Consider the following 54596-nt stretch of genomic DNA (forward strand, 5'->3'; position numbering starts at 1 on the left):
GGTGCCCCCAACGGGCTGAAAAGAAAGAGCGGCGCACCCGGCGGAAAAGGAAAAGAACGGCGTGCCCGGCGGAAAGGAGCAGAAGAGAACGGCGCACCCACCGGCCTTCAACTTGCCCACCGGCGGAGGGGGTGGGGCCGGAGGGTGGGGTTCTGGAACGCGGTGCGTTGTCAGGGCACTCAATGCGCCTGACGGCGCCACGCACCGCGTTCCAGGTCCTCAGCCCGGAGGCCACACCCCCGGCACCCACCACCCCAGCCCGGCCGGCGATTGAGGCCACGCCCGAAGGGCGTCCAGGCCCCAGCCACACACAAACCCGCACCCCCCTACCCGTACACCTCCCGCAACCGCTCCAACCTCCCCCGCGACTCCTCATCCGCCGGCGTATAAGTGAGAAGCTTCGAGCCCGCGTTCGGCCCCAGCCACAGCGCCGTGTAGTCGAGACGCAGCAGCCCCACCCGCGACTGGCGGAACGCCTTCGTGCGGGTCGCGAAGCGGACCACCTCGTGCCGTTCCCAGATCTCGCGGAACTCCGCGGATCCCTCCTGGAGCCGCCGCAGGAGGCACTTCCAGGCGGGATCCGCGAGGTGCTCGGCCATCGACGCGCGGAACTTGGCGGCCATGATCCGGACCGACTCCTCGCGGTCGACGAGGCTGGCGCACCAGTCGGGGTTCATGAAGGCGAGCCACATGCAGTTGCGCTCCTCCCGGGGGAGGGCGTCGAGGTCGCACATCAGGTGCCCGTAGGGGCGGTTGTAGGCGAGGATGTCGTACCGCGCGTTCTGGACGCAGGCGGGGAACGGCTCCAGCTGATCGAGCATCAGGCGCAGCGCGGACGGCACCCCGGCGCACTCCGCGTCCGGCAGCGGATCGACGGCGCCCGCGAGGGCGAAGAGGTGGCCGCGCTCGCCGCGGTCCAGCATGAGCGCACCGGCGATGGCGTCGAGCACCTGCGCGGAGACCTTGATGTCGCGCGCCTGCTCCAGCCACGTGTACCAGGTGACGCCGACGGCGGCGAGGTGGGCGACCTCCTCGCGGCGCAGGCCGGGGGTGCGGCGGCGGGGGCCGCGCGGGAGGCCCGCCTGTTCGGGGGTGATGCGTTCCCGGCGGCTGCGCAGGAAGGCGGCGAGCTCACCGCGCCGTACGTCGTCCGCCGAGGCCGCCGGGACTGCCGAAGCGGCCGGGACCGCCGGGGCGGCCGGCGCTGTCGGGGCCGTCGGCGCTGTCGGGGCCGTCGCCCCTCGTTCGTGCACCATCGTGGTCATGGCTCCAGGATGCCGGATCCATAAGCCGGTTGGCAGGTATTTCTTGTACCAGGATAAGGAGACTCTGGTACCCGTCTGAGCGAGCGGGCATCGTCTCCTGCGTGAGCCAAACCCGAATATCCCCGATCGCCCCGGCGGCCGCCGCCGTCACCCCTGAACCGACCCCCGCCCTCAGCCCCTTGGGGCTCTTCACCGTGCTCGTCGGCGCGGCCCTGCCGATGGTCGACTTCTTCATCGTCAACGTCGCCCTCCCCACCATCGACCGCGATCTGCACGCGGGCCCGGCGCTGCTGGAGATGGTCGTGGGCGGCTACGGCGTCGCGTACGCCGTCCTGCTCGTGCTCGGCGGCCGGCTGGGCGACATGATCGGCCGGCGGCGGCTGTTCCTGTGGGGTACGGCCGCATTCGGGGTGACGTCCGTGGCCTGCGGGCTGGCACCGGACGCCTGGACGCTGGTCGCCGCCCGGGTGGCGCAGGGCGCCGCGTCCGCGCTGATGCTGCCTCAGGTGCTCGCCACGATCCAGGCCACGACGCGCGGGAAGCACCGCGCCAGGGCGCTGAGCCTGTACGGCGGTACGGCCGGGGTCGCCAGCGCGGTCGGCCAGGTGCTCGGCGGCGTGCTGGTGTCCGTCGACGTCGCGGGCACCGGCTGGCGCTCGATCTTCCTGGTGAACGCGCCGATCGCGGTGGTCGCGCTGCTGCTGGCGGTGCGTACGGTGCCGGAGACGCGTTCGGAGCACCCGACGCGGGTGGACGGGCGCGGCACGGTGCTGCTGTCGCTGACGCTGGTGACGCTGCTGCTGCCGCTGACGGAGGGCCGGGCGGCGGGCTGGCCGGTGTGGTCGTGGGTGCTGCTGGCCGTCTTCCCGGTGGCGGCGGTGGCGTTCGTGCTGGTGGAGCGGCGTGAGGAGGCGGCCGGGCGGACGCCGCTGGTGCCGCCGTCGCTGCTGCGGATCCGCTCGGTGCGCGGCGGGCTGGCGCTGCTGGTGCCCTTCTCGCTCGGCTGGGGCGGCTACATGTTCGTCATCGCGGTGGCCCTGCAGGAGGGCCTGCGGCTGGGGCCGCTGGCCGCGGGGCTGGCGCTGCTGCCGCTGTGCGTGACGTTCTTCGCCGGTTCGCTGCTCGGGCCGCGGCTGGCGGCGCGGTACGGCGGCCGGGTGATCGCCGCCGGGACGCTGATCCAGGGCGTCGGCGTGCTGTCGGTGGCCGCGACCTTCTACTGGGGCTGGGACGGTCTGGGCGCGTGGGGCCTGGCGCCCGGGCTGGCCGTGCAGGGGCTGGGGCAGGGGCTGCTCCTCCCGCTGACGCTGCGCGTCGTGCTGAGCGAGGTGCCGGTGGCGCAGGCGGGGGTCGGCGGCGGGGTGATGGTGACCACGCAGCAGTCGTTCATGGCTCTGGGGGTGGCGACGCTGGGGTCGCTCTTCCTCTCGCTGGCGCCGTCGGCGGGGATGCGGGACGCGCTGGCGGTGACCTTGGCGGTGCAACTGGTGGCAGTGGCCGTGTCGGTCCTGCTGAGCCTGCGACTGCCGCGCACGATGGCCTGAAATCGCCCCTGGGGCGCCTTCGGGCCCGGAGGTGAGGGGCGAGAGTGCACATGGACTGACAGATATTGAAATCTGTCAGTCCATGTGCCACTCTTCTGGTGTGCCCTTCTCCGGGCTGCCCCTTCCGGGAGCCGCCCGCGAGGCGGCCCTTCCCCAGGCCTCCCCCAGACCTCCCCCAGCCCTCACGAAGGAGTCCCCCGTGCAGCACCGCACCCTCGGCACCACCGGCCCCCAGGTATCCGCTCTCGGCCTCGGCGCGATGGGCATGTCCGCCCTCTACGGCGAGGCCGACCGCGCCGAGTCGATCGCCACGATCCACGCCGCCCTCGACGCGGGCGTCACGCTGATCGACACCGGCGACTTCTACGGCATGGGCCACAACGAACTGCTCATCGACGAAGCGCTGCGCACCGCCCCCGCGGGCACCCGCGAACGGGCCCTCACCAGCGTCAAGTTCGGCGCCCTGCGCACCGTCGAGGGCGGCTTCACCGGAGTCGACGGCAGCCCCAATGCCGTCAAGAACTTCGCCGCCTACTCGCTCCAGCGCCTCGGCACCGACCACATCGACATCTACCGCCTCGCCCGCCTCGACCCGGACGTCCCGATCGAGGAGACCATCGGCGCCATCGCGGAGCTCGTCGAGGCCGGGCACGTCCGGCACATCGGCCTCTCCGAGGTGAACTCCGAGACCATCCGCCGGGCCGCCGCCGTCGCCCCGATCTCCGACCTCCAGATCGAGTACTCCCTGATCTCGCGCGGCATCGAGGACGACATCCTGCCCACCCTCCGCGAGCTGGGCATCGGCGTCACCGCGTACGGCGTGCTCTCCCGCGGCCTGATCAGCGGCCACTTCGCCCGCGACCGGCAGCTCGCCGCGAACGACTTCCGCGGCATGAGCCCGCGCTTCCAGGGCGAGAACCTCCGGCACAACCTGGACCTCGTCGACGCGCTCCGCGAGATCGCCGGGTCCAAGGGCGCCACCGTCGCCCAGACCGCCATCGCCTGGGTCCTCTCGCGCGGCGAGGACATCGTCCCCCTCGTCGGCGCCCGTCGCCGCGACCGCCTCACCGAGGCGCTCGGCGCGCTCGACGTCCAGCTGGACGAGGCCGACCTCGCCGCCATCGAGCGGGCCGTCCCGGCCGGCGCGGCCGCGGGCGACCGCTACCCCGCGGACCAGATGGCCCATCTCGACAGCGAGAAGTGAGCGGGTACGGTCACTACGGGGGCTCCCCCGCGCCCCCGTACCCCAGCGAAAGGCCGTACGCCCGATGCCGCCCGAGACCCTGACCCCCGCCCGCATCCTCGAGACCACCGAGGACGTGCTGCGCCGCTACGGCCCGGCCAAGGCCACCGTGGTCGACGTGGCGCGGGCCCTGGGTGTCAGTCACGGCAGCGTCTACCGCCACTTCGGCAGCAAGGCCGCCCTCCGCGAGGCGGTGACCCAGCGCTGGCTCGACCAGTCGCACACCACGCTGTCCGCCTTCGCCGACGCGGCGGGCCCCGCCGAGCCGCGCCTGCGGCAGTGGCTCGCCGGCCTCTTCACCGCCAAGCGGCACAAGGCGGGCGACGACCCCGAGCTCTTCGCCACCTACATGGTCCTCGTCGGCGAGAACAGCGCCGTCGTCGACCGCCACGTCGAAACGATGATCGAGCAGCTCGCCCGCATCGTCTCCGACGGGATGGCGACCGGCGAGTTCGCCACGGTGGATCCCACCACGACGGCGCGGGCCGTCTGGGACGCGACGAACCGCTTCCACGATCCGGCGTATGCGGCGGAGTGGTCCCGGCCGGAGATCGATGGGGCGTTCTCGGCGGTGTGCGACTTGGTGGTGCGGGGGTTGGGGCCTGCGTAGCCCTTGTCGGGTGCGGGTTGTTCTTTGCCTGGGGTGGGGTGGCCTGCGGGCGGGGCTCGCGTTGTCGGGTGCGGGTCCGTTCGCGCCTGCGGCGAGCGGCCTCAATCGCCGGCCGGGCTGGGTTTGTGGCTGGACCGGGGGTGTGACCTCCGGGCTGAGGACCTGGAACGCGGTGCGGGCGCCCTGATCCGTCTTGAGTGCCCTGACGACGCACCGCGTTCCAGAACCCCACCCTCCGGCCCCACCCCCTCCGCCGGAGGGCAAGTGCGGGGCCGTGTTTCAGCCCGTGGGGGCGCCTCCCAGCAGTAGCTGGGGGAGTTCGCGGATGCCGTGCGAAGTGCGCTCACCGGCATTGGCCGACAAGCGCCCGGCAGACGTGGGCAAGGTTGTCCACGTGCTCGGCGGCGGAGCGCAGCCCCGCGCCGGGCCCGTCGAGGAGCACGGCCCGGGCGCGGACGAGCGTGAATCGGCGCAGGGCCCAGTCCTTGCTCCCGGGGCGCATGTGGGCGCTCTGCGCGTCGATGACGGGCAGCAGGGCGTGAATGTGGCGGCGGAGGGCCACCTCCAGCTCTTTGAGCTCTGTGTGCGTCGGCAGTACGGGAGTTGTGAGGGCCCGCTCGATGGTGCGGTTGATCTGGCCGGCGTCGATGAGGTCGGGCATGGGGTTCCTCGCCATTCGATGGTGATTCCGCCTTGGTGGAGCCATCGTGCCGAGGACAAGGGGGGTGGTTACCCACAAAAAGTGGGGATGATTCTCCGCTGTTCCGCTTGACCGGCGGTCATACGCCCGCCCACGGGTGAGCAATAGTCCCCGAGTTCCGTGTTCGTCCACAGCTCCCTGGCACGACTGAGAGTGCCTGGACCTGGGCCTGTTACCTCGTTCGGGTGACTGCTGGCCGTTCTGACCCAACCTCGCCCGTAGTGCGCAAGCCTCATCCTTGTCGGGATTCCTTCAGCCTGGGTGAAGTCGTGGAGGCGTGGGTTGGCTCTGGCCGTAGTGCGCGATCTGCACGAGTACCGGGCGCCGGTGAGCGCGGAGGAGCTCGCCGAGTTCGAGACCGACGTGCTGGCGGGGTTCGTTCTCGCCAGGGCTTCCGCCGGTCTGGTCGACAGCACGATCCGCAACGACACCAACCATCTGGAGCTGATCCGGGACTGGTTCGGCCGTCCGCTATGGGAGATGGAGCCGTCCGACGCCGACGTCTATTTCGGCAAGGTGCTTCGCGACGCCAAGCCGTCGACGCGGACCGGGCGGGCCGGTGCGCTGGCGGTGTTCTTCCAGTTCCTTGAGCTGCGGCACAAGGTCGAGCTGCACAACCTCACCGGCCGTGTGGTCGAGTGCCCGCTGGATGAGATGAACCGGCCGCGGGCCTCGGTGGAACCGCAGCTGCGGATCCCGCCCAGCGAAGCGGAGATCGAGGCGCTGTTCGCAGGATGGCGCGAGGAGTTGGTGACCTGCCGCAAGTTCGGTCCGGCCGCCCGCAATTATGCGGTGGCCCGGCTGGCGGCGGACGTGGGACTGCGGATCAACGAGGCACGGATGCTCGACCTGGACGACGTCCGGTGGGAGCTGGGGCGGTTCGGCAAGCTCAACGTCCGGCACGGCAAGGGATCCCGGAGGCGTGGGCCGAAGCCACGGCTGGTGCCGCTGATCAACGGCGCCGACCGCAACCTGCGGTGGTTCATCGAGGACGTGTGGGGCCACTTCGACGCCGACCACACCCGGCCGGGCGCCCCGCTGTTCCCCTCCGAGCGCAGGAACCGGGACGGCTCCTGCTCGCGGGCGACCGCCGACGTCTTCCGCCGCTCGCTGGCCGATGCCGCCGCCCAGCACCTGCCCACCTGGGCCGGGAAGCTCACCCCGCACGTGCTGCGGCACTTCTGCGCCTCCCAGCTCTATCTCGCCGGCATGACCTTGTTCGCCATCCAGGAACTATTAGGGCATACCTGGACAGGAACCACGGCCCGGTATATCCACGTCCACGGCACCCATGTCGAAGACGCCTGGGTCACCGGACAGCAGCGCGCCACCGACCGATGGAAAGGACTGGCCCAGTGAAGTGGAACCTCCGCCTGGCGGCCGCCAACCGCGGCATCTGGAAGGCCAGCGAACTCCAGCGGATGCTCGCCGAACGCGGCGTGGTGATCAGCGCGGGAAAGATGTCGGGCCTGTGGTCCGGCCGGCCGAACACCGTCAAGCTCGACGAGCTGGACGTCATCTGCGCCGTGCTCGGCTGCGGTGTCGAGGAACTGCTCCTGCCCGAGCCGGAGCGAGTGCCGGCCCCGGAGCCAGCGGCGGACTCGCAGGCCACCGCAGTGGGCCAGCCCCGCGCCATCGCCCCACGTCCTCGCACCGGCAGGTCTCTGCCACCGCGATGACCTGCGTGCACTGTGGTAAGCCGCTGCCCGAAGGGTCTCGGCGCGACCGGGCGTACTGTGACAACAAGTGCCGGGGCCTGGGCTCCTACTACCGGCGCAAGGCGGGCGTCCCACCCCCGCCGCGCTGGCAGCACCCCGCCCTCACCTCGGACAACCCTGTGCTGCGGTCGGCCGCAGCCCACGCCAAGCAGCTTGGCGAGGCCAATGGATGGTCGCCGTCACTCGTGCGGTGCGCGATGGACGGCCTGACGGTGGTGCTGGGCGAGTGCCCGCCCGGCAAGCCCGTGAAGCTCACCGAAGTCCGTGCGCGAATACCGCGACACGCTTCCAGCCTTCGGGTGGCCGAGGTCCTCACCGACCTGGAGCTGTTAACAGACGACAGCGTGTTGGCGGTCCGTTCCTGGATCGAGAACCGCACTGCCGAGCTGCCCGCCGGCTTCGCCAGCGACGTCCGCGCCTGGCTGTTGGTCCTGCTCGACGGCGACAGCCGTGCCAAGCCCCGGTCCCACGCTTGCGTCTACGTCTACTTCGGCGGCGTCCGCCCGCTGCTGGAGAACTGGGCGACGGCCCGCGGGCACCTGCGCGAGATCACTCGCGCCGACGTCACGGCCGCTCTGTCGCCCTTGCGCGGATGGCAGCGGCGCAACGCCATCGCCGCTCTGCGCTCACTGTTCCGCTTCGCCAAGAAGCGCGGCCTGATCTTCGCCAACCCCGCCACCCGCCTCAGGGTGGAAGACATCCCACGCAGCCTGCTGCCGATGACCGACGCCGAAGTGCTTGCCGTCCAACGGATCGCTGTCACCCCGGCGCAACGGCTGATCGTCTCCCTGGCCGCCGTCCACGCCGCCCGCGCCACCGCCATCCGCCGTCTCACACTGGACGACCTCGACCTGCCCAACCGTAGGATCACCATCGCCGGACACGGCCAACGGCTCGGCGAACTGCCCCACCAGACCCTGCTGGCCTGGCTCGACCAGCGCCGGGCCACCTGGCCGAAGACCCCCAACCGGCACGTCCTGATCAACGCGAAGACCGCCCTGGGAACCGGGCCCGTCAGCCCCGAATACCTCAAGCGGCACCTACTGCACCAGGGCGTCTACCTCGAACGCATCCGCGGCGACCGGGTCCTGCACGAAGCACTGACCGTCGGCGCCGACCCGCTGCACCTCGCCCTGGTCTTCAACCTGTCCCATACCACCGCGAGCAGCTACGCGGCCATCGCCCAGAACCTGCTCGACGACACGGCTGCTGTCGAGGAGCTGCCGTTAAACCAGTGGCGTCCCCGTCGACGAACCTCATAGCTTGTGCACTCGTGACTGACGCTCCGAAGATGCGCCCGAATCCACACGACCTCGGCCTGGTGTTCAACGAGGTGCCGGAGCTGTACGACCGGGTCCGGCCGGGATACCCCGACGAGCTGTTCGCGGACCTTGTCGCCGTTACCGGCGTGGCCGACAGGTCGTCGGTGCTGGAGGTGGGCTGCGGAACCGGTCAGGCGACGCGCTCGCTGGCAGCACTCGAATGCTCAGTGACCGCCATCGAGCCGGGCGCAGACATGGCCGCACTCGCTCGCCAACGGATGGCCTCCTTCCGTAACGTCGCAGTTGAGACGTCGAGGTTCGAGGAGTGGGACGACCGCGGTCGACGCTTCGATGCTCTCGTGGCTGCGTCGTCGTGGCACTGGGTCGACCCGTCGATCGGCTGGCAGCGGGCGCACGACGTGCTCCATCCCGGAGGCTGGATGGCGCTGCTCGGCCATGTCGTTGTCCGTCGGCAGGGAGAGCCGGAGGTGTACGCCGAGACCGCCGATCTCCACGAGCGGTTCTGCCCCGGGAACCCCGGCTGGGGTCATCCTCCCCTGGAGGACGACGTGCGCACCACCGACGAGGGCTGGGGCCTGGTCGACGATCCCGGCGGATTGTTCGGCCCAACGATCGTGCGCTGGTACCCGACCGTTCAGTGGTTCAACGGAGACGGCTTTGCCGATCACCTTCGCTCCTTGTCGCTGTACCGGAGGCTCGACCGCGACGTCCGTGAGCCCCTGCTCGACGCCGTAGCCGAGCGCATCCGCACGCGGATGGGCGACCGAGCGTCACGCCGATATCTGAGCGTCCTCCGTGTCGGACAGCGCGCCCAGTGAGCCCAGTGGTGAAGGGCCTGCCGATTCAGCGGCAACGGACCCACCGCACTTTCACGCCTGCCTGCCGGAAACGCCGTGGGTTCCCGGTGAAAGCACCTCAGTCACGCTGAACTCACGGCCGACGTGCCGTTAACGAGCGGCGAACCAGGCGACAAGTAACCCGCCAGTAGCTTTCGGATCGAAGGTGCCGCGCTGATCCCCCGGATGCCGGAGTACCCGCACCGGCTCTCGTGCCGTTGTGGTGAGAGATGCCGACGCGGAGGACGACGATGGGGCGGATCAAGAAGCAGCGTGCCGAGCGGGACGCACGCCGTCAGTCTGGGGCACGGCCAGCGGTGGCCCCGCCGTTCCCGCAGGCCGAGATGGAGCGTGTCCTGCGCGCCTGGGACCGGGCGGTGGACACCGGGCTTATGGAGAGTGGCACGGAGACGAAGTACCACTTCACCCCGGACGGCAAGGTGCTGTCGGTCGCGGTGGGCAAGAGCGGGCAGGTACTGGCCAACGGAGAGCGGCTCGCCCCGTCGGTGGCCGAGCGGCTGCGGAGGGAGATGCCGCTGCTGGCCAGGATGGTCACGTTCTACGAGAACAACCAGCTCGCCGGCCGCGGCCTGGACGGTGCGCCTGAGGACGGAGTGATGCCTCTGCCCACCGCACCCGCCCCGGGGCTGATGCCCCCATTGGACGAGAAGGCGCTGGCCGACGCCCAGGCCGCCACCGCAGTGCTCGTTCGCCAGGGCAAGGTATCCGAGCCGGTAGGCGCGATGGTCATCCCAGCCCAGCGTGGCGTGCTGTTCGCGGTCGGCGGCCGGGACGGCGAGCTGTACGTCAACGGCCGCGCGCTCACCCGGCAGTGGGCCAACGACCTGCGAGCTGAGGTGCCGGACCTGGCCTCGGATGTCGATCGCCTTCAGGCCATGCGTGCGGAGTGGCTGGACTCCCCGCCCGAGGACCGCAAGCTGGCGCTGGCTGGCGGCTGCACCGACCCGAACTGCCGGACCTCACACTGACCGTCACGCGGCGGCCGGCTCCGGCTCGGGGTCCGGCTCCTGGGGTACGGGATGGGCGAGCTGAAGGCGGCTGCCCATGTTCAGCCGTACCTCGCCGTAGGGCTGAATGTGCATCCAGAACAGCGGGGTCAGAGCCCGCTTGTCCTCGTCGGTGAGGACGTCGGCCCATTCGGGGTCGGCGAGCATGTCCTGGATCATCAGGGTGTTCACGAATTCTCTGAACTTCGGGTTGAGGCCTGCGGGCAGCGTCTGATCGGCCAGCAGCGTGTCAAGGCAGGAGTCGGCGGGTTTCGGTCCAGAGGAGAAGTTGATCTCGTGTTGGGCCGGGCCGCAGGTGGTCGGCGAGCCTGTTCAGATGGGACGTCAGGTTCTTGTGTCGCCGGAGCTCGCGGACCTGCTCGATGGGAAGGTCACGCCAGTGGCTGGCGAGAGCGCTGGCTTGTGGTGGTGTGAGAGCCAATGCGTCGAGTGTGTCGGACGCCAACTTCTCGGGGCTCCAGTTGGGATCCTGGTCGTCGGGACCGAGACGGTCGATGACCCACATTCGGAGCATGAAGTCCTGTTGGACCTCGCGCGCTGGATCTCCCGGACCGTCACCGTGTATGCGCCGGTTCGCCAGCAGTGACAGCTTGGCCCACTGTCGACGGGCTTCCTGCGGTTGGTCGGAGCAGTAGGCGTGTTGCTGTGCGACGATACGTACTGCTTCAAGCTGCGAGCTGTGGGCGTCCATTGTGAACGCTTGAAGGCGCTCGATCGGCCAGGTGCTGAGATCGTTCCCCGGTTCTTCCTGATCTGCGCCAGTGCTCAACGATCCTCGCTCCTGGTCGTAGGAATGCCGAGACCGACGACGGTTCGCTGGCGGGAACGCCGGTCGACCTGGGCGAGCTTATCCTCGGCTCCGGCGAGGCTGACCTTGAGCCCTTCGACCTCACCGAGCCAGCCTTCCTTCTCGGCTTCAGCGATCCGGTCGAGCAGGTTGTCGCGGATGGCCACGATGCGGTGCCGCTGGCTGGGGTCGGGCCGCAGTAGGCTGCATCGTAGGCAGCTGTGCTCGTGGACGCAGCTTGTTCCATAGGCGCGGCCGCAGTCGCCCAGGGCGACCCGGCGGCGTTCGAAGTGGCCAAGGAACTCCTCCCATTCCTTGTCGGTCGGGGTCCGATATTCCTCGCTGGGGCGGGTGGCGCGGCGGCGGGCGATGAACGCTCGGTGGCCGTTGATGACCTCCTCGGGATAGACCGCCTTGTAGCCCATGGTGGTGTTGATGTCGCGGTGGCCGACCACGATCTGCGCGATGTGGGGCGGCATGCCGTTCATGATCGCATCGGTGATGAACAGCCTGCGGAAGTCGTGGGGGCTGAAGGTCAGCGGCCGACCGGCAGTGTCGGTAAGTCCGGTGCGGGAGAGCGCTTCGTTGAGCAACTGCCTTATCCCGGAAGGCGGGATGGGCCGGTTCTCCACTCCGACGTGCCGTTGGAACAGCAGCGGCATCGGCGGGTTCCAGACGCGCTCGTGGCCGTCGTAGGAGAGCACGAGCGGGACGGCGCCGTTCTCGTCGCGGATCCGGCTGATGATCGTGCTGAGCACGTCGGCGAGCTCGGGGCTGATGACGAGCAGACGCTCGGCGTCGGTCTTGGACGGGGCGATGTGCAGCAGCGGGACGAGCTCCCCGGTGCCGGGCAGCCGGTACTGGACCAGGCTGTGATGGGAGAGTTCGGTCAGCTCCTCGATGCGGATTCCGGTGTGCCGCAAGGAGTCACCTGCCGAAGGTAGACGCACTCGTGACGTGGGACCACCTGATACACGAACATGCCGTCGTCGATGACTTCTTCGCGCATCGCCGGGGACCGTCCTTGGAAAGCGGAGCCTTCGAGATAGAACGTGGCAGCGGCCCGTACAAGTTCGTCCGCACGTTGCTCGACTCGGGCGATGAAGGCCAGGTTGTCGATACCGCCGATGACGTGCTCGGCGTCGGGGTCGTATTCCCAGCTCCAATCAGCCACCGATGACCGCCGCGCGGGCCTCGTTGTGGACAGCCAGAGCCTCGTCCATCGCGGCACGCCACGCGGGGTCATCCCGGTCGAGGGTGTGGATGTGCCGCTGTGCCTGGCGCATGCGGTGCGCGAGAGCCGGACGGCGTTCGATCTCGATGATCGTCGCCCACTTGAGCTGAAAGCCCTTGATGGGGCCGAACGCACCAGTTTCCGTGGCTCTGGTGAACACCATGTCACGATCGGCATGGAATTCAGGAAGGCGGTCGGGGGCGACATGGGCGAGGGCCGTCCGCAAGGCAGGGAACGTGAGGACGGGTCTCGGGATCAGGTCACCAGCGGGCGGTTCCGTGGGCTGGGCGCTCATGCGGTGGCCGCTTCCCACATGCCCGTTCCGGGGGCGACGGGGGTGTGCTTGCGGTCGGACAGGTAAGGCACGAAGGTTGTCCTTTCGCGGTCAGGGACCGGGTCTTCCACCCTACGGGACCGGGCCACGGGAAGCCTGGTAGTCCGGTGGCGCCCACCCTGGTCGCCTCATCGCCGCCCCCTACCCCACCCCCAGGAACCGCAGAACCGCCAGCACCCGCCGATGATCCGCGTCCGCGCGCGGAAGGTCCAGCTTCGACAGGATCGAGTTGATGTGCTTCGCGACAGCGGACTCGCTCACCACCAGTGCCTCCGCGATGCCCGCGTTGGACCGGCCGGAGGCCATCAGTTCCAGGACCTCGCGCTCGCGCGGGGTGAGGCGGTCCAGCGGGTCGCTGTGGCGGCGGAGCAGGAGTTGGGAGACCACTTGGGGGTCGAGCGCCGTGCCGCCGGAAGCTACGCGGCGCAGGGCGTCGATGAACTCCTCGACGTCGGCGACGCGTTCCTTCAGGAGGTAGCCGACGCCTCGTGTGTCGCCGGACAGCAGGTCGGCGGCGTACCGCTCCTCCACGTACTGGGAGAGCAGCAGGACCGCCGTGTCCGGCCACTGCCGGCGGATGACGAGGGCGGCGCGCACGCCCTCGTCCGTGAAGCCGGGCGGCATGCGGACGTCGAGGACGACGAGGTCGGGGCGGTGTTCCTCCACCGCCGTCAACACCGCTTCCGCGTCGCCCACTTCCGCGACCACGTCGAACCCGGCCGTCTCCAGGACCCGCACCAGGCCGATCCTGAGCAGGACGGAATCCTCGGCGATCACGGCGCGCACGGCAGCTCCACAGTAACGACGGTCGGGCCCCCCGTGGGGCTGCTGATCGAGAACGTGCCGTCGACCGACGCGACGCGCTTGGCCAGGCCGGCCAGCCCCGTACCACCGGAGGAGTCCGCCCCGCCCACGCCGTCGTCGGAGACGACCACGAGCAGTATCCCCCCGAACCGCTCGACGGTGACATCGGCCCGGGACGCCTGCGCGTGCTTGACGACGTTGGCGAGCGCCTCGGAGACCACGAAGTAGGCGACGGCCTCGATGGTCGGGGCGGGCCGCGAGGCGAGGTCGACGCGCAGGCGTACGGGCAGCGGCGCGCGCTCGGCGATGCCGGAGAGCGCGGCGTCGAGGCCGCGGTCCTCCAGGACGGCGGGGTGCAGGCCGCGTACGAGGTCGGACAGTTCGGTGATCGCCTCCTTGGCCTCGCGGTGCGCCTCCTCGATGACCTTGCGGGCGTCCTCGGGGAGGTCCTTCATCGTGGCCTTCGCGAGGCCGAGGTTGACGGCGAGGGAGACGAGGCGCTGCTGGGCGCCGTCGTGCAGGTCGCGCTCGATGCGGCGGCGTTCGGCGTCCGCCGCGTCGACGACGCCCGCGCGGCTCTCGGTGACCTCGGCGACGCGGATCCGGAGGAGTTCCTCGCGGCTGGGGCCGAGGCGGGTCAGCGCGGCGCGAGTGTCGAGCCGGGCGAGGGCGCGGGAGAGCCAGGCCGCGCCGTACAGCCCGGCGATCCCGGCGGCCGTGAGGTACGCCGCCCGCGTGGTGATGCCGAAGTGCTCGACGCGCACCTCCACCGGCAGGGCCCAGATCCAGACGTAGACGGTGGCGGCGGCCGCGGCGGCCGCCCACGCCAGGAGGGTGAGCGTGCCGGCGAGCGCGATCAGCGGGCCGACGAGCAGGTGGTACTGCACCTGCCGCCAGGCGGCCGGCGAGCGCAGCCACCGCTTGGCGCGCTCCGCCCGGGTGGCGCCCTCCACCCCAACCGGCCGGGGGATGTCCACGCCGAGCCGCCCGCGGAAGCGCGCGCCCTGGATCACGGTCAGCACGGGCGAGGCCAGGGCGAGCACGGCGAGCGGGACGAACACGGCGGCCAGCACGCTCAGCACCTCGGTCGGCCCGCCGGGCAGCCACGGCAGCGCGACGACGAGCAGGGCCGCGACCTGGACGAGAGCTCCGGTGGCCAGGAAGGCGGCGGCCCGGCCCGCGCCGTCGAACGGCTTGAGGAGGATCCGGGGAACGAGGGTGGTTCGCATGCTCCAAACGGTAAGGCCGCAGGTCAGGGCCGAACCATGGCACTGCTGTCCGACCTGGGGGTGTAGCTGGTGCCACCCCGGGACGGACAGCAGCACGACTGACAGCGCGGGGGCGCGCGACGGATTCTTGACGTACCGAAAACCGGCGGTACCGAAAACCGGCGTACCGAAAACCACGGACGCACCGAAGACCACAGCCGACAAGGAGCCCCGCCCCGATGAGCGTCCTCGAACTCCCCCGCCGCGCCGCCCGGCCCGCCGCCGAGGGCGACCGCACGGGCGCGCTCGCCGAGGTGGTCGAGCTGCACGGCGGCGTTCCTCCCGTCGCCCCGCGCCACCGGGGCAAGCACCTGCTGGGCCATGCCCTGGTGGTGTCCGGACTCGCCCTGCTCCCCTGGCTGTTCGTGCTCGCCACCGGCCTCCCGGCCACGACGACGGCCTCGCGATGGTCGGCCGCGTGGGTGGGGCTGGACGCGCTGGAGGCGCTCGCCCTCATCACCACGGGCCTGCTCACGGTCCGTCGCGACCACCGCCACGGGGTGGCGGCGGCCGCGACGGCGGCACTGCTCGTCATGGACGCGTGGTTCGACACGATGACGGCCGCGCCGGGCGCGGACCTCGCGTCGGCGCTGGCCATGGCGGTGGCCCTGGAGCTGCCGCTGGCCGTGGTGTGCGGGGTGCTGGCGGTACGGGCGACGTCGCGCGGCTGACCTTCCGGAGCGCGTCAGTCCGCGGACCGGTACGGCGCCGCCGCGTGCTGCGCCGCGTACCTCAGGGCGGGCTCGATCTTCGGCCAGAAATAGCTGTCCTGGCAGGAGTACGCCGGGGTGAAACCGTCGCAGCCGCGGCCGTCGCTGTCACCGATCTCGATGGTGAAGCTGGCCAGCCCGAGCTTGTCGTACGTCCAGTCGTCGGTGCCGCCGGAGGCGTCGTAGAGGATCTCGCCGGCCTGTCCGGACCGATAGCCGGTGATCGAGCCCATGCGGCCGGCCAGGGCGCGCAGCGCGGCGTCGTTGCCGCTGTGCACGCGGTGGTCGGACTCCCAGGGGAAGAGGACCATGCTGGCGTCGCTGTGGAGGCTGATCATCATGCCGCGGGCGTCGGCGGGCGCGGGGTCGCTGTCGCCGGTGCCGGTGCGGACGGCGGGGTAGAGCTGCCGGAAGAGGCCCTCCAGCGCGGCGTTCTCCGGCTCGGAGTCGGCGGCGGGGCCGAGGTAGACCTCGTTGCAGGGCTCGGTCGAGGTGCCGAGGCCGCCCCAGTGGGTGCCGGCGTTGCGGTTGAGGTCGACGCCGATCTGGCCGCTCCAGCCGCAGGACGTGCCGTTGGAGTCGTCGGCGTTCTTGCGCTGCCATACGGGGTTGTCGCCGCCGCTCGCGACGATGTCGACACCGTCGGGGTTGGCCATCGGCACGACCCACATCTCGGTGGTGTCCATGAGCTTGGTGATGTCCGGGTCCTTGCCGTACTGCCCGGTGAGCTCGTCGGTCCAGCGCCAGGACGTCTCACCGGTGGTGAGCTCGCGCGCGTGGATCTGGCTCATCAGGAAGAAGCGGGGCTTCGCCGAGTTGGGGCTGAGCGAGCAGTCACCCGGCTTCATCTTGGTGACGCAGACGGCCTTGAGGTCGTGGCCGCCCGAACCGGTCTGCTTCAGCCAGGACTTGCCGTACGTGACGACCGTGGCCAGATCCGGGTGCTGGGCGGCGAGCTGGTCCAGGTGCGCGTACTGCGCGCCGACGGTGTGATAGCCGCCGTCGTACGTGTCACCCGCCGTCGCCGTCTTCCCGGCAGCCGGTCTTTTCACGGTCTGGACGACGGTCGGGGCGAAGCCGAGGCGGCGCAGCCCGTCGCCGGTCGTCCGGTCGCCGAGGACGAAGAGGTTGTCGCCCTGACGCCGCTCCAGGAGGTCGTACCCGGCGGTGATCAGGGTCTGCGCGTCCTGCTTGTGGTGGGTGGGGACCTCGTAGACGACGTCGGTGTCACGGTGGGCACCGCGCTGCGAGGCTCCGGCGAGGGCCGTCGTGGCCTGCGGAAGCATGGCCGCCGCGGCCATGACCGTCACTCCGACTGCCAGCCCTGCCAGGCGTTTTCGGGACATGGGGTGGGCCTTTCCGTGTGGGGACGGAACGGGACCGCTGCCGATGCGGGGCCGACATGCGGCCGCAGGCGAATGATGCCGTGTCCATGTCACAAACGGAAGGGGGTTGGGCTTCGGGGCGTTCGACACCCTTTCGGGCGAACGCTCGATCGAAGTCGCGCGGGCCACCGGGGCCATTACTACGTTGTGTGGCGTCGCCGTCACCCGACAAGAAGGGAGCATCATGGCAGTCATGGTCGAGATTCCATGCGTGACGCCTCAGGCGATAGATCCCGCCCCGGAGCCGGGGGGGTTCGAGGAGCTTTGCCACATCCTGGAGCACGTCGACGCACACCTCCCGGACGGCTACCGATCAGAGATCATCAGGGGGAGAATCGTCGTGTCGCCGTGGTCCAAGGGCAAATACCGCCCCATGCTGGTCAACCTCGTGCGACAACTTGAGCCGCATGCACCTGAGGGACATCTGGCGGACCGTTCTCCGCTCCTTTTCAAGTTCTCGGGCCACGGCGGCAACTACGGCCCCGACGTCCACGTTTCAGACGAAGAGCTGACGAAGGTGGACAGCATCCACCTCCCCGGCGAAGCGCTCTCCTTGGTCGGCGAGCTGACATCCGCCTCGACTGCCGATTTCGACCGCCGGGGCAAGCTCGAGGTCTACGGCAAGGCAGGCGTGCCGGTGTACATCCTGGTGGACATCCTCAATTCGGCTGTCACCGTGTACCACGACCCGAGCCCCGACAAGGGCTACCGTGCCCACACCCAGGTCAAGTTCGGCGACAAGGTCCACATCCCCGCCCCCTTCGACTTCGAGCTCGACACCGCCGACTGGCAGAGCTGAAGAAGAAAACCCGAAGGCCCCGGCCCCCGCCGAAGCGGGAACCGGGGCCTTCGCGCGGCGAAAAGCGTCAGCAGCCCAGCAGGCGCGAGCCCAGGTAGCTCTCGATCTGGTCGAGAGACACCCGCTCCTGCTTCATCGTGTCGCGCTCGCGCACGGTCACGGCGTTGTCGTCGAGCGTGTCGAAGTCGACCGTGACGCAGAACGGCGTGCCGATCTCGTCCTGGCGGCGGTAGCGGCGGCCGATCGCGCCCGCGTCGTCGAACTCGATGTTCCAGTTCTTGCGCAGGTCCGCCGCGAGGCCCTTGGCCTTCGGGGAGAGCTGCGGGTTGCGGGAGAGCGGCAGGACCGCGACCTTGACCGGCGCGAGGCGCGGGTCGAGGCGCATCACGACGCGCTTCTCCATGACGCCCTTGGCGTTCGGCGCCTCGTCCTCGTTGTACGCGTCGAGCATGAAGGCGAGCATGGCGCGGTTGAGGCCGGCCGCCGGCTCGATGACGTACGGGAAGTAGCGCTCGCCGGCCTCCTGGTCGAAGTACGACAGGTCCTGGCCGGAGCCCGCGGAGTGCGCCTTGAGGTCGAAGTCGGTGCGGTTGGCCACACCCTCCAGCTCCGAGAACTCCGAGCCGCCGAAGTTGAAGCGGTACTCGATGTCGACGGTGCGCTTGGAGTAGTGGGAGAGCTTCTCAGCGGCGTGCTCGTACCACCGCATGTTCTCCTCGCGCATGCCGAGGCCGGTGTACCAGCTCCAGCGCTGCTGCATCCAGTACTCGTGCCACTGCTCGTCCTCGCCCGGCTTGACGAAGAACTCCATCTCCATCTGCTCGAACTCGCGGGTGCGGAAGATGAAGTTGCCCGGCGTGATCTCGTTGCGGAAGGACTTGCCCGTCTGGGCGATGCCGAACGGGGGCTTCTTGCGCGAAGTCGTCTGCACCTGGGCGAAGTTGGTGAAGATGCCCTGGGCAGTCTCGGGGCGCAGGTAGGTCACCGAGCCGGTGTCCTGGGTCGGGCCGAGGTGGGTGGCGAGCAGGCCGGAGAACTGCTTGGGCTCGGTGAACTGGCCCTTGTTGCCGCAGTTCGGGCAGTTGATGTCGGCGAGGCCGTTCGCGGGCAGCTTGCCGTGCTTGGCCTCGTACGCCTCCTCCAGGTGGTCCGCGCGGTAGCGCTTGTGGCAGGAGGTGCACTCGGTCAGCGGGTCGGAGAAGGTGGCGACGTGGCCGGACGCCTCCCAGACCTCGCGGGCGAGGATCACCGACGAGTCGAGACCGACCACGTCGTCGCGCGAGGTGACCATGGAGCGCCACCACTGACGCTTGATGTTCTCCTTGAGCTCCACACCGAGCGGTCCGTAATCCCAGGCGGCACGCTGTCCGCCGTAGATCTCACTGCACGGATAGACAAAGCCACGGCGCTTGCTCAGGCTGACGATGGTGTCGATCTTGTCGGCGGCCACGGTGCTCTCTTCATTGCGACGACGAACAGCGAATGCTTCAGGTTACCGGCGGCGCACCCCCTCTCATCAAATCGGCTCTGGCCTTGGCTTGACCCGATCGGCCGGGCGGCCCGGTTGCGCCCCCTTTGCGAACATGTTGTTGACAATCGTTTCCACTTTTGTTGAAAATGACTGTCATGAACGTAAGCCGTCCGTACTCCCCCCGAATAACCACCGCCGCCGTCGCCACGGCCGCAGCCCTGGGGCTGCTCACGCTCTCCGCGTGCTCCTCCTCCGACGCGGCGGGCAAGGCGGCGGACGGCAGGACGAAGGTGATCGCCTCCTTCTACCCGATGGAGTTCCTGGCCAAGGAGATCGGCGGCGACCACGTCAGCGTGACCAACCTGACGAAGCCCGGTGTCGAGCCGCACGACCTGGAGCTCACGCCCAGGCAGACCGGCTCCCTCTCCGACGCGGGCGCGATCGTCTACCTCAAGGGCCTCCAGCCCGCCGTGGACGCGGCGATCAAGCAGTCCGGGAACAAGCACGTCGCCGACGCGGCCTCCCTCACCGATCTGGAGGAGCACGGCACCGAGGTGGACGGCCACCACCACTCCACCGGCGACAACCACTCCCACTCGGAGTCCGAGGCCGGCAAGGACCCGCACATCTGGCTGGATCCGGTGAAGTACGCCGAGGTCGCCAAGGGAGTGAACAAGACCCTCGCCGAGGCCGACCCCGAGCACAGGGCGGACTTCCAGAAGAACACGGACGCGCTGGTCAAGAAGCTGGACGCGCTGAACACGAAGTTCGCCGACGGCCTGAAGAACCGCGCCTCCGACACCTTCATCACCACTCACGCGGCCTTCGGCTACCTCGCCGAGCGCTACGGGCTCACCGAGGAGGCCATCAGCGGCCTGGACCCGGAGTCCGAGCCCAGCGCCGCCCGGATGAAGGACCTCCACCAGCTGGCCAAGGACCACCACGTCAGCACCGTCTTCTTCGAGACGATCGCCAACCCGGCCACGGCCAGGACCCTGGCCAAGGACCTCGGGGTGGGCACGGACGTCCTCGACCCGCTCGAAGGCATCACCGGCAAGTCCAAGGGCGACGACTACTTCGCCGTCATGGAGTCCAACCTCGCCGCCCTCCAGAAGGCGCTCGGCACCAAGTGACGGAGGTCAACGACATGGACGGCCGGCCCGTCATATCCCTGCGCGGCGCGACCGCCACCCTGGGCTCGCGCCCGGTGCTGCGCGGCGTGGACCTGACCGTGAAGCGCGGCGAGGTCGTGGCACTGCTCGGCGCCAACGGCTCCGGCAAGTCCACGGCCGTCCGCGCGATCGTCGGCCAGGTGCCGCTGACCGGCGGCGAGCTCGACCTCTTCGGCACCCCGCGGCGCCGCTTCCGCGACTGGGCCCGGCTCGGCTACGTACCCCAGCGCACCACCGCCGCGGGCGGGGTGCCCGCGACCGTCGGCGAGGTCGTCTCCGCGGGCCGGCTGGCCCGCACCCGGCTCGGCATCATGCGCAAGGCGGACCGCGAGGCCGTCGTCGCGGCCCTGGAGCTCGTCGGCATGGCCGACCGCATCAAGGACTCCGTGGACGCGCTCTCCGGCGGCCAGCACCAGCGCGTGCTGATCGCCCGCGCGCTGGCCGTGGAACCCGAGCTGCTGATCATGGACGAGCCGATGGCGGGCGTCGACCTGGCCAGCCAGGAGGTCCTCGCGGCCGCCCTGCGCGCCCAGGTCGAGCGGGGCGCGACCGTCCTCCTCGTCCTGCACGAGCTCGGCCCCCTGGAGCCGCTCATCGACCGCGCGGTCGTGCTCCGCGACGGCTGCGTCGTCCACGACGGCCCGCCGCCGGAGGCCGTCGGACAGCACGCGCTGCCCGGCCACGACCACGTACACCCGCACGCCGGCCCGGCAGCGGAACCCATACGGACAGGGCTGCTCACCTGATGGACATCCTCGACTTCGCCTTCATGCAGCGGGCCCTGCTCGCCGCCCTCGTGGTCGGCCTCACCGCGCCCGCGATCGGCACCTTCCTCGTCCAGCGCCGCCAGGCGCTGATGGGCGACGGCATCGGCCACGTGGCGCTCACCGGCGTCGGCCTCGGCTTCCTGCTCAACACCAGCCCGGTGTGGATGGCCACCGCCGTCTGCGTCGTCGGCGCCGTGGTGATGGAGCTGATCCGCTCCTACGGCAAGGCCCGCGGCGACATCGCCCTCGCCATGCTCTTCTACGGCGGCATGGCCGGCGGCGTGATGCTGATGAGCCTGTCCTCCAGCGGCTCCAACGCCAACCTCACGACGTACCTCTTCGGCTCGATCACCACCGTCTCGCAACAGGACATCGTGGCGATCTGCATCCTGGCGGCGTTCGTGATCCTGACCACCCTGGGCCTGCGCCGCCAGCTCTTCGCCATCTGCCAGGACGAGGAGTTCGCCCGCGTCACGGGGCTCCCCGTGCGGCTGCTGAACCTGCTGATCGCGGTCACCGCCGCGGTGACCGTCACCGTCGCCATGCGCGTCGTCGGGCTGCTGCTCGTCAGCGCCCTGATGGTGATCCCCGTGGCCGCCTCGCAGCAGATCGCCCGCAGCTTCGCGATGACCTTCGCGCTGGCCATCGCCATCGGCGTGCTGGTGACCGTCTCCGGCACCACACTGTCGTACTACGTGAACGTGCCCTCGGGCGCCTCCATCGTGCTGCTCGCCATCGGCGTCTTCGTCACCCTGACCGCCCTCGCGACCCCCCTCGCGAGGAAACGCGCCCGGCAGGCCGCCGCGGCCGCCGAGGACGGCTGCACGCTCACGGTGCCCGACGCCCGCCGGCCCGCCGACGACGTGCGGGTCTGACGGACGCCCCCCCCGCCCCGGGACCGGCCCGCGCCCTCCGCCGCACGCGCCCGGCGCACCGGTCCCGCACCCGCGTACGGCACGCGGCGCCCGGCGTACAGGTCCGAGGTGCGTCTCGGGGCTTACACACCCGGTCCCGCGGACTGGCACAATTGGCCGTGCGACACGTGCGGATGGGTGTTCAGGCGAGCTTTTGGAGGCAACAGTGGCGACCGCGGGTCCCCCCGTACGCGGCCGGTCCACCAAGCAGCGGGCCGCGGTCTCGGCCGCGCTCGACGAGGTGGACGAGTTCCGTAGCGCTCAAGAGCTCCACGACATGCTCAGGCACCGCGGTGCCTCGGTGGGTCTGACCACCGTCTACCGCACGCTCCAGTCCCTCGCCGACGCGGGCGAGGTCGACGTGCTGCGCACCAGCGAGGGCGAGTCGGTCTACCGCCGCTGCTCCAGCGGGCACCACCACCACCTGGTGTGCCGGGTCTGCGGCAAGGCCGTCGAGGTCGAGGGGCCCGCGGTGGAGAAGTGGGCGGACTCCATCGCCGCCGAGCACGGCTTCGAGGACGTCGCCCACACCATCGAGATCTTCGGCACCTGCGGGGACTGCGCCGCGGCACCGGACCGGCCCCGCGCCTGACGATCACACAGCTGTGCCCCGGGCGTCGGACGACGCCCGGGGCACAGCTGTACGCGGGTCTCACTCGCCCGCGGTGATCCCCTTGTCGAGCTGGTCCTCGTTCGGGACCGCGCCGCCGAAGCGGCGGTCCCGCTGGGCGAACTCCAGGCAGGCGCGCCACAGGTCTCGGCGGTCGAAGTCGGGCCAGAGCACGTCCTGGAAGACCATCTCGGCGTAAGCGCTCTGCCAGATCAGGTAGTTGGACGTGCGCTGCTCCCCGGACGGGCGGACGAAGAGGTCGACGTCCGGCATGTCCGGGTAGTAGAGGTACTTCGCGAAGGTCTTCTCCGAGACCTTCGCCGGGTCGAGCCGGCCCGCGGCGATGTCGCGCCCGATGGCCGCCGCCGCGTCGGCGATCTCCGCGCGGCCGCCGTAGTTGACGCAGAAGTACATCGTCATGGCGTCGTTGTTCTTGGTCTGCTCCTGGGCGACCTGGAGCTCCTCGACCACCGACTTCCAGAGCTTCGGCATGCGTCCGGTCCAGCGGACCCGGATGCCGAGCTCGTCCATTTCGTCGCGGCGGCGGCGGATGACGTCACGGTTGAAGTTCATCAGGAAGCGCACCTCTTCGGGCGAGCGCTTCCAGTTCTCGGTCGAGAAGGCGTACAGGGAGAGGTTCTTGACGCCCATCTCCAGGCAGCCCTTGAGGACGTCCATGACGACGCCCTCGCCGACCTTGTGGCCCTCCGTGCGCGGCAGCCCGCGCTCCTTCGCCCAGCGGCCGTTGCCGTCCATGACGATGGCCACGTGGTTCGGGACCAGCTCGCCGGGGATCTTCGGCGGCCGCGCCCCGGACGGATGCGGGTCGGGTGTGCGGTACTCGCGTCGGGAACGGCCCAGAATCCCGCGTCGTGCCATGCGTGCCACTTCTCCTCGATGCCAGGGTCTGCTGCGTCACTTCTCTACGTAACGGAGGGAGCGGAGCCCCCGCTCCAGGTGCCAGTGCAGATACGCCGCCACCAGGCCGCTGCCCTCCCGGACGTGCCGCGCCTCGCACGCGTCCGCCGTCGCCCAGTCCCCGGTCAGCAGCGCGCCGAGGAGCCCGATCGACTCCGAGGAGGGTACGACGCTTCCGGGCACCCGGCAGTCACCGCACACCACGCCGCCCGCGGCCACCGAGAAGAATCGGTTCGGTCCGGGCATTCCGCACTTGGCGCAGGCCTCGAAGCTGGGCGCGTAGCCGTTGACGGCGAGCGAGCGCAGCAGGAACGCGTCGAGGATCAGGTGCGGGGCGTGCTCGCCCGCGGCGAGCGTCCGCAGGCCGCCGACGAGCAGCAGGTACTGCTGCACGGCGGGCTCGCCCTCGTGGTCGGTGAACCGCTCGGCGGTCTCCAGCATGGCGGTGCCCGCGGTGTAGCGGGCGTAGTCGGTGACGATGCCGCCGCCGTACGCGGCGATGGTCTCGCTCTGGGTGCACAGCGGCAGGCCGCGGCCGATCAGCTCGCCGCCGCGCGCGAAGAACTGCACGTCCACGTGCGAGAACGGCTCCAGCCGCGCCCCGAACTTCGACTTGGTCCGCCGCACGCCGCGGGCCACGGCCCGTACGCGCCCGTGCCCCCGGGTGAGCAACGTGATGATCCGGTCCGCCTCGCCCAGCTTCTGGGTTCTCAGTACGACGCCGTCGTCGCGGAACAGACTCATGGGGCCATTCTCCCGTACGGGCCGAGGTGCGTTTCCCCTCGGGCGGGACCGGGGCCGGAAGCATTGGAGAATGTCGGCATGTTGATCTTCCCGTCGCTCCGGAACCCCTTGCCGACGCTCGCCATGGGAGTGGCCGGCCTCGGACTGGCCGTCGTCGCGGCCTTTCTGCTGGGTGTCACCGTGCCCGGCAAGCGGGCCGACGCCTGGGCCTTCGCGACGGCCCCCGCCTGTCTGCCGGACGAGCCGTCCACGGAGTGCCGGAAGACCGTTCCGGCCACCGTCGAGAAGACCGAGACCGTGACCGACGGCGGGACGGAGCACCACTGGCTCACGCTGACCGGGCACGACGGGGGCTCCCACCGCGTGGACATGAGCCGGTCGACGTCGGTCTTCGGCGCGGTCGGGCGCGGGGACCGGGTGGCGATGACGTCGTGGCGGGGCAAGGTCCGCTACGTCGACTTCCACGGCATGCGGCAGGACGCCACCGACCGCCCCAAGGAGGCGTACCGCCTCCCGCTGGGCATCGGCCTGGCGCTGCTGCCGCTCAGCGCGATGTTCCTCTGGTTCGCCCAGGGCCTCGCCCGCTGGACCTCGGCCGCCCCCGCGCGCTCGCTGTGGCAGATCAGCGTCGCGATCGCGTCGGGCAGCTGCCTGGCGCTCATCGCCTTCTTCGCGCCCCTCGCCACGGACACGGTCTCGACGGCCCTGCTGCTCAGCGCCGTGGCGGCGTTCCCCGTGGTCCTCGGCGGCCTCTGGCTGATCCGCCGGCAGCGCCGCCGCCCCACGGGCCGCCGCCGCCGGACGGGGAGGCCGAACCCGTCCCGGGCGTGAGGGAGTCCTACGACGGCGTGCGGGCCGAGGCGAGGAGGCGGTCCGTGTCTTCCGGGCGGAGGAGGAGGGCCCGGCCCACCGTGGACAGGACCTCGCGTTCCGCGGGGCGGTAGGGGCCGTCGGCCAGGGCGATGCGGGCGCCCTGGAGGAGGATCGTCTCCCGGCCGGCCGGGGCGAGGTGCGGAGCGAGTGGCTCCAGCGCCTCGTGGAGCTCGATGGCCAGGGCCGTGCCGCGGGGGTCGAAGCCGTCGCGGCCGCAGCCGCCGTCACCGAGGCCGCCGCCGCTCGGATACGTCCCGGGGAGCCGGCCGGTGTCCGCGGCGAGCGCCTCGATCAGGGTGATCAGCTGCTCCTCGCTGCAGTCGACGAAGCCCGCGGCGCGCACCGCGCCGACCGCGGCCCTGCGGACCGTACGCGCCTCGGTGCCGCCCGCGGCGAGAACGGCGAGGGCGACGGTGTGCACGGCGTCGCGGAGCATCGCGGAGAAGCGCGTGGTGGTGGGGTGGTCGAGGATGTCCGTGCTGTAGCGGGCCCGGCAGGCGGTGCACTCGACGATCGGGCCGGCCGGCCCGCGCGGCAGCAGCGGCACCCCGAAGGCGACGAGCCGGCGGCGGCCCGTACGGCGGCGGTAGTTGCGGTCGCCGCCGCAGCCGGGGCAGTAGAACTCGCCGTCGCCGACGGTGCGCCATACGGTGCGTACGCCCACCACACACCGGTCCGGACCGGATCGGCCTCGCGCGTGCATCACGGCGCACCTCCATAACGCCACGGCCTCGTCGCCGCGTTGACGTGATGTTAGCCACATCGTTGATGTGGCGTCAGTACCCCGTGCGCAGACTTCGGGCGGCAGTGGGGCGAACACGCCACCGAGCCACCGGATACGGTGGTTTCGGTGGCACGTTCTTGACCGACGTCAGCCCCGGTAGGCCCGGTTGACCGCGGAGACGACCGCCTTGATCGAGGCGCGCGTGGTGTTGGGGTCGGTGCCGATGCCCCACAGCACCTTGCCGTCGATCACGCACTCGATGTACGAGGCGGCGCGGGCGCTCGCGCCCTCGCTCATGGTGTGCTCGGAGTAGTCCAGCAGGCGGGCGTCGACCCCGACCGCGGCGAGCGCGTCGAAGAAGGCGGAGATCGGACCGTTGCCGGTGCCGGTCAGCACGGTGTCCGCGCCGTCCACGACCGCCTCGACGGTGAGCGCGTCGGTGCCCTCGCTGGTGGTCGAGGTCTGGTGGGAGCGCAGGGCGATCCGGCCCCAGGGGTTGTCGTCGGTGGGCAGGTACTCGTCCTGGAAGACCGACCAGATCTCCTGCGGGGTCACCTCGCCGCCCTCGGCGTCCGTCTTCGCCTGGATGATCCGGGAGAACTCGATCTGCATCCGGCGCGGCAGGTCCAGGCTGTGGTCGTTCTTCAGGACGTAGGCGATACCGCCCTTGCCGGACTGCGAGTTGACGCGGATGACCGCCTCGTACGAGCGTCCGACGTCCTTCGGGTCGATGGGCAGATAGGGGACGGCCCACTCGATGTCGTCCACGGTCTTCCCGGCGGCGGCAGCGGTGGCCTCCATCGCCTCGAAGCCCTTCTTGATGGCGTCCTGGTGGGAGCCGGAGAAGGCGGTGTAGACCAGGTCGCCCGCGTAGGGGTGGCGCGGGTGGACCTCCATCTGGTTGCAGTACTCGGCGGTGCGGCGGACCTCGTCGATCTGCGAGAAGTCGATCTGCGGGTCGACGCCCTGGGAGAAGAGGTTCATGCCCAGGGTGACGAGGTCGACGTTGCCGGTGCGCTCGCCCTGGCCGAAGAGGCAGCCCTCGACGCGGTCCGCGCCCGCCATGACCGCCAGCTCGGCGGCCGCGACGGCCGTGCCCCGGTCGTTGTGGGGGTGGGCGGACAGACAGACGTGCTCGCGCCGGGACAGGTGCCGCGACATCCATTCGAAGCGGTCGGCGTGGGTGCTCGGGGTGGACCGCTCCACCGTGGCCGGCAGATTGAGGATGATCTCCCGCCCGGCCTCGGGCTGCCAGACGTCCATGACGCCCTCGCAGACCTCCAGGGCGAAGTCCAGCTCGGTGTCGGTGAAGATCTCGGGGCTGTACTGGTAGCCGAAGACCGTCTCATCACCGAGGATCTTCTCGGCGTACTCCACGACCAGCCGGGTGCCGTCGACCGCGATCTGCCTGACCTGCTCGCGGGAGCCGCGGAAGACCACCCGGCGGAAGACGGGCGCGGTGGCGTTGTAGAGGTGGACGGTCGCGCGGTGGGCGCCGCGCAGCGACTCCACGGTCCGCTCGATCAGCTCCTCGCGCGCCTGGGTGAGGACGGAGATCGTCACGTCCTCGGGGATCGCGCCGTCCTCGATGATCGACCGCACGAAGTCGAAGTCGGTGGCGCCGGAGGAGGGGAAGCCGACCTCGATCTCCTTGTAGCCCATGCGCACCAGCAGGTCGAACATCTCGCGCTTGCGGGCCGGGGACATCGGGTCGATCAGCGCCTGGTTGCCGTCGCGCAGGTCGGTGGAGAGCCAGCGGGGGGCGGCGGTGATGCGCCGGTCGGGCCAGGTGCGGCCGGGGAGGTCGACGGCCTCGTAGGGCCCGTATTTGTGGACCGGCATCCCCGAGGGGCGCTGGGTCACGGTCGCCGCGGTGACGGGCGTGGGAGGGCGTACGGCCGCGATCTGGGTGGTGCGGGGCTCGGGCATCTGCGTGGGGCTCCTCGTGTGTCCGCTGGGCGGCCGACGGGGCGGGTCACCGGCAAGTGACCGCAACACCGAACTCCGCGGGGAGGGAGTCGGCCTACTGCAGACCCTCGCCGCGGCAGCTAAGGAGAAGCAGCCCGAAACGCATGATGCTCAGCACGATAACCGAGCGCGCCGCGCCATGGACCCCCCGTATCAGCATGCGGGACGCGATCGCTCATGGGTCCCACGGGGCACCGGGGGCCGGAGCAGCCGGAGCAGCCGGAGAGGGGAATGTGGAATTGCCGTCCCTCAAATGATGGCCAACCACTCGATTTCATTAATCGTGACGCCAAGCAGTGACAAGCCGGAGGGCCGGTGCCACATTGCCGCCATGAAACCGGTTTTCTGCACCATCGTGCCTCCTCACATCCTGGACAGGCTCGCCGAATCGGACGACCCGACGGTCTACGAGCCCGCCCGGCGCACCCTCGAACACGACTCCCTCCACCGCACCCGCCGCCGCGTCGCCACCCTCGGCAGCGCCGCGGCACCAGCGGGTACCCCCTCCGACACCCCCCGGCGGACGATCTACGACGCCGGGCACCAGGAGACGACACCCGGCACGGAGGTGCACGCCGAAGGCGACGGCCCGGCCAAGGACGGCACGGTCAACCGCGCGAATTCCGCGCTCGGCGCCACCTTCGACTTCTACCTCAAGGCATACGGCCGGCATTCCGTCGACGATGCCGGGCTCCCCCTGAATGCCACCGTCCATTACGGCACGAATTACGACAACGCCTTCTGGGACGGCACCCAGATGGTGTTCGGGGACGGCGACGGACGGCTCTTCGGCGACTTCACCGTCTCGGTGGACGTCATCGGCCACGAGCTCACCCACGGCGTGACCCAGTACACGGCCAACCTGGAGTACTACGGCCAGTCGGGCGCGCTCAACGAGTCCCTGTCGGACGTCTTCGGCTCGCTGATCAAGCAGTACGCGCTCGGGCAGACCGCCGACCAGGCCGACTGGCTGATCGGCCAGGGACTGCTGGGACCGCACATCCACGGCACGGCACTGCGCTCCATGAAGGCGCCGGGCACGGCCTACGACGACCCGCAGCTGGGCAAGGACCCACAGCCCGCCACCATGGACGACTACGTGCGGACCTCGCGTGACAACGGTGGCGTGCACACCAACTCCGGCATCCCCAACCACGCCTTCTACCTCGTGGCGAGCGCGCTCGGGGGCCACGCCTGGGAACGGGCCGGGAAGGTCTGGTACGCCACGCTGACCGGCGGGCAGCTGGCCTCCGACGCCGATTTCGCGGAGTTCGCGCGGCTGACGGCGGCGACGGCCCGGAGCCTCTACGGCGAGGGGGACGCGATTTCGGCCGTTCTCAAGGCGTGGTCGCAGGTGGGGGTTCCCACCTCGTAGGGACGGCCTTACGGGGTAAGGATGGCGACATGCGGATCGCCATCACCCGAACCGGCGGTTTTACCGGAATCGAGCGTCGGGCCGAGCTGGACACCAGCTGCCGGCCCGACGCGACCCACCTGGAGGCCCTGGCCCACCGGGCGCTGGCCCCCGGCCACGACGCCCCGGGGCGGGGCGTCCCGGACGGCTTCCACTACGAGATCACCGTGGACGGCCGCTCGGTCCGCCTCGCGGACCCCCACCTCACACACGACCAGCGCGAACTGATCCAGACGGTGCTCAAGGAGGGGGCGTAGGGAGGCGCCCCGTAAGGGGCGCTGGGAACTGCGCGAGCGACCGGCGACGACCCGCAGCCGCGCGCGGGGCGCCAGAGGCACCCCGGCAGGCGCGGCGGGGGCTTAGAAACCGAGCTTGCGCAGCTGCTTCGGGTCGCGCTGCCAGTCCTTCGCGACCTTCACGTGCAGGTCGAGGTAGACCGGGGTACCGAGGAGCGCCTCGATGTGCTTGCGGGACTTCATGCCGACCTCCTTCAGCCGGGAGCCCTTGGGGCCGATGATGATCCCCTTCTGGCTGGGGCGCTCGATGTAGACGTTCGCGTGGATGTCCAGCAGCGGCTTGTTCGCCGGGCGGTCCTCCCGCGGCAGCATCTCCTCGACCACGACGGCGATCGAGTGCGGCAGCTCGTCCCGCACGCCCTCCAGCGCCGCCTCGCGGATCAGCTCGGCGACCATGATCTGCTCGGGCTCGTCGGTGAGATCGCCCTCGGGGTAGAGCGGCGGGCTCTCCGGCAGCATCGGCACCAGCAGGTCGGCGAGCAGCGACACCTGCTTGTCGCCCACGGCCGAGACCGGGATGATCTCCGCCCACTCGATGCCGAGCTCCTCGCCCAGCTGATGGATCGCGATCAGCTGCTCCGCGAGGGCCTTGGAGTCCACCAGGTCCGTCTTGGTGACGATGGCGACCTTGGGGGTCTTCTTGATGCCGGCCAGCTCGGAGGCGATGTAGCGGTCGCCGGGGCCGAGCTTCTGGTCGGCGGGCAGGCAGAAGCCGATCACGTCGACCTCGGCCCACGTGGTGCGCACCACGTCGTTCAGCCGCTCGCCGAGCAGCGTCCGGGGCTTGTGCAGACCGGGCGTGTCCACCAGCACGAGCTGGGCGTCGGGGCGGTGCACGATGCCGCGCACGGTGTGGCGGGTGGTCTGCGGCCGGTTGGACGTGATCGCGACCTTCGTCCCCACCAGTGCGTTGGTCAGGGTCGACTTGCCCGCGTTGGGGCGGCCGACGAAGCACGCGAAGCCCGCGCGGTGAGGGGCCTGGGACGGGGAGGAGGCTCTATCCATACTCGATATTCTCCCCGATCCCCCGGCGACCGCCGACCAGCGGTGGTCACGTCGGCCGGCTCCCGGGCGGAGCCGCCCGGTCAGCCCGCCAGGAGCTTCGCGAGCAGCGTGCCGTCCGGGCCCGCCAGCAGGACGAGGGTGTCCGGGCCGCCCAGGTCCCGTACGGCCGCGCGGTCCGCCTCGGGGACGACGGCGAGCTCGGAGACGACGGCCGCGGCCTCCAGCGACTTCGCGCCGCTGGCCACGGCCATCGCGACGGCGGTCCGGAGGGCGCTCAGCCTGAGCGAGTCGAGCGCGACGGTCCCGGCGACGTAGGTCCGGCCGGTCTCGTCGCGCACGGCGGCGCCCTCGGGGACGGCGTTGCGGGCGCGCGCGGAGCGGGCCAGCGTGATGATCTTGCGGTCTTCTGGGTCCAGCGTCTCCGTCATACGCGCGAGCATATGCAGCGCCCCGCGGGCAGCGGCACCCGGACCTCGGAAGACCGGAAGACCGGAAGAGGTGCGCGGGGCTGCTCAGCCCGCGACCGAGTACATCCCGCGGCGGCCCTCCGGCGAGGTGAGCCATTCGACCTTGGCCGCCGTGCCCGACTCCGGCACCGGGTTGTGCAGCACGATCGTCAGGTCCGGGCGGGCCGGGACGCGCAGCTGGGTGCTCTCGAAGTACAGCGCGCCGACCAGCGGGTGCTCCAGCTCCTTGACCAGCTGGCCACCGTCGTGCACGTCACCGCGCGCCCACAGCTCGACGAACTCCTCGCTCTGCTCGGAGAGTTCGTCGACGATCGCCTGGAACCCCTCGTCGTCGGGGCGCTCCGACCAGGCGGAGCGGAACTGCGCGACGACGCGGTGGGCGTTGTCGTCCCAGTTCGCGGCCCGCGCGCGGTAGACGGGGTCGGTGAAGAACGTCATGAGGCAGTTCTGCACGGTCTCCACGCGGAAGCCCATGACCACCCCGGCCGCCTCGTTGTAGGCGACGGTGTTCCAGTACGGGTCCATGATGTGCGCCGGGTAGGGCATCCAGGCGTCGATCAGCCGGTGCAGGCCCGCGCACAGGTATTCCAGGTCGTAGACCGTCTCCGGCAGCGGCGGGTTCAGCCCGGCCAGGGCGTAGAGGTGGCGGCGCTCCGGCCCCTCCAGCTTCAGTACGCGCGCGACGGCGTCGAGCACCTGCGGCGAGACGGTGATCTCCCGCCCCTGCTCCAGCCACTGGTACCAGGACGCGCCGACCCCTGCGAGCACGGCCACCTCCTCACGGCGCAGCCCCGGGGTGCGGCGCCGGGCGCCGCCGTCCGGCAGGCCGACGTCGGCCGGGCTCACCCGGGCCCGACGGCTCATCAGGAAGTCGCGCAGCTCCTGACGCCGGCGCGATTTGGCCCCGGCTGGTGTGGTCTGCGCCTCGATCGGACCGGCTGTCAACGGCTCCCCCTCGCCTGGTGGTACGGGCACCACCATAAACACTGTCTCCCCACCGGTATTCCGTACGCCGGAGGGTGATGCCCATGGCGATCGACAGTTCCCCTTCCCTGACCACCTCCCCACCGCCGGCGGCGGACGGCATGACCACCCGCGCGAAGATGATCCTGCTGGTGCTGTGTGCGGCGCAGTTCATCATCGCGCTCGACTTCTCCATCCTGAACGTGGCGCTGCCCGTCCTCGGTGACGACCTGGGCATGGGGCAAGCCGATCTCCAGTGGGCGGTCACCGCGTGCGCGCTGCCCGCGGGCGGCTTCCTGCTGCTCTTCGGCCGGATCGCCGACCGCTACGGGCGGCGCAGGCTCTTCCTGACCGGGCTCGCGCTCTTCACCGCGGCCTCCGTGCTCGCCGCGTTCGCCTGGAACCCGGCGGTCTTCCTCGCCGGGCGCGCCCTCCAGGGACTGGGCTCGGCCGTCATCGTGCCGACCGGCATGTCCCTGCTGACCACCACCTTCGCCGAGGGCCCGCAGCGCGAGAAGGCGCTCGGTATCAGCGGCACGCTGCTGTCGCTGGGCTACACCGTCGGCATGGTGCTCGGCGGCGTGATGACGGACTCCCTGGGCTGGCGCTCCACGATGGGCCTGCTGGCCGTGGCCGGCATCGGCATCCTGGCCGTCGCCCCCGGTCTGCTCACCGAGTCCAGGCATCCGCGGCGGCCGCGCGTCGACATCCCGGGCGCGGTGACCGTGACCGGCGGCCTGCTGGCGGTGATCTACGCCCTGTCGACGGCCGCACAGCGCGGCTTCGGCGGCGTCGACGTGATCGCCACCCTGATCGTCGGAATCGTCCTGCTCGTCGCCTTCGTGGCCGTGGAGTCGCGGGCGGCGGAGCCACTGGTGTCGCTGCCGATGCTGCGGCGCCGGACGGTCGCCTGGGGGAACCTGGCCGGTCTCGCCACCTTCTCGATGATGAGCGCGGTCGTCTTCCTGCTCACCCTCTACCTCCAGGAGGTCCTGGACCTCTCGCCCTTCCGCACGGGCCTGGTCTTCGGCGTGCAGGGCGTCTTCGCGGCCCTCGCCGGGATGACCGCACCGAAGGTCATCGCCCGCCTCGGGACCCGCAACACACTGGTGACGGGCCTGGTCATCCAGGCCGTCTTCACCGCCACCCTGCTCGGCCTCGGCCTCGGGCGGTCGAGCGCGTGGCTGGCGCTGGCCGGGGTGACGATCGCGTGCATCGGCCACCTGTGGGCGATCGTGGCCTACGGCGTCACCGCGACGTCGGGCCTGCCGGACGCCGAACAGGGCCTGGCGACGGGCCTGGTCACCAGCTCCCAGCAGGTGGGCCTCACCCTCGGCATCCCGCTGCTCAGCGCGCTGTCCTCGGCGCGGATCGCTTCGCTGCGGGACGGGGGGGCGTCCTTCGCGTCCTCGACGCTGGGGGGTATCCGGCTGGGGCTGGGGGCGGACGCGGTCGCTGTCGCGGTGGCGGCGATCTTGGTGGCGGTGGGCTTGCGACGGGGTCGCGCCTCGGCCTGATCGGGTGCGGGTGCGTTGCCGCCTGCGGCGCTTTGTTCCCCTACCCCGCCCCTTCCCGAAACTGGGGCGCTGCCCCAGACCCCGCAACACGCTTCGCGCGTTGTCCTCAAACGCCGGACGGGCTGGAAAACCAGCCCGTCCGGCGTTTGAGGACGCGGCCGCAGGGCGCTCCCGCCGCAGGCGGCAACGCACCCGCAGGCGAAAGATCAGCCCCCGCCCAGCGGCAACCGCACCGGCTCCACCAGCACCGTCACAATGCGATTCCGCCGCCCCGCAGCCGCTTCCGCCGTCAACCGCAACGCCCGCATCCCGCCGACAACATCGGCAAGCCCGTAATCCGAGAGCCCCACCTCCGCCACCGCCCCGGCGATCGGCACCCGCCCCAGCGCCTTGGCCAGCAGCCCGCCCACCGTCTCCACGTCCTCGTCGTCCAGGGCCAGACCGTAGAGCTCGCCGAGGTCGCCGATGTCGAGGCGGGCGGTGACGCGGTAGCGGCCGTCGCCGAGTTCCTCGACGGGCGGCAGCTCGCGGTCGTACTCGTCGGTGATCTCGCCGACGATCTCCTCGAGGATGTCCTCGATGGTGACGATGCCGGCTGTGCCGCCGTACTCGTCGATGACGACCGCGCAGTGGTTGCGCTGCTGCTGCATCTCGCGCAGCAGGTCGCCCGCGTTCTTGGTGTCGGGGACGAAGACGGCGGGCCGCATCGCAGTCGAGACCAGCTCGGACTCCGCGTCACGGCTGATGTGCGTCTTGCGGGCGAGGTCCTTGAGGTAGACGACACCGACGATGTCGTCCTCGCTCTCGCCGGTCACCGGTATCCGGGAGAAGCCGGAGCGCAGCGCCAGTGTGAGCGCCTGACGGATCGTCTTGCCTCGCTCGATGACGACCAGGTCGGTGCGGGGCACCATCACCTCGCGGACGAGGGTGTCGCCGAGCTCGAAGACGGAGTGCACCATGCGGCGCTCGTCGTCCTCGATGAGCGACTCCTTCTCCGCGAGGTCGACCATCGCCCGCAGCTCCGCCTCGGAGGCGAAGGGGCCCTTGCGGAAGCCCTTGCCGGGGGTGAAGGCGTTGCCGAGGAGGATCAGCAGCTGCGGCACCGGGCCCATGATGCGGGCGAGCGGCAGCAGGACGTACGCGGCGGCCGTCGCGGTGCCCAGCGGGTGCTGGGCGCCGATCGTGCGCGGGGAGACGCCGACGGCCACGTAGCTGACGAGCACCATCACCGCGATGGCGACGGTCAGCGCCTGCCAGGTGGCGTCGAACTCCCGCAGGCAGACGTAGGTGACGACGACGCCCGCCGCCATCTCGCAGGCGACGCGCACCAGCAGCGCCACGTTGAGATAGCGGGTGGGGTCGGCGGCGACGGCCATCAGCCGGGCGCTGCCGCGCCGCGCCGACCGTACGGCCTCCTCGGCCCGGAACCGGGTGGTCCGGGCGAGGCCGGCCTCGGCGCAGGCGGCGAGCCAGGCGACGACGAGCAGCAGGACCGCGGCCGCGATCAGCCGGCCGGTCACGTGAACGTCGGAGCCGGGGAGGGCCCCTCGATCCCGCGCTCGGCGCGCCAGCCGTCGACGATGGCGGCCTGGAGGCCGAACATCTCGGCCTTCTCCTCGGGCTCCTCGTGGTCGTAGCCGAGGAGGTGGAGCACGCCGTGGACGGTGAGCAGCTGGAGCTCCTCGTCCATGGAGTGGCCGGTCGGCGCCTCCTGGCCCTGCTTCCGCGCCACCTCCGGGCAGAGCACGATGTCGCCGAGCAGGCCCTGCGGGGGCTCGTCGTCGTCCTTGGCGGGCGGGCGCAGCTCGTCCATCGGGAAGGACATCACGTCGGTCGGGCCGGGGAGATCCATCCACTGGATGTGGAGCTGCTCCATGGCTTCGGCGTCGACGACGATGACCGAGAGTTCGGAGAGCGGGTGGATGCGCATCCGGGCGAGGGCGTAGCGGGCGACATCGAGGACGGCCTGCTCGTCGATGTCCGTGCCGGATTCGTTGTTGACGTCGATTGCCATGGGTCTACGCGACTTACTTTCCGTTGCGGCTGTCGTACTGCTCGTACGCGTCGACAATACGGCCGACCAGCTTGTGCCGGACCACGTCGTTGCTGGTGAGCCGCGAGAAGTGGACGTCCTCCACGCCTTCGAGGATCTCCTGGACCTGCCGCAGGCCGCTCTTGGTGCCGCCCGGCAGGTCGACCTGGGTGATGTCACCGGTGATGACGATCTTCGAGTCGAAGCCGAGGCGGGTGAGGAACATCTTCATCTGCTCGGGGCTGGTGTTCTGTGCCTCGTCCAGGATGATGAAGGCGTCATTAAGGGTCCTGCCACGCATATATGCCAGCGGCGCGACCTCGATCGTGCCCGCCGCCATGAGGCGCGGGATCGAGTCGGGGTCGAGCATGTCGTGCAGCGCGTCGTAGAGCGGCCGCAGGTAGGGGTCGATCTTCTCGTAGAGCGTGCCGGGCAGGAAGCCGAGGCGCTCGCCGGCCTCGACGGCCGGGCGGGTCAGGATGATCCGGTTGACCTGCTTGGACTGCAGGGCCTGGACCGCCTTGGCCATGGCCAGATAGGTCTTTCCGGTGCCCGCGGGGCCGATGCCGAAGACGACCGTGTGCTTGTCGATGGCGTCGACGTAGAGCTTCTGGTTGAGCGTCTTGGGGCGGATGGTGCGGCCCCGGCTGGAGAGGATGTTCTGCGTGAGGACCTCGGCGGGGGTCGCCTCCTGACCCTCTTCGTTCCGAAGCATGGCGATCGACCGTTCCACCGCGTCCTCCGTCATCGGCGCGCCCGTGCGGAGCACCAGCATCATCTCGTCGAACAGGCGCTGCACGAGGGCGACTTCACGCGGCTCCCCGGTGGCGCTGACCTCGTTGCCCCGCACGTGTATGTCCGTGGCGGGGAATGCCTTCTCGATCACGCGCAGGAGCGAGTCCCCGGAGCCCAGGACCGTCACCATGGGGTGCTTGGCCGGGACGGTGAACCGGGCGGTCGCCTGCGGCTGTGTGGGTGTCTGAGTCATGGGCCGGCTCTGGGGCCTGCTCATCCCTCTTTCCGTGTCCGTCTGGGTCTGTCTGCTGTGTCTTCAGGGTACGTCGGGGGTCCGACAGGTCAGAGGGGTTTTACGGCTGGCGGAAACCCAGCGTGGGCACCGCCCGGCGCAGCGGCCAGGGCCGGGCCGCCGCGGGCAGGATGCCGTCGAGGAAGGCGTAGCGGCGCAGGGCGGCCGGGGACTGGTCGTCGAAGGACCGCGCGTGCTTCCACCAGGCGGCGATCTCCACCCAGCCGGGCGCGGACAGTGACCCTCCGAATTCCTGTACGGACAGGGCGGCGGTCAGGCCCGCGAAGGCGAGGCGGTCGGCGAGCGGCCAGCCCGCGAGGGTGCCGGTGACGAAGCCCGCGACGAAGACGTCGCCCGCGCCGGTGGGGTCGAGCGCCTCGACCGCGATGGCGGGCACCTCGGCGCTCTTGCCCGTGGCGCTGTCGACCGCGTACGCGCCCTTCTCCCCCATGGTGACGACGGCGACCGGCACCTTCTCGGCCAGCGCGCGGGCGGCGGCGCGCGGGCAGTCCGTCCGCGTGTAGCGCATGGCCTCCTCGGCGTTGGGCAGGAACGCCTCGCAGTGCTCCAGGTCGGCGAGGTCGGCGGGGTCCCAGCGGCCGGTCTCGTCCCAGCCGACGTCGGCGAAGACCCGGCTGCCCCGGCGGGCGGCGTGTCCGATCCACTCCTCCTGCCGGCCGGGCACCAGGAGGGCGACGGCGGCGCGGGCCGGGGGCGGGCACTCGGGGGCGGGCTCCTCGGGCGGCGGCGCCTCGTGTCCGTGGGAGACCATCGTCCGCTCGCCCTCGTAGGCCATGGAGACGGTGACCGGGGAGTGCCAGCCGGGGACCGTGCGGGAGAGGCCGAGGTCGATGCCCTCGCCGCGGGAGAGGGCCTCCCAGCAGTATTCGCCGTACATGTCGTCACCGAAGGCGGCGGCGAGCGAGGTGCGCAGGCCGAGACGGGCGAGGGCGGTGGCCATGTTGGCGATGCCGCCGGGGCTCGATCCCATGCCGCGCGCCCAGGACTCCGTGCCGCGCACGGGGGCGGAGTCCAGGCCGGTGAAGATGATGTCGAGGAAGACCGTGCCGGTCAGATAGACGTCGGTCTCCGGGTCGCCCTCGGCCCGCACCTCCGCGAGCGGGTCGAGACAGGGCACGGCCGTTCCGGCGAAATTCTCCGCGCACCCACCTCCCTGCAAGCGCTCGCCGGGGAAAGCCGACTGCGGTGCCGCATGAGGCGAAATGATCGTCATGCTCGCTCGCTGCTCCTCTCACGGGTGCGGGTCCGGACAGTCTGCCCGATGCTGCGATACGTTCCGTTCCATGAGGCTGACGATTCTCGGCGGTGGCGGTTTCCGAGTGCCCTTGGTGCACCGGGCCCTGTTGGACGACGCGCGGCGCGGTACTCCCGGCCGCTGCACGGAACTCGTGCTCTACGACACCGACTCGATGCGGCTGCGGGTGATCGCGTCCGTGCTGGCGGCGCAGGCGAAGGACGTGCCGGACGCCCCGGCGGTGAAGATCGCCCGCAACCTGGACGAGGCCCTGAGCGGCGCGGACTTCGTGTTCTCCGCGATCCGGGTGGGCGGCACCGCCGGACGCGTGCGGGACGAGCGGATCGCCCTCGGCGAGGGCGTGCTGGGACAGGAGACGGTGGGCGCGGGCGGTGTGCTCTACGGACTGCGGACGATCCCCGTGGCCCTGCACATCGCCGAGCGGGTGGCGGCGGTCGCCCCCGACGCGTGGGTCATCAACTTCACCAATCCGGCGGGCATGGTCACCCAGGCGATGGCACAGGTCCTGGGCGAACGGGTCATCGGCATCTGCGATTCACCCGTGGGGCTGGTGCGCCGCGCGGCGCGCGCCGCGGGAGTCGACCCGGACCTGGTGACGTGCGACTACGTGGGGCTCAACCACCTCGGCTGGCTGCGCTCGTTGAAGGTGAACGACAGGGATCTCCTTCCTGAACTCCTGGCGAATGAAGCGGCGCTCGCCTCCTTCGAGGAGGGCAAGCTCTTCGGCCCGCAGCTGCTCCAGGCCCTGGGCACGTTGCCCAACGAATATCTGCACTATTACTACTTCCGCCGTGAGACCTTGCGTTCGGTCCTGGAGGCGGTCGAGACCCGCGGCGAGTTCCTCGACCAGCAGCAGGGCGGGTTCTTCCACAAGGCGGCCGAGTCACCCGACCAGGCGTACCGCCTGTGGGAGCGCACCCGGCTGCACCGCGAGGAGACCTACATGGCCGAGAGCCGGGCCGCGAGCGGCGGCTGGCAGCGCGACTCGTGCGACCTGGAGGGCGGCGGCTACGACCAGGTGGCGCTCGCCCTGATGCGGGCGGTCTCCCGGGACGAGCGCACGCGCCTGATCCTCAACGTGCCCAACGGGACGACCGTTCCGGCGCTGGACCCGGACGCCATCATCGAGACGGTCTGCGAGGTGGGCGCGGACGGCGCGAGACCGCTGCCGTGCGCCCCGCTGAGCGAGGACCAGCTGGGTCTGATGCTCCAGCTCAAGGCCGTCGAACGGGCGGCGATCCAGGCCGCCGTACGGCACGACCGTACGGCCGCCCTCCGCGCTCTGGTGCTGCATCCGCTGGTCGACTCCCCCGCGGCCGCGGCGCGCATCCTGGACCGCGCGACGGAGAGCGCGAAGGCGAACGGCTGGGGCCCGGCGGCCCTGCGGCAGGAGCCCACGGCGGTCTGAGACGACGGGTGCCGGGCCTCGCCCGGGGCCCGACGTCCGCGCCACCGGTCTCCGCGCGTAGAAAATCACCCTGAATACCCTTGACCGAGGACGGCCAAACCTCTAGTTTCGCGCTGCACCCACCCTGCTCACCTGGAGTCTCCGTGCAGCCCTCCCTCACGTCCAAGCGCAAGCGCGTCCGCATCGCCGCGGTCACCGCGGCCGTCGCCGTCGGCACCGGCCTCTACGCCGCGGGCGCGGCCACCGCCGACCACTCCGCTCCGCGCACGGACAAGGAGATCCCGAACCTCACCAAGGTCACCGACAAGATCAAGGCGTACTACGGCGACACCGTGGACAAGAAGGGCCAGCACTACGCCTCGCCCGACAGCAACTACGCCAAGCAGCTCGCGGACATCCAGAAGAAGGCCAAGGCCCAGCTGGAGCGCGCCGTCAAGAACAAGCCCGGCAAGAAGGGCGCCAAGCCCGCCATCGTGCTGGACGTCGACGACACCACCCTGCTGACCTACAACTACGAGCTCCAGCAGGGCTTCAACTTCACCCCCGCGTCGCAGGACGCCTACCTGAAGTCCACGGACATGGCCCCCGTCTTCGGCATGCCGCAGCTCGTCAACTGGGCGCGGTCCAAGGGCATCACGGTCTTCTACGTCACCGGCCGCGACGAGCACCAGCGCGACTGGAGCGTCCGCAACCTCAAGAACGCGGGCTACAAGGCCGCCGCCGACCCCGCGCACTTCTTCCTGAAGAACAAGAAGACGCCGCCGGCGTATCTGCCGTGCGGTGCCTCCTGCACGACGGTGGAGTACAAGTCGGGCACCCGCAAGCACATCGAGTCCGAGGGCTACGACATCGTGGGCAACTTCGGCGACCAGTACAGCGACCTGTCGGGTGGCTACGCGAAGCACACGTACAAGCTGCCGAACCCGATGTACTTCCTGCCGTAGGCGGGCTGCGTGGGGGTGCGGGTCCGTCGCGCCTGCGGCGGGCTTGTTCCCCTACCCGCCCCTTCCCGAAACTGGGGCGCGTGCCCCAGACCCCCGAGCGCGGGTCCGTTGCCGCCTGCGGCGGGAGCGGCCTGCGGCCGCGTCCTCAAACGCCGGACGGGCTGAATTGTGCGGACCGTAGCCCGCACAAACCCTCACACCCGCCGCGGCACCGCCACCCGCATCAGGTCCCGCGCCACCGTCACCTCACCCGCGAACCCCGCCCCCCGAGCCTGCCGTTCGAAAACGGCCGGGTCGTCGTAGCGCTGCGAGAAGTGCGTCAGCACAAGATGCCGCACGCCCGCCGCCGCGGCCACCGCGCCCGCCTGACCCGCCGTCAAGTGACCGTGGTCGACGGCCAGCGCGGCGTCCTCGTCCAGGAACGTCGACTCGATGACGAGCATGTCGCAGCCCTCGGCCAGCGCGTACACCCCGTCGCACAGCCGCGTGTCCATCACGAACGCGAACCGCTGCCCGCGCCGCACCTCGCTCACCGCGTCCAGGGTGACCCCGCCGAGCGCGCCGTCCCGCTGGAGGCGTCCCACGTCCGGGCCCGCGATGCCGTGTGCCGCGAGGAGGTGGGGCAGCATGCGCCGGCCGTCGGGTTCGGTCAGGCGGTAGCCGTAGGACTCGACGGGGTGCGAGAGGCGGCGCGCCTCCAGGACGTACGAGGGTGTCTCGGCCAGCACCGCGCCCTCGCCGGACACCGGCTCCTGGTGCAGTTCCACCGTCTCGCGGTAGGCCGTGGCGTACCGCAGCCGGTCGAAGAAGCGCCGGCCGCTGCGCGGGTAGTGCGCGGTGACCGGGTGCGGCACGCGGTCGAGGTTGATCCGCTGGACGACCCCGGCGAGCCCGAGCGAGTGGTCACCGTGGAAGTGGGTGACGCAGATCCGGTTGAGGTCGTGCGCCGCCACCCCCGCCCGCAGCATCTGCCGCTGCGTCCCCTCTCCGGGGTCGAAGAGCAGCCCCTCGCCGTCCCAGCGCAGGACGTAGCCGTTGTGGTTCCGGTGCCTCGTGGGCACCTGGCTGGCGGTGCCCAGGACGACGAGTTCGCGTACGGACAAGGGAGTCGCTCCGCTCTAGCCGGGAGGCCAGTTGAGGGAACGGCCGCCGAGCACGTGGGCGTGGGCGTGGAAGACGGTCTGCCCCGCGCCCGCGCCGGTGTTGAAGACGATCCGGAAGCCCGTCTCCTTGATGCCGGTCATCGAGGCCACTTCCTCCGCCGCGCACAGTATGTCGGCGGCGACCTGCGGCTCCGCTGCGGCCAGGGAGGCGGCGTCGGGGTAGTGCACCTTGGGGATGACCAGGACGTGCGTGGGCGCCTGGGGGTTGATGTCCTGGAAGGCCACCGTCGTGTCCGTCTCACGGACGACGGTCGCCGGGACCTTGCCCGAGGCAATCTTGCAGAACAGGCAGTCGGCCTGCGGTTCTCCCGCCACCGGTGGGCTCCTTGGGATCTCGTTCGGCTGATACCCAGCGGATCTTACCGGCGCCGGTTTCCACGCTTCGTCCTGGTCGCGAACGCCATGCAGGCCCCCAGCCCGCCCAGGGCGCTGATGTTGAAGACGCCGAACAGCCACTGGGGGTCCAGGCGGACCGTCAGGAGCAGGATCGAGACCAGGGTGCACCACGCCGCGCCCAGGGCGATCGCGCGGAGGGGGACGCTGCGGCGCGGCAGTTGCGCGACGGAGCCGCGCAGCGGTGCCGGGATCTTGTGCCGGAACCGGAGGAAGCAGCCGGCCCAGAGCGCGGCCATCGCCGCGATCCCGGCGAGCCGGGCGGCGAGCGGGATGTCCGGGGGCAGGTTGTGGCCGGGCTCGGACGTGTCGGTGACGATCATCGTGAAGATGGCGATGGCGAAGCACGCGAGAGCGGGCCAGCAGGCGCGGCGCATCAGCTTGCCGGTGATGAACCGCAGGTTGTGGTGGGCGTGCGAGGAGTTGGGGTCGGCGGCGAGGGCCGCCGAGACGTCGCCCAGGGCTTCGTAGAGGTCGGAGTGGGGCCGCTCGGCGGCCAGGGCCGCGAGGTTGTTGCGGGCGCTGCCATTGCCGGGGTCGAAGGTGAGCACGTGGCGCATGGCCTGCTCGCAGATGTCCTTGCGGCCCATGGAGTACGCCGCCATGTAGAGCGCGAAGTGGGCGGAGGCCAGCTCCGGCCTCAGCCGGATCGCCTCCAGGGCCGCCTCGTAGGCCTCGCCGACCCCCTCGCCGCCCGGCAGCAGGCGCAGCGCCTTCGACAGCACCACCCGCGGGATGGGCTCCTGCGGGAGCATCCGGACGCCCTCGCGGGCGGCGTCCACCGCGTCGTAGGACATGCCGGCGATCCGCAGGGCGTCGCTCCGCCGCAGGTGGGCGTCCGCCTGCTCCGGGTCCGCCCGCAGGGACTCCTCGGCGGCCCGCAGGGCGCCCTGCCAGTCGTCGGCCTGGAACCGGCAGACGGCGAGGCGCTCCCAGGCCCGGGAGTCGTCGGGCTCCCGGGCCAGGTGCTCCCTCAGGGTCTTCTCTGCCTGTTCGTAGCGTTCTATGTCGATGAGCGCCATGGCGCGGGCCACGGCGTCGGAGGTGGCGGTGCTCAAAGCATCTTCTTCCGCTTCAGATACGCGAGCAGCTCGTCGTAGGAGCCGCCCTCGTTCGCGAACTGCGCCACGTTGCGCGCCGAGGCGAACCACGGGCCGGTCGACGGCCGCACGTGGTCGAGCGCGGCGAGCAGGTCGGACATCTCGATCATGCGGGCCCGGCCGGTCCGTACGGAGTCCAGCAGCGCGCGCTCCGCGGCGGACTCGCACAGGTGCTGGAGGTCCGCGCCCGAGAACCCGTCGGTCCGCTTGGCCAGCTTCGCCAGGTCGATGCCCGCGACGGGCCGGTCCTTGAGGTGGTGGTGGAGGATGCCCTCGCGGGCGGGCTGGTCGGGCGGCAGGACGAGCAGCATCCGGTCGAAACGGCCCGGCCGGCGCAGCGCGGTGTCGACGTCCCACGGGTGGTTGGTGGCGGCGAGCACGAAGAGGCCCTCGTTGGCGCTGCCGTCGACACCGTCGAGCTCGGTGAGGAGCTGGTTGACGGTGTTGCGCATGCCCGTGTGACGCATCTGGCTGCGCTTGGCGCCGAGGGCGTCGATCTCGTCGAGGAAGAGCACGCACGGGGCGTTGCGCCGGGCGGTGTCGAAGAGCTGGCGCAGGTTGCGCTCGGATTTGCCGATCCACATGTCGAGGACGTCGCTGATGCTCACCGACATGAAGCGGGCGCCGAGCTCTCCCGCCACGGCGCGCGCGATGTACGTCTTGCCGCAGCCGGGCGGCCCGTACATCAGCAGGCCGCCGCGCAGGCTCTTGCCGTACAGCTTGCGCAGCTCGGGATTGCGCATGGGCGCGAGGAAGGCCGCCTCCAGGCGCTCCTTGACCTCGTACATCCCGCCGACGTCCGCAAGCTTGACGCTGCCGGCCTCGACCTCCCACAGGGACCCGTCGTCCGCGTCGTCGCCGTCGACGGCGAGCGGGGCGTGCGGCTCCTCCTCCTGCTCCTCCCGTACGAAGGCGGGCGGCACGACGTCGGAGAGCTCGTTCTCGGCGCGCTTCCAGTCGTACGAGGTGGGGGCGGGCGCGGCGACGGGGGGCGCGACGGCGCGGGCTATCAGCGCCTGCGCCTCGGCGTTGCCGGGTTCGCGCTGCAACGCGGCGGCGACGTGACCGATGGCGTCCTGACCGAGTCCCGCGTCGAGCAGAAGCTGGGCGAGGTGCAGACGCAGGGGCACGTCGTCGGGGGCGGCTTCGACCGCCGTACGCAGACTCATGATGAGCGGTGACTCGGACATGGCCCAAGGGTATGCCGGAGCGAGAACGAGCCATTCAGCGCGTTGGGGGCACCTCCCAGCGGTAGCTGGGGGAGTTTGAGGACAACGCGCGAAGCGTGTTGCTGGGGGTCTGGGGGCTTGCCCCCAGTTTCGGGAAGGGGCGGGTAGGGGAAAAAGCCCGCCGCAGGCGCTACTTCCCCGGCAGCGCCGACGGCGTAGGCGGCGTCGCAGACACCCCCCGCCCGGAGGGCGAACAACTCGGCGACCCCGATCCCCCCGAAGGAGGCCGCGTCGGCCCACCGGACAAACCGGAAGACGGCGAACCGGACACACCGGAAGACGCCCGCGAGCAATCCCCCAGCACCGACACCACGAACACCGTCCGCCCGTCCACCTTCGCCGTCAACCGCCCCCTCACACACGCGTCGCCCGACATGCCCGTCACCCGCCCGAAAACGATGATCTTCCCTCCGCCCCCGGTCCGCCCCTCGCAGTCGACCCCGATCGCCGTGACCGGCCGCGGCGACCCCTTGTCCGTGACGCCGCCGTCCTCCGCCTTTCCGGTACACGAGAGCCAGCGCACGTAATAGCCTTCACCCTTCAGCTCGTCCGTGGCCCGCTTCCCGGTGGCGACGGCGACGGTGATCGCGTCGAGGCCGCCGTCACCGGTCGGCTCGCAGCCGGTGAGGGCCAGCAGTGCCGGGCCCATGAGCGCCGCGGCTCCCGCCGCGCACAGCAACCGCCGGCCCCGAATGCGCCTCAATGCACCCATAGAGGGCAGCTTCCCACTCCCGGCCGCCGGGCGGAAGTGGGTCCGTCCGTAAGGTGGCGATCCGTCAACTTCCCTTCACCGCCCATTAGTTCGGGGGCTCGGCTTTCACCCGTTCCCCGTCGCGTCCGCGCCCACCGCCCGTACCCTCTCGTGCGAATGGTGCGAATGGGGAGCCACGAAAAAGGTAATGCGGGGGGACTTCGTTGCTCACGTCCGTTGTCGTCGGTGCCGTGTCCCTGACGCTGTTCTGGATGGCCGCGTTCACGCTGTGGTGGCAGATGCACGCCTGGCGCACGCCCGAGACGCTCGCGGCGACCCGTTTCGAGCAGCCGAGCGGTGACACGGCCCTCAGCTTCTCGCTGCTGCTGCCCGCCCGGCACGAACAAGCCGTGCTCGAACCCACCGTCAGACGGCTGCTGGAGTCCACGCACACCCGGTTCGAGATCCTGGTGATCGTCGGGCACGACGACCCGGAGACCGCCGCGGTCGCCGAGCGCGTCGCGGCCGCGGCCCCCGGGCACGTGCGCGTGATCGTCGACACCCACGCGAAGAAGAACAAGCCCAAGGCGCTGAACACCGCGCTCCCCCACTGCCTCGGCCACGTCGTCGGGGTCTTCGACGCCGAGGACCAGGTGCACCCGGCGCTGCTCGCGCACGTCGACCACGCCTTCCGCGCGACGGGCGCGGACGTGGTGCAGGGCGGCGTCCAGCTGATCAACTTCCACTCCAGCTGGTACAGCCTGCGCAACTGCCTGGAGTATTTCTTCTGGTTCCGCAGCCGCCTGCACCTGCACGCGCAGAAGGGCTTCATCCCGCTGGGCGGCAACACCGTCTTCGTCCGCACCGACGTGCTGCGCGAGGCCGGCGGCTGGGACCCCGACTGCCTCGCGGAGGACTGCGACCTCGGCGTACGGCTGTCGAGCAGGGGCCGGCGCGTGGTCGTGGCGTACGACTCCGAGATGGTCACCCGCGAGGAGACGCCGGACACCCTGCTGAGCCTGCTCAAGCAGCGCACCCGGTGGAACCAGGGCTTCCTCCAGGTCTACCGCAAGCGGGACTGGCGGCGGCTGCCCACGTTCGGACAGCGGATGCTGGCCCGCTACACCCTGATGACGCCGTTCATGCAGGCGTTCACGGGCGTCATCATCCCGCTCAACGTCGTGGTGACGTTCCTCCTGCACGTCCCCGTCCAGGTCGCCGTGCTGACCTTCCTGCCGGCCGTCACCGCCTTCGTCACCTTCGTCTTCGAGGTCGTCGGGCTGCACGACTTCGGTGTGCAGTACGGGCTGCGCGTGCGCCTGCGGCACTACCTCAAGCTGATCGCGGGCGGGCCCTGCTACCAGCTGCTGCTCGCCGGGGCCGCCCTCCGCGCGGTCTGGCGGGAGCAGCGGGGCCGCGACGAGTGGGAGCTGACCCAGCACGTAGGCGCGCATCTGATCCGAGAGGACGTCACTTCTTGACCCCGCTTGCCGCGTCCGCCCCGCCCGTCACCCCCTTCCGGCCGCCGCCCGTGCTCCGGCGCCCGCACGCGGTCGTCAGACCGGTGCTGCGGCTGCGCCGGTCCGTGCCGGACCTCGTGCTGTGCGGGCTGCTGCTCGTCGTGATCGTGCTGGTGCAGGGCCGGAACATCACGGGCTACCCCTCCCTGAGCGACGACGAGGGGACGTATCTGGCGCAGGCGTGGGCCGTCCAGCACGGCAAGGGGCTCGCGCCGTACACGTACTGGTACGACCATCCGCCCCTGGGCTGGCTCCAGCTCGCGGTGCTGACGGCGGTGCCCTCGGTCGTCGCGCCGGATCTGATGTCGGTCGCGCCGATGCGCCACGCGATGCTGCTGGTGTCGGCGGTGAGCGCGGTACTGGTGTACGTGCTGGGGCGGCGGCTCGGGTTGCAGCACTGGGCGGCGGGGCTGGCCATGGCGCTCTACGGGCTGTCGCCGCTGTCCGTCGTCTTCCAGCGGGAGATCTTCCTCGACAACATCGCCGTGATGTGGATGCTGCTGGCCTTCTGCCTGGCGGCCTCCCCGCAGCGGCACCTGTGGCACCACTTCGGTGCGGGCCTGGCGGCCGCGATCGGCGTGCTGTCGAAGGAGACGATCCTGATCGTGCTGCCCGCGCTGCTGCTGACGCTGTGGCGCCACAGCCACCGCGCGACCCGTAAGTTCGCGGTCACGGGCGCGGTGCTGGCCTGCGCGCTGACCGGCCTGTCGTATCCGCTGTTCGCGCTGCTCAACCACGAACTGCTGCCCGGGCCCGGCCATGTGTCGCTCGTGGAGGGCGTCACCTACCAGATGAGCCGGGCGGGTTCGGGCTTCCTGCTCTCCCCCGGTTCGGCCGCGCACCGGGTGCTGGACTCCTGGCTGTACTACGACCGGGCCCTGCCGCTGGGCGGGCTGCTCGCCGCGGTCCTGCTGCTGGTGTGCGTGCGCCGCTCCGTCACCGGCCGGGCGCTCGCGGGGCCCGCGGTGGCCGTGCTGCTGCTGGCGGCCGTGGCCCTGCGGCCGTCCGGCTACCTCCCCGCGATGTACGTCGTCCAGGCGCTGCCCTTCCTGGCCCTGACCCTCGCCGGGGTGGCCGCGGCGGTCGCGTGCGCGCTGCTGCGCACGCGGCCCGGCTTCTGCCGCCGGTGGTACCCGGCGCGCTGGACGGCGGTCGTACTGCTGGCCGCGGCGGCGGTCGCGTACGCCGGGCCGCGCTGGTACGAGGGCACGCGCACGGAGCTCACCGCCGACGTCAACCGCCCTTACCGCGCGGCGGCTTCCTGGCTGCGGGACCGGGACAAGGTGCCCTGTCCGGGCCGTACGCGCGTGCTCACCGACGACGCGGTCTGGCTCGACCTCGTGCACGCCGGCTACCCGCCGCGTACCGGCGCCGTCTGGTTCTACAAGGCCGATCTGGATCCGGCGGTGGCGAAGTCCCTGCCGCACGGCTGGCGGGATGTCGACTACGTGGTCACGACCCCGACCGTCCGACGCGACGCCCCGTCGCTGCCCACGGTCGACGCCGCCCTGAAGCACTCCGCGCCTGTCGCCGCCTTCGGCAAGGGCCCGTCCCGGGTCGAGATCCGCCGGGTGGACCGGGTGCGGGAGCGGTCCCGCTGACCGGTATCCGCTCTGGGGGTCCCGCCCGGCCGGCGGGAGTCCGCCGACGCCGAATCCCCCGCGGTCGGCGTCGGCGGCTCCACCTCTGCTTCCGAGCCTGACGAAGGGGGCCGGACCCCGCCATAGGAAAGTCTTCCTAGTCACATGACGAGGCCGGAGCGGCGGGCCAGCGATACGGTGGAGACGCGGTTGTTGGTGCCGAGCTTGCGGTAGATCTTCTCCAGGTGCCGGTTGACGGTGTGCGGGGAGATGGTGAGGCGCCGGCCGATGACCTCGGCGGTGAGGCCCTCGGCGAGCAGCCCGAGCACGGTGAGTTCGCGGGGCGTCAGCCCGTGGCTCTCGATCTGCCGCACAGGTTCGGTGGCCGCCGCCAGCGCGTCGCGCAGCCGCTGCTGCTCCCGCATGTTCCGGTGCGCGCTGACGAGCAGTGGCTGGATCCGCTGCGCGAAGGCGAGCTCGCGTCGGCCGAAATCCCCGAGCCGGCCCAGCGAGACGACGCGCAGGACCCCGGGTTCCCCCGGCAGCGGCAGCCCCAGCTGCTGGGTCGTGCCGTAGTCCCGGCGGGCCTCGGAATACCACTGCGAGTGGCGCCACTTGTCGCAGATCTCGCTGACGATCGCCGGGCTCTGCTGCCCGGCGGCCATGTACGAGATCATGGGGTGCCGCTGCACCACCCGCCGCCGGATGACGTGCTCCGCCGCCTCCCCGATCGACCCCGGCGCCCACCCCAGCGCCCGCCCGCTCCGCTGCGCCGTACGGATCTCGGCGAAGATCACCGTCCCGCAGTCGAAGGCGCTGTGGAGATGCTCCGATATCAGCCGCCCTGACGCCGCCGGGTCGTCGCTCTCGAGTACGGCGACGACGCGGTCGAGCATGCGCTCGTAATCCTGGCTGTGGAACTGCGACATCCTCCGAGCATGTCGCCCATGGCGGGAAAGGGACGCGGCGGGGGGTGGGTTTCGGTCACGGTACGGCGCGTCGGCCGTGCGATGTGTGGGATCTGGTGAGCCGCCGCGCGGTCGGCCTCGTGGCGGTGGCGGGGTTTCGGGGTGATCCATTGCGGGAGGCCCGGCGGGCGCAGGGACGCGTAGTCCGCGAAGCGGCGGGTGCCGCACGTATCGCAGCTCGACGCGCTTCCGTCCCGCGTCCATCCCGACCGGTGTGCGCAGTTCCTCACCACGTGCCCCCGTTCAGGAGGTGCGCGTTCCGGAAGTGCCTGCGGACGGCGATCGTCGCCTCCTCCACCGCCCGCCGCGCGGCGCCCGACGCGACCACCTTCCGGCGTACGGCCTCCAGCCCGGCGCACTCGCCGCAGCCGACGGGCGACGGGCGACGGATTCTTCCGCACCGGGCGCCCCTCGGAGTCCAGCTCGAACCACAGCACCTTGCCGCCCGCGTCACCCCGGTCGCTCCCCCACGCGCTCGCCAACACCCGCACGAGCCACAGCCCCCGCCCACCGTCACCCTCCGCCCCGCCGCGCGTACCGGAGGCGGCCCCGCCGAAGAGCGCAGGAACCCTCGGACAGGTGTCCCACACGCTCACTCGCAGGTGATCCCCTTCCTCCCCGTCCACGCGCATCGAGGACGGGCCTTCCGTGTGCACGTACGCGTTCGTGACCAGCTCTGACGCCAACAGCTCGGCGGTTTCGGCGAGTTCCGGCATGCCGTGCCCGTGGAGTACGGAACGGAGGGTGGCACGGGCGATTCCGGGGGCGCGGGGGTCGCGCGGCAGTTCGAGGGTGTAGGTCCAGGGGTGCGGTTTGGCTACGGTGTCCACGGAAGTCTCCTGGCGGGAGGTGGAGTTGGATCACGTCGGCGCGAACGCGGCGTCGAGTGGTGTGGCTCACACGGTAGCGTCACGGTCATAAATTATTTAGCCGTAGAGGCTGAAGAGTTGCAGTTCCCACCCATGTGGGTGACCGATACTCACTACGTACGACAGAGAGGGACCGCACATGCCGGTGAGGGGCAGCTCGACCGTTCGCCAACTCCGACTGGGCGCCGAGTTGAGGAAGTTGCGTGAGCGTGCCGGACTGACCTCAACGGCAGCCGGACGGCTGCTCGGCACCAATCAGGCACAGATCAGCAATATCGAAGCGAGCCGTTTCGGGGTGAGCGCAGATCGCGTACGCGCGCTGGCGCACAACTACTCGTGCTGCGACGAAGCCCTGATCAACGGCCTCATCAGCATGACAGGGGAACGGAAGCGGGGGTGGTGGGAGGAATACCGGGACATCCTCCCCGCAAGCCTGCTGGACCTGGCCGAACTTGAACACCACGCGACGGCTCTCCGGGCAGCCTATGTCGCGCACCTTCCCGGACTGTTGCAAACAGCGGAACACGCACGCGAGATCTTTCGCCAGGTCGTGCCGCCACTCTCACCTCCCGAGGTGGAGCACCGCGTATCCCACCGGATCAAGCGGCAAGCGGTGCTCTACCGAAGCGACCCAACGCCGTACACGGCAATCATCCACGAGGCAGCTCTACGCATGCGCTTCGGCGGACCCTCCACCTCTCTCCAGCAGCTGGAACACATCATCAAGATGTCCGACTGCGACCACGTCACCGTGCTCGTCATCCCGTTCGACGCCGACTCGTTCCCGGGGTCCGGCCAATCGATCCTTTACGCCGCGGGACCAGTAACCCAACTCGACACCGTTCACCTTGACACCGAGCACGGCTCCGAGTTCCTCGACGCAGCAGCCCAGTTGGAGAAGTACCGCGTCGTGCTCGATCGCATGGAAGCCGTCGCGCTCCCAGAAGGCGCATCGCGCGACCTGATTCAGAACATCGCCCAGTCCTTGAAAGGGGAATGACGTGACCGGTCGCGACTGGCAAAAGTCATCGTTCAGCGGCGAAGGGGACGCCTGCATCCACCTGGCCGCCGCCCGTGCCGACACGGTCTACCTCTACGAAAGCGACGCTCCGGAGACGGTCCTCACCACAACCTCCGGCAGACTCCGCCACTTCATAGCCGGGATAAAAGCCGGGAGCTTCAACCGCTGACTGCCAGCGACTCACGAATCCCGGAGGGTCGCCAGCATGCCCGCACTCAACTGGCAGAAATCCTCATACAGCGAGGAAGCGTCGTCCTGCGTCTATATCGCCGCGACCCCGACCGGCGCGATCCACCTCCGCGAAAGCGACGACCCCGCCACCATCCTCACCACCACCCCCGCCAGGCTCCGCCCCCTCCTATCCGCCATAAAAACCGGCAGGATGAGCCATCCCACACCTGGATGACGGCGCGAACACCGGGCCCCGCGAGCAGATACTGGACGGCCAGGGCCCGGGCCGCCGAGGCCCAAGGCGAGATCGACGCCCTCGCCACAGTGGCCGAACAGGCAGCTGCCGACGGGGCGACCGGGCGCCCCGATCGCCCCCCCGGCCACGGCTACGGCTTGTGCGCGACGACCGCGACGGAGTCGAGCAGATCGATCTCCTGCCGGATCCGCTCCCGCTCGCTCCACTCCTTGACGAACTCCCGGGCCGCTTCCGGGTGCAGCTCCTTCAGCGCCTCCGGGTCGCTGACCAGGCCCGCCCAGTACCGGTACCAGCCCTCCCACGTCCGGTCGCGGACCGAGGTCACGTCCGGATCGGTGAAACCGGCTTCGATGAGCTGCCGCGCGTAGGTCCGCCGGTCGTACCAGTTGGCGTCGGGCACGCTGTACCTGTACAGGCTGAGGCGGTTGGTCCTGAAGGTGCTGCGCGGGGTGTCACCGCTCAGCGGGATGGTGTCGATGGCGGCCAGGGTGCCACCGGGCTTCAGTACACGCAGCGCCTCCTTGAAGAAGGTGCTGCGAGGGTGGAAGTGCAGGGCGGAGTCCAGGGCGACGACGCGGTCGAACCTGCCGTTCTCATAAGGGAGTTCGGTGGCACTGCCGACGCGGAACTCCGCCCGTTCCTGAAAGCCCTCCGCCTCGGCCTGCGCGCGGGCGCCCTCGACATGGCGAGGCGTCACTTCCAGCCCGTGCACCCGGTGGATCAGGTTTCCGCGTAACCAGGCGAAGTCCTGTTCCCCGTAACCGAATCCGACGTCGAGAACGGTGTCGTCCGGCCCGAATCCCGCGATGTCGGCGAGCTTGAGGGCGAGGTCCTCGCCGGCCCGGTCCGGATCCGCGGTGCCGTCCTCCCAGTAGCCGATGTTGATATACCGGGTGGCACGGTGCCTGAACTGCCTGTCAGGATCGGCGAGTTCGTAGATTCGTCTGACGCGGGTGTCCGGATCGGCTGTGGTGACGGCCTGGACGGCCTTGCCGAACGACTGCACTTTTCTCAGCATGACGAACCTGCCCTTCGTGGAGGATTCAGGGACTCGCGCGGCGGCTGAACGCGTCGGGGACGGCGGAGCACCGGCCGCCGGCTGGATGGCAGGGCGCCGTTGCGGCTGCCCGCCTGTTTCCAGCAGAGCCCATTCCGTTTATGGAAATCCGTAGTCCTGCCAGGGTGGTTGGGTGGCACATCCAGCCATGGCTCGTTTCCGTCGCATTCTCCAGCGTTCGCGTCCTCATCCAGCAGACCTGCGACTACATCGACGCCTGGAACGGATCCCCGCGGCGGAACCGGTCGATCTCCGGCCGCAGAGCGGGAGAGAGCGCGGCCGCCTTCGGCGCGATCGCGCGAAGTTCGCTCGCGAGCTCGGGGAATTCGGCCCATACGGACGGCTCTCTGGTGACGACCGCGGCGAGAAGGTCACCCTCGTACATGTCGCCTTCCGCGAGCGGATTCTCCCTCAGCACCTTCATCGCCAGCGGCAGAAGGCAAGGCAGCCCCACGTCCTGCCGGATGAGTACGCGCAGTTCCTCGACGGTCAGCGAGCCGATCGGCCGTCGCCGCAGCGCGTGCACCGTCGCGACAAGGCGGGTCGCGTCCGCCGCCGGAGCCGGCCAGCGGTCGCTTTCGAGTTCATCGAGGGACCGGTCGGGATTCGTACGCCGTGCCACCCGCCGATTGTCGCGCATTGATCGCCGTTCGTGATGACTGCGTGTGCGGGTTGCGCCTTGGCCGGTGCCGCGGGCGCGGCTTGACTTGGGGTCGGGCAGAAGGACAGCCCGGCTTCTACGGAAAGAATGGGACCACCTCATGACCAGCGAACCCAAGGACGTGGTGCGGCGCTACTTCGAGGCGCTGGCGGCCGGCGATCAGGATGTCATCCGGGATTCCTGGGCGGAGGACGGGAGTTGCTGGTACGCCGGGGACCTGCCGATCTCGGGGACCTGGCAGGGCCGGGACCAGGTGATCGACGGATTCCTGGCGACCGCCTTCGCCCACCTGGACCCCGACCGGGAGATCGGCGTCCGCGTCACCAATGTCTTCGGCGAGGGCGAGCAGGTATTCGTCGAGTGGGATTCGTGGGCGACGGGGAAGACCGGCAGGGCGTACGACCAGAAGAACAGCGGCGTCTTCGTCGTACGCGACGGAAAGATCGCGGCCATGCGCGAATACGCCGACACCCAGCACTGGGAGCGCGCGCTGGTCGCCGCCGAACCGGCCTGAATCACGGGGCCTGCGGCCCGCGGGTGGAGCGCCTTCCGGTGCCGTGACGAGGTGGGCGGTGTGGACCGCCCACCTCGGTGGGGCTGCCGGATCAGGCGTGGGGGTGCCTGGCGTGCGCCGGCTTCGCTCGCAGCCTCTTGGCGTGTGCCTTCTTGGGGTGCCACCTCTTGGTGTGCGCCCTCTTGACGTGCGGGGACTTGGTGTTCGGGGTCTTGACCTCCGACTTCCTGGCCTGGGGCTTCTTGACCTCCGGCTTCCCGGCCTCCGGCTTCTTGGCTTCCTGCTTCTTGGCTTCCTGCTTCTTGGGCTGTGCCTTCTGGACCTTGCCCTCATTGCCCAAGGGCTTCTTGATCCAGCCCTTCTTCACCAACTCGTCGCAGTGCCACTTCGCGTGGGCCGCGCTCTCTTTGTTCTGCTTGGCGGCGTTGATGCAGTCCGCGTACGGGAAGGGCGGCTGGTCGGCACGGGCTCGCGGGTGGGCCACGGCGGCGGCCGGGGCGGCGCCCGCACCACCGATCAGAAGGGCCGCGGCCAGGGCGATACTCATCCGGCGCACAGAACTTTTCCTCTCATTCGGGACGACTCCGCCGGTTCAACGAGCCGGTTCGCCCTCGGAAACGAGACTGTTCGCGATCGTCCGGCCTCCACCCCTACTCCAGCGGCGAGGCCGCGAAGCTGATCACAGGTCCGTCGTCCGTGTCATCCACGATCACGTCAAAGGTTCTGTCCGGGGTACGCCGTCGACAATGCCGCACGCCAAGCGTTTCCGACGGTATCCGCGATGTCCTAGCCCTCGGCCCACGACTTGATCTCGGAATACTCGGCAGGATCCATAGGACAACCCCCCATTACCCACTTGCCTCGGACCCGGCCCCGACATCACGAGACGGCGTCGGGGCCGACGGGCGGTGGGGCCTCAGCGCTCACAGTTGACCAAGAGCCGGGCCAGTTCAGATGCGTGGAAATCCGCCGATTCGGGAACAAGACTCTCCATACACTGGAAGAACTTCACGCCAGAGTCGCGCAGGGCCGCCATGAGATCCCCTTCTCTCACCATCGCCGAGCACGTAACTCCACCGACTGCGGACTGCACAAGAATCCCGAGCTTACCTTTCCTGGAAAATTTCAACTCGATCGGCTGATCCGGGAATCTCGTTGAAGCGGAATGCAAAACCCTGAGCTCTTCGAGCATATTGATGATGTACGACCACAGCTGGTCAATGTAATCCCAGTGCGCGAGGGAGAGGATCTCCACCTCATTCACCGTGAACTCCAAAGCGCCTTCCACGTAGTCCGGATCAGGAACAGGAGGGGTCGCCTGATCCACGGGGATGAAGTTACCTTC

At 70.4% G+C, this 54596-nt stretch carries 58 protein-coding genes (1 of these 58 running past the window's edge); 26 read left to right on the forward strand and 32 right to left on the reverse strand.

The window, feature by feature from the left end; all coding sequences use genetic code 11:
- Positions 1 to 326: 326 nt before the first annotated feature.
- Positions 327 to 1265: a helix-turn-helix transcriptional regulator gene (locus tag AB0435_RS19425; protein WP_366006098.1), complete on the reverse strand. Its 939-nt coding sequence runs from the start codon at positions 1263 to 1265 to the stop codon at positions 327 to 329.
- A gap of 218 nt (positions 1266 to 1483) precedes the next feature.
- Here AB0435_RS19425 and AB0435_RS19430 point away from each other — a divergent pair, with 218 nt between their 5' ends.
- The 3 genes from AB0435_RS19430 (at position 1484) to AB0435_RS19440 (ending at position 4662) form a co-directional block, all read left to right on the forward strand.
- A complete protein-coding gene (locus AB0435_RS19430) occupies positions 1484 to 2809 on the forward strand; it encodes an MFS transporter (protein WP_366006130.1) in 1326 nt (441 codons plus the stop codon).
- A gap of 199 nt (positions 2810 to 3008) precedes the next feature.
- Complete coding sequence (locus AB0435_RS19435) at positions 3009 to 4013, forward strand: aldo/keto reductase (RefSeq protein ID WP_366006099.1); 1005 nt, start codon at positions 3009 to 3011, stop codon at positions 4011 to 4013.
- Between the two features lie 64 nt (positions 4014 to 4077).
- Positions 4078 to 4662 carry a TetR family transcriptional regulator gene (locus tag AB0435_RS19440; RefSeq protein WP_366006100.1) on the forward strand — a complete coding sequence of 195 codons (585 nt, stop codon included), beginning with the start codon at positions 4078 to 4080 and terminating at the stop codon, positions 4660 to 4662.
- 343 nt (positions 4663 to 5005) lie between these two features.
- Here AB0435_RS19440 and AB0435_RS19445 read toward each other — a convergent pair whose 3' ends face one another.
- Positions 5006 to 5323 (reverse strand): DUF6415 family natural product biosynthesis protein, encoded by a 318-nt coding sequence (locus tag AB0435_RS19445; protein WP_366006101.1) that lies wholly within the window; start codon positions 5321 to 5323, stop codon positions 5006 to 5008.
- A gap of 321 nt (positions 5324 to 5644) precedes the next feature.
- Between AB0435_RS19445 and AB0435_RS19450 the strand changes: the two genes are divergently transcribed.
- The 5 genes from AB0435_RS19450 to AB0435_RS19470 all read left to right on the forward strand — a co-directional run bounded on the left by AB0435_RS19450 (position 5645) and on the right by AB0435_RS19470 (position 10188).
- Positions 5645 to 6721 (forward strand): site-specific integrase, encoded by a 1077-nt coding sequence (locus tag AB0435_RS19450; protein WP_366006102.1) that lies wholly within the window; start codon positions 5645 to 5647, stop codon positions 6719 to 6721.
- Positions 6718 to 7041: a helix-turn-helix transcriptional regulator gene (locus AB0435_RS19455; RefSeq protein ID WP_366006103.1), complete on the forward strand. Its 324-nt coding sequence runs from the start codon at positions 6718 to 6720 to the stop codon at positions 7039 to 7041. The genes AB0435_RS19450 and AB0435_RS19455 overlap by 4 nt, the downstream gene beginning before the upstream one ends.
- Before the next feature lie 5 nt (positions 7042 to 7046).
- Positions 7047 to 8342: a hypothetical protein gene (locus AB0435_RS19460; RefSeq protein ID WP_366427504.1), complete on the forward strand. Its 1296-nt coding sequence runs from the start codon at positions 7047 to 7049 to the stop codon at positions 8340 to 8342.
- 11 nt (positions 8343 to 8353) lie between these two features.
- Positions 8354 to 9181 carry a methyltransferase domain-containing protein gene (locus tag AB0435_RS19465; RefSeq protein ID WP_366006105.1) on the forward strand — a complete coding sequence of 276 codons (828 nt, stop codon included), beginning with the start codon at positions 8354 to 8356 and terminating at the stop codon, positions 9179 to 9181.
- Positions 9182 to 9516: 335 nt separating this feature from the next.
- Positions 9517 to 10188: a hypothetical protein gene (locus AB0435_RS19470; RefSeq protein ID WP_366427505.1), complete on the forward strand. Its 672-nt coding sequence runs from the start codon at positions 9517 to 9519 to the stop codon at positions 10186 to 10188.
- A gap of 3 nt (positions 10189 to 10191) precedes the next feature.
- Here AB0435_RS19470 and AB0435_RS19475 read toward each other — a convergent pair whose 3' ends face one another.
- The 7 genes from AB0435_RS19475 to AB0435_RS19505 all read right to left on the reverse strand — a co-directional run bounded on the left by AB0435_RS19475 (position 10192) and on the right by AB0435_RS19505 (position 14615).
- Positions 10192 to 10398 (reverse strand): Tn3 family transposase, encoded by a 207-nt coding sequence (locus AB0435_RS19475; protein WP_366427506.1) that lies wholly within the window; start codon positions 10396 to 10398, stop codon positions 10192 to 10194.
- 58 nt (positions 10399 to 10456) lie between these two features.
- A complete protein-coding gene (locus AB0435_RS19480) occupies positions 10457 to 10996 on the reverse strand; it encodes a hypothetical protein (RefSeq protein WP_366006108.1) in 540 nt (179 codons plus the stop codon).
- Positions 10993 to 11937, reverse strand: a complete 945-nt coding sequence (locus tag AB0435_RS19485; RefSeq protein WP_366006109.1) for a site-specific integrase — start codon at positions 11935 to 11937, stop codon at positions 10993 to 10995. Before AB0435_RS19485 ends, AB0435_RS19480 begins: the two co-directional genes overlap by 4 nt.
- Entirely contained in the window at positions 11904 to 12188 is a 285-nt protein-coding gene (locus AB0435_RS19490) for a hypothetical protein (RefSeq protein ID WP_366006110.1), read from the reverse strand. The genes AB0435_RS19485 and AB0435_RS19490 overlap by 34 nt, the downstream gene beginning before the upstream one ends.
- Positions 12181 to 12543 carry a hypothetical protein gene (locus AB0435_RS19495; protein WP_366006111.1) on the reverse strand — a complete coding sequence of 121 codons (363 nt, stop codon included), beginning with the start codon at positions 12541 to 12543 and terminating at the stop codon, positions 12181 to 12183. The genes AB0435_RS19490 and AB0435_RS19495 overlap by 8 nt, the downstream gene beginning before the upstream one ends.
- A gap of 180 nt (positions 12544 to 12723) precedes the next feature.
- The gene (locus AB0435_RS19500; RefSeq protein WP_366006112.1) at positions 12724 to 13368 is read right to left on the reverse strand and encodes a response regulator transcription factor; all 645 of its coding nucleotides are present in this window, start codon (positions 13366 to 13368) and stop codon (positions 12724 to 12726) included.
- Positions 13356 to 14615 (reverse strand): histidine kinase, encoded by a 1260-nt coding sequence (locus tag AB0435_RS19505; protein ID WP_366427507.1) that lies wholly within the window; start codon positions 14613 to 14615, stop codon positions 13356 to 13358. Before AB0435_RS19505 ends, AB0435_RS19500 begins: the two co-directional genes overlap by 13 nt.
- Positions 14616 to 14833: 218 nt before the next feature.
- Here AB0435_RS19505 and AB0435_RS19510 point away from each other — a divergent pair, with 218 nt between their 5' ends.
- Entirely contained in the window at positions 14834 to 15325 is a 492-nt protein-coding gene (locus AB0435_RS19510; RefSeq protein ID WP_366006114.1) for a hypothetical protein, read from the forward strand.
- Between the two features lie 14 nt (positions 15326 to 15339).
- Here the strand turns inward: AB0435_RS19510 and AB0435_RS19515 are convergent, their stop codons facing one another.
- Positions 15340 to 16710 (reverse strand): M14 family zinc carboxypeptidase, encoded by a 1371-nt coding sequence (locus AB0435_RS19515; protein WP_366427508.1) that lies wholly within the window; start codon positions 16708 to 16710, stop codon positions 15340 to 15342.
- A gap of 223 nt (positions 16711 to 16933) precedes the next feature.
- Here AB0435_RS19515 and AB0435_RS19520 point away from each other — a divergent pair, with 223 nt between their 5' ends.
- The gene (locus AB0435_RS19520; RefSeq protein ID WP_366006116.1) at positions 16934 to 17548 is read left to right on the forward strand and encodes a Uma2 family endonuclease; all 615 of its coding nucleotides are present in this window, start codon (positions 16934 to 16936) and stop codon (positions 17546 to 17548) included.
- Positions 17549 to 17615: 67 nt separating this feature from the next.
- On the opposite strand, the gene AB0435_RS19525 is transcribed toward AB0435_RS19520, so the two are convergent.
- On the reverse strand, positions 17616 to 18998 hold the full coding sequence (locus tag AB0435_RS19525) for a glycine--tRNA ligase (RefSeq protein WP_366006118.1): 1383 nt from the start codon (positions 18996 to 18998) through the stop codon (positions 17616 to 17618).
- Between the two features lie 176 nt (positions 18999 to 19174).
- Here AB0435_RS19525 and AB0435_RS19530 point away from each other — a divergent pair, with 176 nt between their 5' ends.
- From AB0435_RS19530 to AB0435_RS19545, 4 genes are all read left to right on the forward strand, one after another.
- Positions 19175 to 20152, forward strand: a complete 978-nt coding sequence (locus tag AB0435_RS19530; protein ID WP_366427509.1) for a metal ABC transporter substrate-binding protein — start codon at positions 19175 to 19177, stop codon at positions 20150 to 20152.
- A gap of 14 nt (positions 20153 to 20166) precedes the next feature.
- On the forward strand, positions 20167 to 20937 hold the full coding sequence (locus tag AB0435_RS19535) for a metal ABC transporter ATP-binding protein (protein WP_366006131.1): 771 nt from the start codon (positions 20167 to 20169) through the stop codon (positions 20935 to 20937).
- Positions 20937 to 21833, forward strand: a complete 897-nt coding sequence (locus tag AB0435_RS19540; protein ID WP_366006120.1) for an iron chelate uptake ABC transporter family permease subunit — start codon at positions 20937 to 20939, stop codon at positions 21831 to 21833. The genes AB0435_RS19535 and AB0435_RS19540 overlap by 1 nt, the downstream gene beginning before the upstream one ends.
- A gap of 205 nt (positions 21834 to 22038) precedes the next feature.
- Complete coding sequence (locus AB0435_RS19545; protein ID WP_366006121.1) at positions 22039 to 22464, forward strand: Fur family transcriptional regulator; 426 nt, start codon at positions 22039 to 22041, stop codon at positions 22462 to 22464.
- A gap of 60 nt (positions 22465 to 22524) precedes the next feature.
- Here AB0435_RS19545 and AB0435_RS19550 read toward each other — a convergent pair whose 3' ends face one another.
- Positions 22525 to 23361, reverse strand: a complete 837-nt coding sequence (locus tag AB0435_RS19550; RefSeq protein WP_366006122.1) for an isoprenyl transferase — start codon at positions 23359 to 23361, stop codon at positions 22525 to 22527.
- A gap of 36 nt (positions 23362 to 23397) precedes the next feature.
- Positions 23398 to 24144 carry a DNA repair protein RecO gene (recO, locus tag AB0435_RS19555; RefSeq protein WP_366006123.1) on the reverse strand — a complete coding sequence of 249 codons (747 nt, stop codon included), beginning with the start codon at positions 24142 to 24144 and terminating at the stop codon, positions 23398 to 23400.
- Between the two features lie 78 nt (positions 24145 to 24222).
- On the opposite strand from recO, the gene AB0435_RS19560 reads away from it, so the two are divergent.
- Positions 24223 to 24975 (forward strand): hypothetical protein, encoded by a 753-nt coding sequence (locus AB0435_RS19560; RefSeq protein ID WP_366006124.1) that lies wholly within the window; start codon positions 24223 to 24225, stop codon positions 24973 to 24975.
- A gap of 7 nt (positions 24976 to 24982) precedes the next feature.
- Here AB0435_RS19560 and AB0435_RS19565 read toward each other — a convergent pair whose 3' ends face one another.
- Both AB0435_RS19565 and leuA read right to left on the reverse strand, forming a co-directional pair.
- Positions 24983 to 25720, reverse strand: a complete 738-nt coding sequence (locus AB0435_RS19565; RefSeq protein ID WP_366006132.1) for a TerB family tellurite resistance protein — start codon at positions 25718 to 25720, stop codon at positions 24983 to 24985.
- A gap of 168 nt (positions 25721 to 25888) precedes the next feature.
- Entirely contained in the window at positions 25889 to 27670 is a 1782-nt protein-coding gene (gene leuA, locus AB0435_RS19570; protein ID WP_366006125.1) for a 2-isopropylmalate synthase, read from the reverse strand.
- A gap of 370 nt (positions 27671 to 28040) precedes the next feature.
- Here leuA and AB0435_RS19575 point away from each other — a divergent pair, with 370 nt between their 5' ends.
- Both AB0435_RS19575 and AB0435_RS19580 read left to right on the forward strand, forming a co-directional pair.
- Positions 28041 to 29084 carry a M4 family metallopeptidase gene (locus tag AB0435_RS19575; RefSeq protein ID WP_366427510.1) on the forward strand — a complete coding sequence of 348 codons (1044 nt, stop codon included), beginning with the start codon at positions 28041 to 28043 and terminating at the stop codon, positions 29082 to 29084.
- Positions 29085 to 29113: 29 nt separating this feature from the next.
- On the forward strand, positions 29114 to 29380 hold the full coding sequence (locus AB0435_RS19580) for a protealysin inhibitor emfourin (protein ID WP_366006127.1): 267 nt from the start codon (positions 29114 to 29116) through the stop codon (positions 29378 to 29380).
- A 102-nt stretch (positions 29381 to 29482) separates the two neighbouring features.
- On the opposite strand, the gene era is transcribed toward AB0435_RS19580, so the two are convergent.
- The 3 genes from era to AB0435_RS19595 all read right to left on the reverse strand — a co-directional run bounded on the left by era (position 29483) and on the right by AB0435_RS19595 (position 31755).
- Positions 29483 to 30424, reverse strand: coding sequence for a GTPase Era (gene era / locus AB0435_RS19585; protein WP_361527312.1), 942 nt, complete (start codon positions 30422 to 30424; stop codon positions 29483 to 29485).
- Between the two features lie 80 nt (positions 30425 to 30504).
- Positions 30505 to 30852, reverse strand: a complete 348-nt coding sequence (locus AB0435_RS19590) for a cytidine deaminase (protein WP_366427511.1) — start codon at positions 30850 to 30852, stop codon at positions 30505 to 30507.
- A gap of 84 nt (positions 30853 to 30936) precedes the next feature.
- Positions 30937 to 31755, reverse strand: coding sequence for a helix-turn-helix transcriptional regulator (locus AB0435_RS19595; protein WP_366427538.1), 819 nt, complete (start codon positions 31753 to 31755; stop codon positions 30937 to 30939).
- Between the two features lie 164 nt (positions 31756 to 31919).
- Between AB0435_RS19595 and AB0435_RS19600 the strand changes: the two genes are divergently transcribed.
- A complete protein-coding gene (locus AB0435_RS19600; RefSeq protein ID WP_366006129.1) occupies positions 31920 to 33371 on the forward strand; it encodes an MFS transporter in 1452 nt (483 codons plus the stop codon).
- Between the two features lie 206 nt (positions 33372 to 33577).
- On the opposite strand, the gene AB0435_RS19605 is transcribed toward AB0435_RS19600, so the two are convergent.
- The 4 genes from AB0435_RS19605 to AB0435_RS19620 all read right to left on the reverse strand — a co-directional run bounded on the left by AB0435_RS19605 (position 33578) and on the right by AB0435_RS19620 (position 37664).
- The gene (locus tag AB0435_RS19605; RefSeq protein WP_366007392.1) at positions 33578 to 34891 is read right to left on the reverse strand and encodes a hemolysin family protein; all 1314 of its coding nucleotides are present in this window, start codon (positions 34889 to 34891) and stop codon (positions 33578 to 33580) included.
- The gene (gene ybeY / locus AB0435_RS19610; RefSeq protein ID WP_366007393.1) at positions 34888 to 35385 is read right to left on the reverse strand and encodes an rRNA maturation RNase YbeY; all 498 of its coding nucleotides are present in this window, start codon (positions 35383 to 35385) and stop codon (positions 34888 to 34890) included. The genes AB0435_RS19605 and ybeY overlap by 4 nt, the downstream gene beginning before the upstream one ends.
- 13 nt (positions 35386 to 35398) lie before the next feature.
- Positions 35399 to 36391, reverse strand: coding sequence for a PhoH family protein (locus tag AB0435_RS19615; RefSeq protein ID WP_366007394.1), 993 nt, complete (start codon positions 36389 to 36391; stop codon positions 35399 to 35401).
- Positions 36392 to 36491: 100 nt separating this feature from the next.
- A complete protein-coding gene (locus AB0435_RS19620) occupies positions 36492 to 37664 on the reverse strand; it encodes a PfkB family carbohydrate kinase (RefSeq protein WP_366007395.1) in 1173 nt (390 codons plus the stop codon).
- A 70-nt stretch (positions 37665 to 37734) separates the two neighbouring features.
- On the opposite strand from AB0435_RS19620, the gene AB0435_RS19625 reads away from it, so the two are divergent.
- Both AB0435_RS19625 and AB0435_RS19630 read left to right on the forward strand, forming a co-directional pair.
- The gene (locus tag AB0435_RS19625; protein ID WP_366427512.1) at positions 37735 to 39114 is read left to right on the forward strand and encodes a 6-phospho-beta-glucosidase; all 1380 of its coding nucleotides are present in this window, start codon (positions 37735 to 37737) and stop codon (positions 39112 to 39114) included.
- Positions 39115 to 39257: 143 nt separating this feature from the next.
- Complete coding sequence (locus AB0435_RS19630; RefSeq protein WP_366427513.1) at positions 39258 to 40058, forward strand: HAD family acid phosphatase; 801 nt, start codon at positions 39258 to 39260, stop codon at positions 40056 to 40058.
- A gap of 194 nt (positions 40059 to 40252) precedes the next feature.
- Here the strand turns inward: AB0435_RS19630 and AB0435_RS19635 are convergent, their stop codons facing one another.
- From AB0435_RS19635 to AB0435_RS19650, 4 genes are read right to left on the reverse strand one after another with little or no spacing between them, the layout of a single operon-like run.
- Entirely contained in the window at positions 40253 to 41161 is a 909-nt protein-coding gene (locus AB0435_RS19635; RefSeq protein ID WP_366007398.1) for a ribonuclease Z, read from the reverse strand.
- A gap of 15 nt (positions 41162 to 41176) precedes the next feature.
- Positions 41177 to 41536: a histidine triad nucleotide-binding protein gene (locus AB0435_RS19640; RefSeq protein ID WP_361522769.1), complete on the reverse strand. Its 360-nt coding sequence runs from the start codon at positions 41534 to 41536 to the stop codon at positions 41177 to 41179.
- Positions 41537 to 41580: 44 nt separating this feature from the next.
- Complete coding sequence (locus AB0435_RS19645) at positions 41581 to 42672, reverse strand: tetratricopeptide repeat protein (RefSeq protein WP_366007399.1); 1092 nt, start codon at positions 42670 to 42672, stop codon at positions 41581 to 41583.
- Complete coding sequence (locus AB0435_RS19650; protein WP_366007400.1) at positions 42669 to 43904, reverse strand: ATP-binding protein; 1236 nt, start codon at positions 43902 to 43904, stop codon at positions 42669 to 42671. The genes AB0435_RS19645 and AB0435_RS19650 overlap by 4 nt, the downstream gene beginning before the upstream one ends.
- 954 nt (positions 43905 to 44858) lie before the next feature.
- Here AB0435_RS19650 and AB0435_RS19655 point away from each other — a divergent pair.
- Both AB0435_RS19655 and AB0435_RS19660 read left to right on the forward strand, forming a co-directional pair.
- Entirely contained in the window at positions 44859 to 46115 is a 1257-nt protein-coding gene (locus tag AB0435_RS19655; protein ID WP_366427514.1) for a glycosyltransferase, read from the forward strand.
- A 50-nt stretch (positions 46116 to 46165) separates the two neighbouring features.
- Entirely contained in the window at positions 46166 to 47755 is a 1590-nt protein-coding gene (locus tag AB0435_RS19660) for a phospholipid carrier-dependent glycosyltransferase (RefSeq protein ID WP_366427539.1), read from the forward strand.
- A gap of 140 nt (positions 47756 to 47895) precedes the next feature.
- Here the strand turns inward: AB0435_RS19660 and AB0435_RS19665 are convergent, their stop codons facing one another.
- Positions 47896 to 48663 (reverse strand): LuxR C-terminal-related transcriptional regulator, encoded by a 768-nt coding sequence (locus tag AB0435_RS19665; RefSeq protein WP_366427515.1) that lies wholly within the window; start codon positions 48661 to 48663, stop codon positions 47896 to 47898.
- A complete protein-coding gene (locus AB0435_RS19670; RefSeq protein ID WP_366427516.1) occupies positions 48570 to 49532 on the reverse strand; it encodes a DUF6255 family natural product biosynthesis protein in 963 nt (320 codons plus the stop codon). Before AB0435_RS19670 ends, AB0435_RS19665 begins: the two co-directional genes overlap by 94 nt.
- Positions 49533 to 49710: 178 nt before the next feature.
- On the opposite strand from AB0435_RS19670, the gene AB0435_RS19675 reads away from it, so the two are divergent.
- The 3 genes from AB0435_RS19675 to AB0435_RS19685 are packed head-to-tail and all read left to right on the forward strand — an operon-like array spanning position 49711 to position 50998.
- Positions 49711 to 50571: a Scr1 family TA system antitoxin-like transcriptional regulator gene (locus tag AB0435_RS19675; protein ID WP_366007405.1), complete on the forward strand. Its 861-nt coding sequence runs from the start codon at positions 49711 to 49713 to the stop codon at positions 50569 to 50571.
- A gap of 1 nt (position 50572) precedes the next feature.
- On the forward strand, positions 50573 to 50761 hold the full coding sequence (locus AB0435_RS19680; RefSeq protein WP_366007406.1) for a DUF397 domain-containing protein: 189 nt from the start codon (positions 50573 to 50575) through the stop codon (positions 50759 to 50761).
- A 36-nt stretch (positions 50762 to 50797) separates the two neighbouring features.
- Positions 50798 to 50998: a DUF397 domain-containing protein gene (locus tag AB0435_RS19685; protein ID WP_366427517.1), complete on the forward strand. Its 201-nt coding sequence runs from the start codon at positions 50798 to 50800 to the stop codon at positions 50996 to 50998.
- Positions 50999 to 51149: 151 nt separating this feature from the next.
- On the opposite strand, the gene AB0435_RS19690 is transcribed toward AB0435_RS19685, so the two are convergent.
- A complete protein-coding gene (locus AB0435_RS19690) occupies positions 51150 to 52037 on the reverse strand; it encodes a methyltransferase domain-containing protein (protein ID WP_366427518.1) in 888 nt (295 codons plus the stop codon).
- 244 nt (positions 52038 to 52281) lie between these two features.
- Complete coding sequence (locus AB0435_RS19695) at positions 52282 to 52698, reverse strand: contact-dependent growth inhibition system immunity protein (RefSeq protein ID WP_366427519.1); 417 nt, start codon at positions 52696 to 52698, stop codon at positions 52282 to 52284.
- Between the two features lie 139 nt (positions 52699 to 52837).
- On the opposite strand from AB0435_RS19695, the gene AB0435_RS19700 reads away from it, so the two are divergent.
- Entirely contained in the window at positions 52838 to 53251 is a 414-nt protein-coding gene (locus tag AB0435_RS19700; RefSeq protein ID WP_366427520.1) for a nuclear transport factor 2 family protein, read from the forward strand.
- A 91-nt stretch (positions 53252 to 53342) separates the two neighbouring features.
- Here AB0435_RS19700 and AB0435_RS19705 read toward each other — a convergent pair whose 3' ends face one another.
- Both AB0435_RS19705 and AB0435_RS19710 read right to left on the reverse strand, forming a co-directional pair.
- Positions 53343 to 53798 (reverse strand): hypothetical protein, encoded by a 456-nt coding sequence (locus tag AB0435_RS19705; RefSeq protein ID WP_366427521.1) that lies wholly within the window; start codon positions 53796 to 53798, stop codon positions 53343 to 53345.
- Between the two features lie 369 nt (positions 53799 to 54167).
- A protein-coding gene (locus AB0435_RS19710; RefSeq protein ID WP_366427522.1) for a hypothetical protein crosses the window boundary here: on the reverse strand, positions 54168 to 54596 show its 3' portion. 33 nt of this gene lie beyond the right edge of the window; the window shows 429 of its 462 coding nt (coding positions 34-462); its start codon lies beyond the right edge, outside the window; it ends in the stop codon at positions 54168 to 54170.

Source organism: Streptomyces sp. NPDC051173 (assembly GCF_040689515.1).
Classification (GTDB): Bacteria; Actinomycetota; Actinomycetes; order Streptomycetales; family Streptomycetaceae; genus Streptomyces.

What these genes read in the sequence shown, in the direction of transcription:
- AB0435_RS19425 (WP_366006098.1), bottom strand. Translation starts at nt 1,265, where the DNA reads ATGACCACGATGGTGCACGAACGAGGGGCGACGGCCCCGACAGCGCCG.
- AB0435_RS19430 (WP_366006130.1), top strand. Translation starts at nt 1,484, where the DNA reads ATGGTCGACTTCTTCATCGTCAACGTCGCCCTCCCCACCATCGACCGC.
- AB0435_RS19440 (WP_366006100.1), top strand. Translation starts at nt 4,078, where the DNA reads ATGCCGCCCGAGACCCTGACCCCCGCCCGCATCCTCGAGACCACCGAG.
- AB0435_RS19445 (WP_366006101.1), bottom strand. Translation starts at nt 5,323, where the DNA reads ATGCCCGACCTCATCGACGCCGGCCAGATCAACCGCACCATCGAGCGG.
- AB0435_RS19495 (WP_366006111.1), bottom strand. Translation starts at nt 12,543, where the DNA reads ATGAGCGCCCAGCCCACGGAACCGCCCGCTGGTGACCTGATCCCGAGA.
- AB0435_RS19505 (WP_366427507.1), bottom strand. Translation starts at nt 14,615, where the DNA reads ATGCGAACCACCCTCGTTCCCCGGATCCTCCTCAAGCCGTTCGACGGC.
- AB0435_RS19510 (WP_366006114.1), top strand. Translation starts at nt 14,834, where the DNA reads ATGAGCGTCCTCGAACTCCCCCGCCGCGCCGCCCGGCCCGCCGCCGAG.
- AB0435_RS19515 (WP_366427508.1), bottom strand. Translation starts at nt 16,710, where the DNA reads ATGTCCCGAAAACGCCTGGCAGGGCTGGCAGTCGGAGTGACGGTCATG.
- AB0435_RS19520 (WP_366006116.1), top strand. Translation starts at nt 16,934, where the DNA reads ATGGCAGTCATGGTCGAGATTCCATGCGTGACGCCTCAGGCGATAGAT.
- AB0435_RS19530 (WP_366427509.1), top strand. Translation starts at nt 19,175, where the DNA reads ATGAACGTAAGCCGTCCGTACTCCCCCCGAATAACCACCGCCGCCGTC.
- AB0435_RS19535 (WP_366006131.1), top strand. Translation starts at nt 20,167, where the DNA reads ATGGACGGCCGGCCCGTCATATCCCTGCGCGGCGCGACCGCCACCCTG.
- AB0435_RS19540 (WP_366006120.1), top strand. Translation starts at nt 20,937, where the DNA reads ATGGACATCCTCGACTTCGCCTTCATGCAGCGGGCCCTGCTCGCCGCC.
- AB0435_RS19550 (WP_366006122.1), bottom strand. Translation starts at nt 23,361, where the DNA reads ATGGCACGACGCGGGATTCTGGGCCGTTCCCGACGCGAGTACCGCACA.
- recO (WP_366006123.1), bottom strand. Translation starts at nt 24,144, where the DNA reads ATGAGTCTGTTCCGCGACGACGGCGTCGTACTGAGAACCCAGAAGCTG.
- AB0435_RS19560 (WP_366006124.1), top strand. Translation starts at nt 24,223, where the DNA reads ATGTTGATCTTCCCGTCGCTCCGGAACCCCTTGCCGACGCTCGCCATG.
- AB0435_RS19565 (WP_366006132.1), bottom strand. Translation starts at nt 25,720, where the DNA reads ATGCACGCGCGAGGCCGATCCGGTCCGGACCGGTGTGTGGTGGGCGTA.
- leuA (WP_366006125.1), bottom strand. Translation starts at nt 27,670, where the DNA reads ATGCCCGAGCCCCGCACCACCCAGATCGCGGCCGTACGCCCTCCCACG.
- AB0435_RS19575 (WP_366427510.1), top strand. Translation starts at nt 28,041, where the DNA reads ATGAAACCGGTTTTCTGCACCATCGTGCCTCCTCACATCCTGGACAGG.
- AB0435_RS19580 (WP_366006127.1), top strand. Translation starts at nt 29,114, where the DNA reads ATGCGGATCGCCATCACCCGAACCGGCGGTTTTACCGGAATCGAGCGT.
- era (WP_361527312.1), bottom strand. Translation starts at nt 30,424, where the DNA reads ATGGATAGAGCCTCCTCCCCGTCCCAGGCCCCTCACCGCGCGGGCTTC.
- AB0435_RS19590 (WP_366427511.1), bottom strand. Translation starts at nt 30,852, where the DNA reads ATGACGGAGACGCTGGACCCAGAAGACCGCAAGATCATCACGCTGGCC.
- AB0435_RS19595 (WP_366427538.1), bottom strand. Translation starts at nt 31,755, where the DNA reads ATGAGCCGTCGGGCCCGGGTGAGCCCGGCCGACGTCGGCCTGCCGGAC.
- AB0435_RS19600 (WP_366006129.1), top strand. Translation starts at nt 31,920, where the DNA reads ATGGCGATCGACAGTTCCCCTTCCCTGACCACCTCCCCACCGCCGGCG.
- ybeY (WP_366007393.1), bottom strand. Translation starts at nt 35,385, where the DNA reads ATGGCAATCGACGTCAACAACGAATCCGGCACGGACATCGACGAGCAG.
- AB0435_RS19615 (WP_366007394.1), bottom strand. Translation starts at nt 36,391, where the DNA reads ATGACTCAGACACCCACACAGCCGCAGGCGACCGCCCGGTTCACCGTC.
- AB0435_RS19620 (WP_366007395.1), bottom strand. Translation starts at nt 37,664, where the DNA reads ATGACGATCATTTCGCCTCATGCGGCACCGCAGTCGGCTTTCCCCGGC.
- AB0435_RS19625 (WP_366427512.1), top strand. Translation starts at nt 37,735, where the DNA reads ATGAGGCTGACGATTCTCGGCGGTGGCGGTTTCCGAGTGCCCTTGGTG.
- AB0435_RS19650 (WP_366007400.1), bottom strand. Translation starts at nt 43,904, where the DNA reads ATGTCCGAGTCACCGCTCATCATGAGTCTGCGTACGGCGGTCGAAGCC.
- AB0435_RS19665 (WP_366427515.1), bottom strand. Translation starts at nt 48,663, where the DNA reads ATGTCGCAGTTCCACAGCCAGGATTACGAGCGCATGCTCGACCGCGTC.
- AB0435_RS19675 (WP_366007405.1), top strand. Translation starts at nt 49,711, where the DNA reads ATGCCGGTGAGGGGCAGCTCGACCGTTCGCCAACTCCGACTGGGCGCC.
- AB0435_RS19685 (WP_366427517.1), top strand. Translation starts at nt 50,798, where the DNA reads ATGCCCGCACTCAACTGGCAGAAATCCTCATACAGCGAGGAAGCGTCG.
- AB0435_RS19690 (WP_366427518.1), bottom strand. Translation starts at nt 52,037, where the DNA reads ATGCTGAGAAAAGTGCAGTCGTTCGGCAAGGCCGTCCAGGCCGTCACC.
- AB0435_RS19700 (WP_366427520.1), top strand. Translation starts at nt 52,838, where the DNA reads ATGACCAGCGAACCCAAGGACGTGGTGCGGCGCTACTTCGAGGCGCTG.
- AB0435_RS19705 (WP_366427521.1), bottom strand. Translation starts at nt 53,798, where the DNA reads ATGAGTATCGCCCTGGCCGCGGCCCTTCTGATCGGTGGTGCGGGCGCC.